Source organism: Hydrogeniiclostridium mannosilyticum (assembly GCF_003268275.1).
Lineage (GTDB): Bacteria > Bacillota > Clostridia > Oscillospirales > Acutalibacteraceae > Hydrogeniiclostridium > Hydrogeniiclostridium mannosilyticum.
The window spans coordinates 115343-171415 of record NZ_QLYR01000004.1; the positions used below are offsets into that span (position 1 = coordinate 115343).

Here is a 56073-nt window from a genome sequence, read left to right on the forward strand (position 1 = left end):
ATGCCGGAGCCATGCACACGGGGCAGCAGGTCAATTTCCGCCGCCAGCGGGCGCATGTCATTCATGCCGCGGCCGTCCACACGCTTCTGCTCGTCCAGCAGCCAGCGGCGCACCACATATTTCTGCGTCTTGTACAGGCACTCCTCCAGCTGCGCCTCCTGGCCGGGGTATTTTTCGTCAAACTTCTCATGCACGGCATCGTAAATGGGCTTAAGCCGGGCGTCGCGTACGGTTTTGTCGTCGGTGTCCAATGCCTTGCAGATGTCCGCCAGGGCAAAGGCGCGGACCTCGTCCTGCATTTCATCGCTGGCATGCACGGCATCGTAGGTAAACTTTTCCTTGCCGATCTGCGCCTGGATTTCCTTGATAAAGGCGATAATCTTCTGGTTGTATTCATGGCCCGCCATGATGCCGTTATACATTTCCTCATCGCTCACAATGTCGGCGCCGGCCTCGATCATGGCGATGCGGCTGCCGGTAGAGGCAACGGTCACCGCCATGCGGCTGGCCTTTTTCTGCTCCGCTGTGGGGTTGATGATATATTCGCCGTCCACCATGCCCACGGAGACGCCGGAAATGGGACCGTTCCAGGGGATGTCGGAGATGGAAAGCGCAATAGAGGTGCCCACCATGGCGGCGATTTCAGGCGAACAGTCGTGGTCCACGCTCATCACCGTGCAGACAATGGACACATCGTTGCGCATATCCTTGGGGAACAGCGGGCGGATGGGGCGGTCAATCACCCGGCTGGTCAGGACGGCCTTTTCGCTGGGGCGGCCCTCCCGCTTCAGAAACGAGCCCGGTATTTTGCCCACCGAATAGAGCTTTTCCTCAAAATCGACGGAAAGCGGAAAGAAATCGATGCCGTCACGGGGCTTTGCCGATGCCGTCGCCGCCACATGCACCACGGTCTCGCCGTAGCGCACTAGACAGGCGCCGTTCGCCAGGCCCGCCATTTTTCCGGTTTCAACCACCAGCGGGCGGCCCGCGAAGTCGGTCTCAAAGACTTTAAAATTTTCAAACATACTGTTTCCTCCAGTTTGGCCCCTCGCTATAGCCGGGCCAAATTCCTTGATTCCTTTATTTTTTATAATAATACCATACCATTGCATCAATTTATAGTCTTTTTTGGATTTCTTACCGAAAAATATTTAGAAATCCGTAAAAAAATGGTCCCCAGCGGAAAGCTCCGCTGGGGATTGAGAAGGTTTTAGTCTTGTAATCAAATTGAATCTCGCCCGGCCTTCCAGCCGGAACAGATCAGCTTAGCGCTGAACCGCTCTTCTGCGAAGCGCCAGGGCCGCCGCACCCGCGGCACAGGCCGTTCCTATCAAGGCCAGGCTCCATGCCGCCGGGCTGTTTTCGCCCGTCTGCACGGGGGGCTGCGGGTCTTCCGGATTGTCCGGATCGCCCGGCTCTTCCTCCGCCGGGCCCTCCGGCGTCACCGCCGGTGTTTCGCAAACCACCGTATAGACCACCGGGGCCGTATCTGCCTGAACCCTCCAGGCCTTGGCGTCCTGGTCGTATTCCAGCACGATGTCCCTGCTGCCCTGGCTCTCCGGCGCCAGCACATGCGCTGCGCCTGTGTCCTTGCCGTACTGCTCCACATACTTTGCTGGGCTCACTGTTACCGTGCAGGTGTAGCCGCTCTGCGCATCGCCCTGGACCGCGCCTGCCGTATAGCCGCCCGCCAGCAGGCCGTAGGTCCGGTCCGCATGGGAAACAGCTTCATTCGTGCAGTCGATCTTCACCGCGTTCCCTTCAAGCAGCTCCGCCAGCTCTTCCTCTGCCGGGCCCTCCGGCGTCACCGCCGGTGTTTCGCAAACCACCGTATAGACCGCCGGGGCCGTATCTGCCTGAACCCTCCAGGCCTTGGCGTCCTGGTCGTATTCCAGCACAATGTCCCTGCTGCCCTGGCTCTCCGGCGCCAGCACATGCGCTGCGCCCGTGTCCTTGCCATACTGCTCCACATACTTCGCTGGGCTCACTGTTACCGTGCAGGTGTAGCCGCTCTGCGCATCGCCCTGGACCGCGCCTGCCGTATAGCCGCCCGCCAGCAGGCCGTAGGTCCGGTCCGCATGGGAAACAGCTTCATTCGTACAATCGATCTTCACCGCGTTCCCTTCAAGCAGCTCCGCCAGCTCTTCCTCTGCCGGGGCCTCCGGCCCGGCTTCCGTCACACCGAACACCGGATAGCCGTAGTTGATCGCCGCCTCGCTGCCGAGGGTCCAGATGCCTGTAAAGTCCCAGCCGGCATAGGTTGCCTGCTCTTTCATCCCGGCGCCACTGTAGTGCTTCGTTCCCGCGCCCCTCAAATCCAGGCTTGAGGACGCATAGTAATGTACGCCCGTGACCGTTCCGCCGCTGTTATACAGGTTTCGGCTGGCATAATCCGGCGTCCAGTTAATCTGGCTGTTACTGAAATAATTATAGTAGGCCAAACCGTTCTCTGCGGAATAGGAGTTAACAACCTTGCCCCAGTTTACGCCAATCAACTCCCCAAACGCGTCAATCGCGTTAATCTGCGTGTTTGTCACATAGCAGTTTTGAACGGTACCCGTTCCATTGTTGCTTTGGTTTGCGCCGACCAGACCGCCCGTGTACATATAGGGGGCGTTTGTTCCGCTGGCCTGTCCGCTGTTCACCAGCGTGATCAGGTAATTTAAATGCATCTTCAGCGCATTTGAGGCGGCGGAATTATCCTTATAATATTTGGATCCGATCCAATTTCCCTCTTCTCTGGTGCAGTCCCGCACAAAGGTCTGAGAAATCTGCCCGTTATTGACGCCCGCAATACCGCCGACATAGCGGTTGCCGTGTACGGACGACTCCAGCAGCGCGCTCTTTGAGATGGCGCCGCCCGACTGGTTCCAGCCGGCAAGGCCGCCGATCTGGGAGCCGCCAACATAATTGTACTCCTGCGCCGGTGCCGAGCCCTCGCGGCCGGCGACCGTGCTGCCGGTGACCGTGCAGTTTTCAATGACGCCGCTGTTGACGCCCGCAAAGCCGCCTACCCAGGTACGGCCGTTGATGTCCGCATCCTTCAGCGTCAGGTTACGAATGACGCCTTTGTTTTGCGCAAACATACCTACCATAATGTATGACGGCAGCGTGCAGCTCATGCCTGTAATGGTTTTGCCGTTCCCGTCCAATACGCCGGTAAAGGCGGTACCGGTAAACTCTTCCACCTCACGGGCCTGGCTGTCTCCCAGGCCCAGCGGCGTCCAATCGGCTGAAAGCGTGATGTCGTTCATCAGGATATACTTGCCGTCCATATCACCGGCAATTGCCCGCAGCTCTGCTTCATTGGTAATGGCGGTGTAGCCCTCCGGCACGCCGTCCGACGGCGCCGCGGCCATCGCGGAGCCCGTTACAACGGAAAACAGCAGGCAAAACACCAGGAATATTGCAGAAATTTTTCTGCTTCTTTCCTTCATGGAACCTCCTCCTTTTTACTTTGCTGTTTCCCAAAGCAGACTTTTTTAAACGGGTATGCTATACTATCACATGTATGCTGAAGGTAAAAGCGTGCCGGAGGGAATAGATCAGCACGGCCCCGCACAGACAGAGGGCCCGCGGCCCGAAATCCGGTATTTTTCCTGTTATTGAAGCGGAAAAAGCCTTTGGCAATATGTAAAAATCCGAGTCAAAAAAACGCTGTTTTACAAAGTCTACCTTTTGAAACAAAAAAATAAAAAAGATTCTGCCGCATCAGGCCGATTGTTCCGTGCAGCGCCGGTAAAACGTGGTATAAGACATATCCAGCCTGCGGGCAGCCTCCCTGACGGAGACCCTACCCTGCGCCCATAGCTGCCGCATTTCCTCAAACCCGGGCGGCAGCGGCTTTTTTTGCTGCCCGAACTGGACGCCGCGCGCCTTTGCCGCCGCAATTCCCTCCGCCTGCCGCTGACGGATATTGTTCCGCTCCGTCTCAGCCACATAGGAGAGGATCTGAAGCACCAGGTCTGCAATAAATGTCCCGGTCAGATCCCTGCCCTTGACCCGTGTGTCCAGCAGCGGCATATCCATGATTACGACATGGGCTCCTTTTTCCTTGGTAACAATGCGCCACTGCTCTAAAATTTCATCATAATTGCGGCCGAGACGGTCAATGGACTTGACCACCAGCAGGTCGCCGGGTTTTAATTTTTTTGCCAGCTGCTTCCAGGCCGGGCGGTCAAAATTTTTACCGCTCTGCTTATCCATATACACATTTGTTTCGGGGATCCCGAACGCCGCCAGCGCATTGAGCTGGCGGATTTCATTCTGGTCCTTCGACGAAACCCGTACATATCCAAATTGCTTCCCCATTAATGAACCCTCCTGTTAAAATATAATTTCATCTTAACAGCATTCCCTCCCATTCAACAAAAATAAGCAGCCGTTGATTTTAGCGCTTCATCCGCCAACCTTGCCCCTGGTAAAAGCAAGGGCGTATTCAGCCTGAAGCAATAAAAAAGAGCAGGCCTCACAGCCCGCCCGCATATAGCCCCGCTTCCGCCCACCTGAAACAGGGCGCAAAAAAGCCGCCCCATTTGGGACGGCTTTTAGTTTCTCGAACGCCAGAATTATTTACGGATGCCCAAGCGTGCAATCAACGCACGGTAGCGCTCAATGTCAATCTTCTGCAAATAATTGAGCAGGTTTCTTCTCTTACCAACCATTTTCAGCAGGCCGCGGCGGCTGTGATGGTCCTTCATGTGGTCCTTCAAATGCTCGGTAAGGTCGTTGATGCGCTTGGTCAGAATGGCAACCTGTACTTCAGGGGAGCCTGTGTCGCCCTCGTGGGTTGCATACTCCTTAATAATTGCGTCTTTCTCTTCTTTCAGCATAGTAAAATCCACCTTTTCTTTCTCATTTGCCCGGTTCACAGAGCAGGGCGGGTGTGTCCCCAAGAAAGGGCTTTTCCCCTGGTCCGTGGATGGGTAGTATGTGCCGCCGGATTTTCCGTTGCAGCTTTTTTATTATATCACACGCTCCGGGCTTTGTAAACTATTTTTCGCGCGGTTTCACCGTCTTGAAAAATTTGCGCGCGCAGGCTTTCCAGACTGTCGAATTTCCGCTCCGGGCGAATAAATTCCAGGATCTCCACCGCCGGGCGCTCACCGTAGACCTCCGGGCCCCGGTAGCCGGGCAGCCAGGTCTCAGAAAGCGGCCTGTCCGCGCCCACGGTGGGCTTGACCCCAATGTTGGTAACGCCGTAATAAGCGGCCCCATTCAGCTCGGTCACCGAGGCATACACCCCGAAGCGCGGCAGCAGAAAGCCGTCCGGAAACACCTGGTTAATGGTGGGAAAGCCCAGGCGGCGGCCCAGGCGGCGGCCATGGATGACCTGAAAGTCCACGCAGAACGGGTGGCCCAGCAGGCGGTTGGCCGCCGCTGCGTCCCCAGCCTGCAGCAGGCCGCGGATGCGCGTGGAGCTGACCGGTTCCCCCAGCACCTCCACCGGAGGCACTACCACCACCTCAATTTTTTCCTCCGCGCAGAGCTCCCTCAGCAACGCGCTGTCGCCCACGCCGCCCTTGCCAAAGTGAAAATTAAAGCCGCAGCACACCCGCCGGGCCCGGCATACGTCCCGCAGTACCTGCTGCACAAACTGCCGCGCGCTCATGTCGCGGATATCCGAAAAGGCCAGCTGCCAGCACTGTTGAATCCCCATGCCCTCAAGCAGGCTCATTTTGCGCGCCTGCGACAAAAGCGCCGGGGCATCCTTGCCGTCCCGCAGAATATCCGGCTGAAACGTCAGCACCGAAGCAACCAGCCCCGGGGCCCGCGCCGCGCGCAGAACCTGGACATGCCCGGTATGCAGCCCGTCAAAGCAGCCCAGCGCCACCGCGGAGGGCCCCTGTGAGCAAGTTAATTCCTGAAACCGCTTCATCATTTTCAAACCTCTGTCTATTGATTTCCCGAAAAAAGCAACGCTTACCGCGGCACAGCCGTACGGAAGAGCTTGCACACGCCGAGCTGCTCCCCGGCGGCGTCCACCTCTCCCAGGCCAAGAAACGCATTCCCCGGCTCCGGGCCGCTGTTTACTGCGCCGCTGTCTGCGGAACCGTAAACCCGCACGCGGAGGCCGGGCTGCCGGCTGCCGGCCAGCGCGGTACGCTCCAGCGACAAGCCGCCGCCATTGCAAAAGCGCCGCGCCTGCGGGCCGGTCACCGCAACGGCAGGCAGGCGGGAAAACAGCCGGTCAACCGGCAGCAGGCAACCGGCAGCATACCCGGCCCCCTCCGCACGCAGGCGCTCAAGCGGCTGCGCATCCTCCAGGGTAAAGCCGCAGGCCCGCGTGCGCCGCAGCCCCGTCATCATGCCAAAGGTTCCCAGCGCCGCGCCGAGGTCCGCAATCACCGAACGCACATAGGTGCCCTTGGAGCAAACGAGGAAGAGCCTGCCGCGCCGGCTCTGTGCATCGTATGCCAGCAATTTCGCCTCACGGATAACCACCGGGCGCGGCAGGCGTTCCACCACCTTGCCCTCCCGGGCCAGCTCGTAGAGCCGCCGTCCGTTTTGGCGCACCGCCGAGTACATGGGGGGCAGCTGCATAAGCTCCCCCTGAAAGCGCTCCAGCGCCGACTCTACCTGCCCGCGGGAAGCCGGGCTGCCGCTTTCGCGCAGGACAGCCCCGGTGCTGTCCTGCGTATCGGTTTCAACGCCCAGCTGAAAATCCGCCTCATAGGCCTTGTCTGTGTCGGGCAGAAGCGACTCCGCCTTTGCCGCCGTACCCAGCAGCAACGGCAGCACGCCGGTTGCCATTGGGTCCAGCGTGCCGGTATGGCCGATTTTTTTCTGCCGGGTCAGCCCCCGCAGCACCGCCACCACATCGAAAGAGGTGAAGCCCGCGGGCTTGTCGACAATCAGCACGCCGTTAAACGCATCCGGCGCCGCGGGTATGCCAGCCGTCACGCGCCGCCCTCCCCGGAGGGCTTTTCTTCTCCGGCCGCGGGCGCGGTCCGTCCGCTCTCCAGGCCGTTGAGCAGGCGGTTGATGTTCGCGCCGTACTCAATGGAATCCGTAGCGCGGAACAGCATTTCCGGGGTGTGGCGCAGGGACAGGCGGCGCCCCAGCTCACGGCGGATAAATCCCGCGGCGGATTTCAGGCCCTTGACGGCCTCCTTGGCACGCTCCAGGCCCTCCATGGCGCTGACATAAACCGTGCAGTAGGAGAGGTCGTTGGTGACCTCTACACGCACAACGCTGATAAGCCCCTGCGCACGCGGGTCCTTTACTTCTCTTAAAATGGCGGTAATCTCCCGCCGGATATCCTCTGTTGTTCGTTCCATTCTATGGCTCGGCATAGTAAATTTCCTCCTCGCCAAAAGCGAATTACCATTCATCCTGTGCCGGGACGCCCTGCCCCGCAGCGGGCGGCGGCCCGGCGGCCGGCAAGCTAAGAAGCGCCGGGTAAACCGGCTACGGCGGGCGCACATCCGGGCCGAAGGCCCATTGGCCGGCGTTCCGGCGACCCGGCGCTGTGTGCGCCCGCCGCTTTATTTTTTCATTACAGCGCAGGTCCCTTTCAGGGTTCCCATTTCAGCTGTTTTTCATGTATGGCTCCCGTTTATAAGGCGTTATAACGCAAGTCCCGCGCTCAGGCCTCTTGATATGCCTCCATGATGAAGGCCTCCAAAATATCGCCCTCCTTGATGTCGGAGAAGCGCTCCAGGCCGATGCCGCAGTCGTAACCGTCCGCCACTTCCTTGACGTCATCCTTAAAGCGGCGCAGGGAGGCCATTTTATCCTCAGCGACAACGATGCCGTCGCGCACCACGCGGATTTCAGCGTTGCGCTGGATTTTACCGCTGACGACGTGAGCGCCGGAGATGGTGCCCACGTTACTGATCTTATACACCTCGCGCACCTCCGCACGGCCCAGCAGTACCTCGCGGAACTTCGGCGCCAGCATGCCCTTCAGCGCGGATTCGATCTCTTCGATGCAATCGTAAATGATGCGGTACAAGCGCATGTCGACGCCATCGCGCTTGGCGTTTTCCTCCGCAATCGGGTCAGGCCGCACATTGAAGCCCACGACAATGGCATTGGAGGCATCCGCCAGCATAATGTCGGACTCATTGATGGCGCCGACACCGCCATGAATGACATTGACGCGCACCTCCTCGTTGGAGAGCTTCTCCAGCGACTGGCGCACCGCCTCAACAGAGCCCTGAACGTCGGCCTTAACGATGATCTTGAGCTCCTTCATATCCCCCTGCTGCATCTGGTCGAAGAGGTTATCCAGCGTAATCTTAGTCTGGGCGTTAAAACGCTCCTCCTTTTCCTCGGAACGGCGCTGTTCGACCAGTTCGCGGGCCAGGCGCTCATCCGAAACGGCGTTAAAGATATCGCCGCCGGAGGGCACGTCGCCCAGGCCGGTAATCTCAACCGGGACGCTCGGGCCGGCGGCCTCGATGCGCCGCCCGTTTTCGTCGGTCATGGCGCGCACACGACCGACAGCCGTGCCTGCCACAATGACGTCGCCGATATTCAGGGTGCCGTTCTGCACCAGCATGGTGGCAATGGGCCCGCGGCCCTTATCCAGCCGCGCCTCAATAACCGTGCCCTTGGCGGCGCGGTCCGGGTTAGCCTTGAGCTCCTTCATGTCGGCTACCAGCGTAATCATTTCCAGCAGGTCGTCGATGCCGTCGCCCTTGAGCGCGGAAACCGGGATACACGGCGTGTCGCCGCCCCAGTCCTCGGGCACCAGCTCGTGCTCGGTGAGCTGCTGGAGCACGTGGTCGGGGTTCGCGCCCGGCTTATCCATCTTATTGATGGCGACAATGATGCTGACGCCCGCCGCCTTGGCATGGTTGATGGCCTCAATGGTCTGCGGCATGATGCCGTCGTCCGCGGCTACTACCAGCACGGCGATGTCCGTTACCTGAGCGCCGCGGGCGCGCATGGTCGTAAACGCGGCGTGGCCCGGGGTATCCAGGAAGGTGATGTCGCGGCCGTTGAGTTTGACGCGGTAGGCGCCGATGTGTTGGGTGATGCCGCCGGCCTCCGTCGCGGTGACGGAGGTGTTGCGGATGCGGTCGAGAAGGGAGGTCTTGCCGTGGTCGACGTGGCCCATAACAACCACTACCGGCGCGCGCGGCGTCAGGTTGGCATCGTCGTCCTCGCTGTCGTCAATAATCCGCTCCTCAATGGTCACAACCACCTCTTTTTCCACCTTGGCGTGGAACTCCATGGCGACCAGGCTGGCCGTGTCAAAATCAATGGCGTCGTTGATGCTGGCAAACACGCCGAGGCCCATCAGCTTTTTAATGACCTCCGCCGCCGTCGCCTTCAGGCGCAGCGCGAGCTCGCCTACTGTGATCTCATCCGGCACCTGGATAGTGAGCTTCTTCTGCTTGCGCTCCTGCGCAATACGGCGCAGGCGTTCGGCCTCGGTCTCCCGGCGGGCGTTGCGCGGCTTGCCGCGGTACTGGCTGCTGCGCTGCGTCAGCTTCTGCTTCTGCACCACGTTTTCCACCTTGACCTTTTCAGAGGCCAGGCGGTCATATTTCTCATTATATTTTTCCAGCTCCACATTGGACGAGCGAGTGTCCACCACGCGGCCCTCGCTGCGCCGGGCATAGCCCTCGCCGCCGCGCGGGGCAGCGCTGCTCTGGGCCGTTCCCTGGGCCGCGGGCGCGGGGCGCCGCTGCTGGTTCTGCTGCGCTTGCTGGCCCTGCTGTGCCTCGGGCCGCGGGCGCACGGGGGTAATCTTGCCGGGCTTTACGGCCTTGCGCTGCGGCTGCCCGTCTTGCTGGGCCGGCTGCACGGGCTTTTGCTCCTGCGTTTTTCCAGGAGCCCGGGCGGGCTCCGCCTGCGGCGCCTTTGCGGCCTTTTGGGCCTTTGGGGCCTTTGGGGCCGGCTGTTTGGCCTGCTCAGGCTGTGCCTGCGCCGCCGGGGCTGCTTCCTGTTCCACCGTCACAAGCGGTTCCTCCTGCTTGGTTCCCTCGGCAAAGTAACCGTCCAGGGAGTCCATATTATTTTTTTGGGTAAAGCTTTCAAACACCAGGTCCAGTTCGTCCTCGGTGAGTGCCGTCATATGCTTTTTGGTCTCGCCGGTATAATTCTTCAGCACGTCAATGACGTCCTTATTGGGAATTTCCAGGTCTTTTGCGACCTCATGGACCCTATACTTAATCATCATAGTCGAATCATTCCTCCTCATTGAGCCGCGCACAGGGCGCTTAGCTTTCTTGCAAACCCGTCGTCGTTCACCGCGAGGACGCCGGCAGACTTTTTGCCAATGGCCGCGCCGGCCTGCTGCATGGTCTCCGCCAGCCTGTGGACGGGCACGCCGCTCTGCACGGCTGCCGCCTCAATTTTTTTCGCCGTCCGGGGCGACACGTCGCCGGCGAGCAGCACAACCTTCGCCGTTCCCCTTTTTATGGACTCCGCCGCCGCGTCGAAGCCGGGCGAAAGCCTGCCCGCGCGCCGTGCCAGGCCGAGCAGGGATAAAACCGGACTGGGGTTTTCATTGCTCACGCTGCCTTAATTCCTCCTCCATATGGTCGTACAGCTCGTCTGGGATTCTGCACGAAAAAGCCTTTTCAAAACGCCTGGCCTTGCGGGCGGCCCTCAGGCACTCCGCATCGGGGCAGACATAGGCCCCGCGGCCCGGCTTTTTCCCGGTCAGATCCAGCGAAATCTCCTCCTCAGGGGACTTCACCACACGGACCAGCTCTTTTTTCGGTTTCATTTCTCCGCATCCCGTACACATACGCATGGGTATTTTCTTAGGACGCATAACAGCAACCACCTTCCTCCATATGGCGGCACGGGCCGCCCCGTCCGGGCTTTTTGAGCGCCGGTTATTCCACCGGTGATTCAGCCGGCGGCTCCGCCGGCATAGCCGCCGCTTCTTCCCCGGCCGCGCCCGCCGCAGGTTCCTGCGCGGCGGGCTCCTCGCCAAAGAAGCCGCTTTCAGGCTTTATGTCAATCTTCCAACCCGTCAGCTTCGCCGCCAGCCGCACATTTTGGCCGCGGTTGCCAATCGCCAGGCTGAGCTGGCTGTCCGGCACGGTCACACGGCAGCTGTGGGAGCCGTCCTCCGCCACGGTGACGGAAAGCACCGTGGCAGGGGACAGCGCCGCGGCGATGAACTTCGCCGGGTCCTCGTCATATTCCACAATATCGATTTTTTCGCCGCCAAGCTCCTCCACAATGTTGGAGACCCGCGCGCCACGCGTCCCAATGCAGGCGCCGACCGCGTCCACATCCGGGTTATGGCTGAGCACCGCCAGCTTGGTACGGGAACCGGCCTCACGGGAAACGGACTTGATCTCTACGGTGCCGTCGTAGATCTCCGGCACCTCAGTCTCAAACAGGCGCTTGACCAAATCGGGGTGCGTACGGGAGATCATGGCGCGGGGGCCCTTCTCCGTCTCACGCACATCCACAACATAGACCTTGATATGGTCGCCCTCGCGGATGACCTCGTCGCCCACCTGCTCGGACTTGGGCAGCACCGCCTCCGCCTTGCCGATGCGCAGCGTAGCGGCGCCGGTGCGCGGATCTATGCGCTCTACCAGGGCGCTCACCAGCTCCTGGTGCTTGCTCTGGAACTCCTGCATCATCTGGCCGCGCTCGCCGTCACGGATGCCCTGGCGAATGATGTTGCGCGCCGTCTGGGCCGCAATGCGCCCAAACTTTTTGGTGTTCAGCGTCACATAGACATCGTCGCCCACGCCGACAGTGGGGTCGATCTCCCGTGCCTTTTCCAGCACGATCTCACGGCCGGGCTCGTAAACATCGTCCACGGCAACCATCTTCAGCCGCACCTCAAAGGCGCCGGTTTCCGGGTTGACGTCGATGGTGGCGTCGTCGTTGCCATAGCTGTTTTTACAAGCAGTCAAAATTGCCTTCTTGATTTTATCCATCATAAAATCGACCGGTATGCCGCGCTCCTTCTCCAGCAAGGACAGAGCGTCAAAAATCTCGTTACTCATCTTCCTCAAAACCTCCCACAAAATCGTCGTCCGCCAGGCGTACTCTGGACAGGGTGTTCTGTGCCAGCGCCAGCTCGTTCCCGCCGTCCAGCAGGGTCAGCACGCCATCCTCATAACTCTTGAGCACCGCCGTAAACTCCCTGCGGCCGTCCGCAAGCGGACGGATAGCGCGCACCTGCACCGGGCTGCCCAGATAAGCCTTGAAATGCGCCGGCCGCACCAGCTCGCGGCCCATCCCCGGCGAGCACACCTCCATACAGTAGGCGCAGTCAATCGGGTCCAGCTCGTCGAGCGGGTCGTTAACCGCCCGGCTCATCTCCACACAGTCATCGATATCGACGCCCTCCGGTTTATCTACAAATATCCGCAGAAACCACTGCACGCCCTCTTTTTCAAAGCGCACATCCCACAGGGACAGCCCCAGGCTTTGGGCGATGGGCTCTGCCAAGCGCCACACGGCCTCTACGGTATTACCGCCTTTTTTCTTTCCTGCCAAGTTGATTTCACCTCTTAATACAAACAAAAGAGCGGGTTGCCCCACTCTTTCATCCTCCATACTATTCTAGGTGTAGTATAGCACACCAACGCCCAAAATGCAAGCATTTTCCAGGAAAATCCCTTGTCAAGGCCTGCCGCGAGGGCTATTTTCGGCTATTCCTCCAACTGGCGGCCCAAAAATACCGCCGCTGTCTGTGCAAGTTTTGTCTCCGGCTCCCCGGGCGCCGCGGCATTTTCGGCTTGCAGCATCACCACCGCGCCGGTCACGTCGCTGGACGCGATGATGGGGTAGACGATGGCAGCGGCGCGGTCCACGCCCTCCACAGGGATAAAGCTGCTGCGCCCATTACTGACAAAGCTGCGGCGGCTTTGCATGGCATCCTCCATCTCCGGGGTGACGCGGCGCTCCAAAAACTCCTTACGCGAAACGCCCGCGGCAGCCACCACATGGTCGCGGTCGCAAATAAGCGTGGGCAGGCCGGAGATTTTCCCCAGCACCTCGGCATATTGCGCGGCAAAGTTGGACAGCTCGCCCACCGGCGAGTATTTTTTAAAAATGACGCCGCCCTGTGCATCCGTAAAGATTTCCAAGGGGTCGCCCTCGCGGATACGCAGGGTGCGGCGGATTTCCTTCGGAATGACCACGCGGCCCAAATCGTCAATTCTTCTGACAATTCCTGTAGCTTTCACTTGTTGATTCCCTCCCGAACTATACAAACGGAGCGCGCCGCGCCCCGTCTTATTGTGATTGATAAAATGGATAGACGCTACTATTATCCGCAGGAAAAGCTTGTCTATACGGGAGAAAGCCGTCAATATAACTGCCAAAATTTTGCAGCGTTTTTTTGTGCGTTTTGAGGAGGGAAAGGCGGGGCTGCTCAGGCCGCTTTTTATAAAACCGGCGTTGATTACCTGGTAGGCCTAACTGACGATTCCAGGCCCTATGCGCGAAAGAGGAAGCTGTAACAAATTATAGCTGATTTTAAGATAATCGTAAGCCTATTTTTTATATTTCTCAGCTTCACACAGCCCTAAGATTTTTTAACATAGAAACAGCTCTTTCTTTGTTTATAAGGAATATTCTTCCTATTACCGCTTTTCAACCGCTTTGCACCCGCCCCTAAACCTTTACAAGCCCTCGAGTGGAATTACTGCCAACATTATTCTTATCGGGCGGGCAATATGCTGAACCCGTTTTGCCAATGCTTTTATCCCCGGTAAAGCCGGGAAGCTCTCCTACTGAAAGCAACAAACAAAAGCATCGGGCCGTAGCCCGATGCTTTTTCTGTATTTATTTTACCGCGCGAACTTCTCCGACCGGCGAAAGCCGCGTTGACGGCCCGCCTCATAGAACAGCACCGTCGATGCGCACGCCACATTAAACGAAGAGGCAAACGAGTCCGCCGCCATGGGGATGGTGGCGAGTACGTCGCACGCGCCGCGCAAGCGGCTGCAAAGGCCCTCCGTCTCGTTTCCAATCATAAAAAGCGTCGGGCGGCAAAGCTCCAGCTCGTCGATATTTTTCTCGCGGTGGGACGTGGTGCCCACCACCTGAAAGCCCGGGTACCGCTTCCGCAGGCACTCAATCCAGCGGAGCACGGCCTCATTTTCCGCAACCGGCACGGTGGGAATCCGAAAAAACGAGCCCATCGTCGAGACAATTACATCCGGGTCGTAGGGGTCTACGCCGTGCCCGGTCAACACCAGGCCCTCCACCCCCAAGCCGTCGCAGGAGCGGATGAGCGTGCCCAGGTTGCCCCGGTTGGAGGGGCGGTCAAACAAGGCCAGCAGCGGCGCTTCGCTGAGGCGGAAGGCCTCTGGCCCGCTCCGGCGCATGCGTACAACCGCCATCAGCTCCGAAGTGTCCGATTTACCGCTGAGCGCATCCATCAGTTCGTTTGTCAGCTCATAATGCAGCGCGCAGGGCACCTTTTGCAGCTTATCCTGCGCCCAGCCGGAGAGCGGGCGTTCAAACGAGTAGAGGAATGCGGCAAATTCCCAGCCGCAGGCGGCAGCCTCATTGAGGTTGCGCACACCCTCTACAAAAAATTCACCATAACGGTGCCGTTTGTTACGGTTGGTTTTAAGCACCTCGAATTTTTGATAATCCGCATTGCGGGAAAAAATGCGCTGTTTTTTGATTGCTTTCATGATTGATCCTTTACTTGATTACTTTACCCATTGGAAAGCCGCCTCAATAGCCGATTTTCTTTAACAGATCGTCCAGCTCCGCCTTATCCGCGGAGGACCCGGTGGTATAAACAAAGGTATTGTCTATGCGCACCAGGGTGTGGACCGTATCGCCCACCGAGCACACGTAGCGGCAGTAGCTGTCGGACTCTACCACCGTCTGCACAGACGGGTCGTTGCCGGCGATTCCCTCCTTAATGGTATTATAAAAGCTATAGGAATCTTCCTTGCTGTCAAACCCCAGGTAAAAAACCTGGTTTGTGCCGCTGTTTGTACAGACATAATAGGTTCTGACCCCCTGTGTCCCCGCTGCGGAGCTGCTTTTATCCTCAACCGTAAAGCCCAACTCCTCCGCCGCGCCTTTGAAGGCCTCGGCGGTAACCGGCGTACGGACCGAGCAGGCAGCAAGGCCCAGCACCAGTGCCAGGCAGGCGAACATGCTGAAAACCAGACGCTTTTTTCTCAAGACAAACCACTCCTAATTTATAAAATAGGCTCGATCCGGAGAACACTCTCCGGCAGGCCATTCCGGCAGCCGCACACAAAACCGCGGGCCGATCCGGGCAAAAGAAGGGATAACCGGCGCGGCAAGCCGCCCGGGGTTCAACGCCTTTCGGGTCCTCCCGTTAAACCTGAACCGCCACGCCGGGAAAATGACCGGTCCGGGCCGCCCGGACGAGGATCCTCGCTCCGGCAGGGAATTCCTTTGCACGAAAGGCAACATCTTTCATGTACCTATAGTCTACCACTTTCATGCAGAAATGTCATTTTTTATTTAAATCTTTCTATCCCCCGGCACTCAGCTTATATGCCCCGAAAGCCCAAAAACGCCAGGGAGATGAGCCCAATGGCCAACAGCATCAACGGCGTCCCCCGGAACGCCTCCGGCACGCCGCGGCGGCGGCTGTTGGCAAGCAGCTCCCGCAAAACAACCGAGGCAGCCAAAAAGCTGAGCCCGGTCCCCAGCGCGAAGCCCAGAGCAGCCAGCGTCCCCGCCGCCAGGCTGCTTTGATAGAACGGCAGCGACAGCACCACGCAGTTGATGGCCGCAGGGGACAGCACCGGCGAAACCCTTCTGTAAAAGGAGGGACGGAAGCGCCGCAGCAGGGCAGCGGCGGCGGCGTAGAGCAAGGCGCAGAGCAGCGCGAACACCGCCGGGCGGAAAAGACCCGGCAGCGGCGTGAACTCCAGCAGCGGGTTGACGAGCACGGAGAGCTCCATCACTGCCGCTCCGAACAGGGTGACAAACAGCGCATACCAACGCGTCAGGCCCGGGCGGCGGGCCGCCCGCATGGCCCTGCTGAGCCCGGCTCCCCCGGTAAAGAGGACATTTTCAGCGCCCAGCGCCAAAAACGCAAACAGCGGGATATCCATCCAATTCATAGCCGGGGCGCCTCCTTCCCGGCCTGCCGGCGGCGAACGCGGGCCGCGCGCTCCTCACGGCGCAGGTTGATGTGCTGCGCCATGGCCGCCAGAAAGCCCACCAGCAGAAAACCAAAAAACGGCGCCAGCGTACTTTTTCCCGTGACGCCGAAAAAGGAGGCGCCCTTGTCGTTCCACACACCGCCCAAGCGGATAAACTCACGTATTGCGGCAGTCAGGCACATCATCAGGCAGTAGCCCAAAGCGCAGCCGGCGGCATCCGCCGCCACCTCGCGCCCGCTGTGCCCGGGCGCATACTCTGTAAGGCGGGAGAGCATCATGGAATTGCACACCATCAGGCCGGCAAATATCCCCAGCTCATTGACCGCGCCCGGAAAAATAAGCTCCATCAGGCCGGCGGCGGGCAGGTACAGCACCGCGCTGCAGGCCAATACCGCGGCCGGGCGCAGCCACAGCGGGATCCTGCCGCCCACGCAGCAAAACAGCACCGCCGCCGGCGGTATCAGAACCGCCAGCATCACGGAAAGCTCCAGGGCGTTTTTGAGCGTGTGGCAGGCCGCTGCCACCGGGTAAAGCCCCAGCAGCGCAATCAGCAGCGGGTTTTCAAAAAGAATCCGATGCGCAAAGATCTGCCGGGCCCTGCGGCCGGACGTTCCGCCCTTTTCCGGCTCCCTTCCGGCGTTTTCCATACAGTGTCCCCCCTTTTTTCGTTGGCGTTACTTTCCGGCGGCGAGGTCCTCCTCGCGCAGGCGCGCCCATTTTTCATAGACGCGGTAGACGTTCTCCGCCTTAGCGCCCGCGCCAAACTCACACTGGGCAATGCAGCCGCCGTCGGCCCACAGCTTACTGTAGACCTCCTCGACAGCCGCGTCGATGTCCGCCAGCGTTCCCTCCGGCAGCATGTGCTGGCGGTCGATTTCGCCCCAGAAGGTGATCTTGCCGCGGAAGGGCGCCAGCTTATCCACACCCATACAGAAAATCTGTGAGTTGATGGCATCCAGGCCCATATCGATCAGGCGCGGGAACAGGTCCAGCGTATAGCCGTCGGAATGCATAAAGGTCTTCTTGCCGTATTTTTTCGCAATATCGATATAGTCCTGATACATCGGGCGGAAGATCTCATCCCAAAGGCGCGGATTGATCAGCAGGCTCTTCTGCGAGCCCCAATCGTCGATGAACTGGATGCCGTCCACATCCGTCTGCGCCCATTTTTCCACATGGCGGCAGTAAAAGTCGTGCATCCGCGCAAGGAACTCCAGCAGCTTCGGCGGCGGGTCCATCAGGTCCATGTACAGCTCCTCCGTGGTGCGGATAAACTGCAGCTGCTCAAACGGGCGCGGGCAGCAGCCCGCCAGTACAAAGCGGTCCGTGCCTCGGCAGAACGCGTTGACCTCGTTTACATCGAAGGTGAGCAGCTCCTCGGGAATGTGCACCCTGCCGGCGTCGCTCCAATCCTCCTGGGTAACAAGCGGCTGCTTGACCTCGCCGATAATGCCCTTCGCCACATTATCGAACATACAGCCCCACTCATCGACGAAGGTCCCCACCTCGTAGGGGTTCCCCTGCACCGGCGGGTATTTCTCCAGCCGGGCCGGGGCCCCGATGATGTCGGGCGGGAAATCGCGGTCAATCTGCGCGACGGCATCGCCGTAATGATCCGTGGCCCAGGGCAGCGTCCACTGCTGCCGCGGCACACGGCCGCTGGTGTTGCGAAACTCCAGGGTCGCCCTGACCAGCTCTCTGGGTGTTAATTCTGTTTTTCCTTCCATCCTTTTAACTCCTCCAACTTTTTTTGCCGTTTGTACAGCGAACCTATCCGCCTCCCGCCGGAGCACACCAGCCGGTCCAGACTGGGAACCAGCGCGTTGGCCAGCAGTATGGCGAAGCAGGCGCTCTGTTCATAAGCGCCGAACATACGCATGAGCATGAGCATGAGGCCGGCGCCCGCCCCATAGAGCCAGCGTCCGCCCCGGGTACGCGGGGAGGTAACGGGGTCTGCCGCCATAAAGATGCCGCAATATAATAAAGAGCCGGTCAGCAGCTCATAGCTCACCGAGGTCAGCGGGCTGCACGCAATGCGCGGAAACAGCGCCGCATAAAGGGCCGATGCCAGCAGCATGGAGACGGGCGTCTCCCAGTTGATGATGCGGCGGGAGCAGAGAAAAACCGCCCCGGCAACCAGCACCAGCGCCGCCGTAGTCCCCATCGGACCGGGAGCATGGCCCCACAGCAGCTCAAGCGGCGGCTGCGGCGGCTTCAGGCCTGCCGCCATCATTGCCGAGGGCGCCTGCAGGACCGCGCCGTGCACGTCCTCAAACAGCGGATAACCGCCCGGCGGCGGCGCGATATATTGAAAAACCTTGTCGGGGCTGCAAACGGTAACAAACGCAACGCCCGCGGCAGCAGGGTTGAAGAGCGTCCGCCCCAGGCCGCCAAAGGGCGCCTTTGCCGCCAGGATGGCAAACAGCCCCGCCGTCACCGGCAGCCAATACGGCGCCGAGGGAGGAAGCAGCAGGCAGACGGTAACCGCCGTCACACAGCCGCTGGCCTCCTGGGGGAAAAACCCCCGCCTGCCAATCACATTGCACACGCATTCCGCGGCAAAACAAACCGCGACGGTCGCCAGGCACAGCAGAAGCGGGCGCAGCCCGTAATAGGCGGCGGACACTACCAGCAGAGCTGCCTGGGCAAGCAGAACATTGCCCATCATGGAGGCCACTGTGGCCTCCTTTCTCAGGTAGGGGATTCTCGGCCCTACTGTGCTCATTCCGCCTCAGCCTCCTTCCGATCCGGCTTTTCCGCGCCAACGGCGGCAGCCGCTTCCTGCACCGCCGCGGAGGGGTCCAGCGCAGCCGGACAGGCAGCCGAGCAAGCGCCGCAGCCAACACAGCGATCCGCCCTGCACAAACGTGCCAGCGCCTTGCGTGTGTCCTGCGAGGGCTGGCAGACCACCCAGGGGCGCACCCCCACCGGGCAAGCCCTTTCACAACGCCCGCAGCCGATGCAGATGGGGTACCCGGGCTTGGACAGCCTGCGAAAAACCGAGATACAGCGGGTCGTCTGCGTGACGGGCTCGGCGCGGTCCCACAGGCGCCCCCTGACGCAATCCCCCAGGTAAATGCTACCCGAGCCGCTCCAGCCGCAGGCCCGCAGAATGGACAGCACGTCCGAGCCCACGGGCACTTCCAAAAAGGAGGGGCGCTCAACGGCATCACCGGAAACCTCCACCACCGCCGTCAGCTGGAACATCCCACGCCGGACGCGGCCCAGCGCGGCCACCGCCTGTACCCCCAGCAGCACACAGGCCCTTTCCTCCCGCTCAAGCTGCCGGCGAAGCAGCATGCACGCCGGGTAACGCCCGCGGGCGAAGGTCCATTCCAGTTCGAGCTCCGTCTCCGCATACGCTTTTTTCAGTGCGCGGTCCCCGGTAAACATCATGCAGCGGGGAATCCGCGCCAGCTCCTGCGCCAGGCGAATACCGGCCGCCACATCCTGCGCCATGCCTGCGGCAACCGCATCCCCAGCCCCTTCCCGGACGCTGTCGCCCACGCAGCACACCACCAGCACATCGGCCTTCTCTTCCAGCTTCTCCGTCAACAGCCGCCCGTCGAGCTCATCCACAATCCCCGCGGCAGCGACCAGCTCCCACGCGCGGCCCTCATCCCAGCGCAGCTTTTTCCCCGGCTCAGCGCGCGTATGGCCGGAGCAGCCGGACGCCGCGGGCTCTATCACCACGCACAGCGGCGCCCGCTCACCCGGCAGCCGGCGCAATTCCCGCACGACCCCTGCCAGGGACGCGCGGACGATATTGCCGCCAGGCAGGCGCGCCAGCTCCTGCCCCCGCCTGACGCTGTCGCCCGGCGATGCCATACATTGAGCCGGGTCCTCAATGCCCGGAAGCGGCAGGGTTACCGTCTCGGGCGCGGAAAAGGGCCGGATTTCCCCCCGGGCCCTTTTTTTTCCGGGATCCACGGCGATGCCGTCCATGCAGTGGCCCAGCAAGTACAAGCCCCGCATAAACTCAGCCTTCCTTCCTCCGAGGAGCCCGTCCCTCATATTGGGCGGCAACCGTCTTGAGCGCCCGGATTGCCTCGCCGGCATCCGCGGCCTTGAATACGCCCGTTCCCGCCACGCAGATATCTACGCCTGCTGCTGCGGCCTGGGCAATGGTTTCCTCATTGACGCCGCCGTCAATTTCAATCAGCACGGATTTATTCTCCGCCAGCAGCCTGCCGCGCAGCAGGCGGACCTTGTCCATCATGTCCGCCATAAAGCTCTGGCCGCCAAAGCCGGGCTCCACCGTCATAATCAGCACCATATCGACTAAATCGAGATAGGGGTACACGCGCTCCACCGGCGTCGCGGGTTTGACAGCCAAGGCCGGATGCACGCCGCAGGCCCGAATCAGCTCCGCCGTATGGGCAGGGTCCCCAGTAGCCTCCAGGTGAAAGGAAATCCAATCAGCGCCCGCCTCGGCAAAGCGCTGCACATATTTCGCCGGCTCCTGAATCATCAAATGCACATCAAACGGCGTTTCCGCATAAGGCCGCGCCGCCTTGACCACCGGAAGGCCGAAGGAAAGGTTCGGCACAAACAGGCCGTCCATAATATCCAGGTGGATATAATCGGCCCCTCCCTGTTCCATCCGCCGGGTTTCCGGCCCAAAATTTGCAAAATCCGACGCCAGCATCGAAGGCGCTATTTTCATGGTTTTATCCCCCTTGCTTTATCCGCTCCCGCGGCTTGCCCCCACCCGCAGCGAGGGCCACGGGCAATGGTTTTATTATAACAGCTTCCCCCCGCGTTTTCAATTGCAAAAACGCCCGCGCCGCCGCCCTTTCTCCAAAGAGCCGCGGTGCGGGCTATCTATAATAAAGCGGTTCCGGCAATATTGCCCCGCATTCCATTCTATGCGCCGGCGCCGGTTTGGTCCCGAAAAATCATCCGCACGCCGCCCCGGCATAAAAAAAGGCCGGCGTTTCCCGCCGGTCTCTTCGACGCCGTGCCAAGCCGGGCCCGGCGGCCCCTACAGCCACTGCCCCAGCACCGCAAACGCCGGCATTGTCAGCACAGAGAGCAACGTGCTCATTGCCACCGACTTCCCGGCCGTCTCCGTGTCCCCCTGGAACATCGCCGCGAACAAAACAGCGTTGGCGCCGCAGGGGGCCGCCGCCAGAACCAGCACCGTGGTTGCCGCCATGCTCTCGGGCCGGATGAGCCAAAGCAGCAGAAACAGCAAGGCCGGAACCGCCAGCAGGCGCCAAAAGCAAACCTTATAGACGTCCAGGTCGGCAATTAGATCCCGCCAACGCACCTTGGCAATGTAGCCGCCGATGACCAGCATAGCCAGGGGCGTATTGACCGCGGCCAGCGCGCTCACCGGCATCTCCAGCACCACGGGGAGGCGGACGCCCAGCATGAACAGCGGCAGCCCCGCCGCCAGCCCTATCAGCCCGGGGTTCAGCAGCGCCTTTTTCAGGTTCATGCTTCGTGCCCCCAGCATTCCCACGCCGTGGGTCCAGACCAAGATATTATATGCCACCACAAACACCGATGCATACGCTGCGCCGGTGTCGCCCAAAATCGCCTGCGCCAGCGGAAGCCCCATAAACCCGCAGTTGGAATAGATGGTGCAAAAACGCATCATGCGCTTTTTCTTTTCCTCCGCCCGGCGAAATAAAAGCGGGCACAGCACAATCGCCAGGCCCATGGAGACAAAAGAAAGGCCGCCTGCCAAAAGCAGCTGGCCCAGGTCCACAATCCCCATCGTATTTTGCAGCGAATTTACAATCAGGCACGGCGTTACCACATAAAACAGGATATTGGTAAGCTGCAGCGTCCCCTCTTCCTTCAGCGCGCCCGCCCTGGCACAGCCGTACCCCACGGCGATCATGATAAAAAGAACGATTACCTTTTCCGCCACAACGGCGGCCGATTCCATCATTCTTCGCGGCCGTCCTTTTCATCTCCGGCGGCAGGCGGTTCCGCGTCCCCGCGCGCAGGAGGAAGGGAACCCGCGCCCCAATCCTCCAGGCTGTCCTCCGGCAGCTCCTGCTGCCGGCCTTTCGCCTTGTTTCGCTTCATCTCCCGGTAATAGGCCACACAGGCCGCCGCCAATGCGCACAGCGCCAGCGCGCGCAGCACCCAGGGCCAAACCCCGGCGAACAGGTCGACCGGGAGCAGGATGTCCGCTATCCACCAACCGGCCAGAATCAGAAAAAACGCGCCCAACAGGTAAAAAACCTTGTTCTCCCGCCCGAAGCGGAAGATCAGCAGAAGGCCAACCACCAGCCATAAGCCCGCAAATACATAATCCATTTTAACGCCACCATATCTCTGCTAAATTTCACTGCGCACGGTCCGCCCGCTTGCAATGCTATTGTGCCCGGGAATATGAGTGTAGTATACGTCAAGCGGCCTGTGGCTGTCAAGCAAACGCCGGTTTTTAAGCACAGAACTTACGGGGGCAGCCCTCTTTCAGGCGTGCAGGCGCCTTTGCGGTGTGCCGCCCTGTAGCCTCCGCCCGGCGGCGGGCCTGAAACGCCGCGCGCACACGCTCCCTGTGCAGCACGACAAGCCCACAGCCCAGCACAACTGCGGCCAGCGCTGCCTGAAGCAGCAGGTAGGCCGGCGATCCGCCGCCGCCCAGCAGAATAACGGCGGCCTGGAATGCCGGCAAAGCGCACAGGGCCCTGCCCTCCACCTTTCTGGGGCGGTAGTATACCGCCAGCGCCGCAACGCCTGCTAAAATTGCCACACACAACAGGATATTCATAAAATTTCCCCCAATCGATTAATCCGCCAAAAACAGCCGGCCGCTGTCCGTTTCGTTCCGGCTGTGTCTGTGCCGGCGTTCCGTCCCCGGTTTGTCCTTTTACCCTTGCCGTATACCGCCGGATGCCGGAGCGCCTGTTCAAACAAAGATTCAAACAACCCGTTCTCTTGTTCTGAAAATATCGTTCATTTGTTCTTTGCGCATTTATAATAACACATATGTTCTGCTTTGGCAAGCCCTATTTTCAATAATTTTCCTCCTTTTTAACAAACGGGCCTCTCGCAGGCGCGCTTGACGGTGAACACTTAGCCGGCAGCGGCGGGCGACGGGGCCGCAAAAAGGGCGCCGAAGCCTGTTCGCTTCAGCGCCCTTTTCAGGTTTCCCCGCCCGTTCCGCACAGGGAAAATATTTTCTTTCATAAGCCCTACAGCATCGGGAATGTCAGCTTACCCGCCTACCGGAACGGTTGAACCTGCCGCGCCCGCTTTATTGCGCCGCTTCGATGCGCGCTTACCCCAGAATATAAATATTCATATTGCGAACGCCGATTTGCGCGCATTCGCTCAGGGTATCATAATACAGGTCGCATACAATCGTGCCCCGCATACAGGCCCCGCCGGTGTCGGCAGCTACGGCGTAGCCGTAGACGATGCGCCCGTCCGGGGAACAGATATAGAGCTTCGTGCCATAGGGGATGACGTTGGGGTTGACGGCGACGCGGCCGAAAGCAGCCGGGACGCCTGTTGAGCAATAGCCGCCGCCCGTATAGGCGGAGCATTTTCCGGTAATGACCTTGCTATAGGAGACCGGGTTGCCGTTCTGGTCGATCAGCGTACCGTTGCCGCCGACCACCGCCTGGCCCGCCACACGCGGCTTTGTCCCCACGCGCACAACCTCGGCGGCTGGTTCCTGTGTCACCTCATTGCTGAGCTCCTCTGTGTCCACGCACACGCCGTCCACCCATTTTTCACGGGTAACGATGGTACGCACGCCCTCCCGGCCCTCGGTCTCCACCTTTGTGACGCCCTTAGTCAGGTTGGGATCCTCTTTTTTTACGGTCTCATATGCCACTGCCTCGGTGGTGGTAACCTCCTGGTAGGAAACGCGCTGCACCGTTACCTGCATGCCGTTGACCAGCACGGCATCCGGCGCGGGGGTTGCGATATCCTCTTCGCCCAGCGTAACCCCGGCGGCTTTCAAGGCATCGGCCACGGTTCCGTCCGGCGCCACCACGGTTTTTTGCGTGCCGTCGAACAGCACCGTGACATCATGGTAGCGTTTGACGGCAATGGTCTCGTTTCCGGTAAGGATATTGGTCTTTCCGGGCGTAACCGTGTCAAACCTCGTCAGGGAAACGCCCGCATCGCTCAGCGCCCCGGCGACCGTGTCGCCGTAATGCGCCGTGACCCGCACCTCTTTGCCGTCGGCTGAAACCGTGGTGGAGAGGGCGCTGCGCACCTGGATGGAAACAGCGGCCCCGTCCTCGCCAAAGGAGACCAGGTCCCCGTCCGAAACCTCATAGCCGTTCTGTGCCAGAATGGCGCGGGCATCGTCCTCGCTTTCGCAGGCCATTGTGATCATGCTGGAGCTCGTCTCGCCGTCCACCGTGATGTTTACCTGCCGGGCAGCAGCCATAACGGTAATGACCGGGCTGATGGTAAACACCACCATAGCCACTAAAACCGCCAGCGTTTTCTGCCAGCTCCTGCTCATATTGTTTTTCATTGCGTTGCACAATGAAAATTCGTTTGTGTTCTTCATAAATCGCTTCACCTTTTTCTTAATTGACGCACCAAGCAAAAAACAGGGGCCTCACCTTCGGCCTTCCCGTTCTGCATAACCGGTGCGCAATGGATTGGGTTTTGCTGACGATGGTTATTATATTCACTTTTTCTCCAAGCGTCAAATTGCCTTTCAGGCCTTATTTGTGCACTTTTTATAAATGCGACATTTTATTATTTCTTTTTAAGAATAATAAAACCTGAAAATTCCAATTTACCCCCTTTTTTTAAAGGAGTTCCCCTCTTGTCTTCTGTGCAAAATGCAAGAAAATCAACGGTTACAAACTTGTTACAATCATTACAACTCTGTTTACTTCTGAAAACCGCTGTAAAAATATACTATTTCTATTGCCGGCACACCGCGCAAATTCCTGTAAATACCAGGGATAACACCTAAATCTTAACATTGTTCAGGATTTGTCGAACATTAATATTTATGCATTTATATTATAAAGCTTTTCCAGAAGCTTCCAATATTTTTTGCGGAAAGAGTATCATTTTTCTTCCATATATTTCCTTTATGGGTGCTGCCCGGTTCCGTAAAAAACCTTTTTATCCATAAAGCACTCTTTCTTTGAAGGCCAAAATAGGCCCTCCGGTTTATACCGGAGGGCCTATTTTTTACAATTCAAATGGTAACAGCACTGTGCCAGGGGCTGACGGCTATGCTGGGCGGGTTGAACGGTCAGGCCCTTTTAACCGGTTGGCGGATCACCGTTTTCAACCGTTCCGGAGCGCAGCGCCTGGGGTCGCTGAGATAGATTTCATGGTGGCGGCGGCAGCCGTCCAGGTCAAGCGCGCAGCCGTTTTCCACGGCAAACCGGCCCAGCGCGGCAATGGTGGCGGGCTCGTTGTCATAGGGGCCCAGGTGCATACACTGCACACAGAGGCCCTCCTCATAGGTAAAGTATTTTACAGCAGAAAAATCCTTTTTCTTTTTCTCCGCCGCCTCGTGTACGGCCCAGTCAAACACCTCCGGTGTGACAAAGTCCGGCAGGCGGATCATGGACACCCATTCAAAATTTTCCTTGCGCGTATAATCAATGCCGCTAACGCCCGGCTGACGCCAAAGCCCTTCCAGCGGCGGTACCACATAGTCGAAGTAGCCCTCAATGGCACGGTTGCCCAGCTTGCTCATCTTAACGGTAAACGCCACGCCATACAGCAAGCCCAGGGCTTCTTGATAGGCGCCGCCCTCCACATTGGGGTCGCCCTTGCCCTGCACCGCCGCAAAACGCATTGCCGGGACCTCTACCAGCGCGGGCTTTTTGGGCGGCAGGTAAAGCCCCTTATATTCCTTTTTATAATCGAACGCCATTCTTTTCTCCTCACCTTTCCTTAGAAGCTTGCAGCCTTTTCTTGTGCCCGGGCCTAATGCGGGCCCGCTGGCGCAAACGCATTGCCGCTCCGGGCGCCGCCGCTATTCACCCGGCGTTCCTGTGCGCTTTTATTTTAGCACAGCAGCGGGGAATTGTCACGGCGCCCCTTGCGCCTGCATGGGCCCTTGCACCCGCGTGGGCCCTTGCGCTTTAAAAATAGAAAATGGGGATTGACAGCGCCGCCGGTTTCTGTTAAACTATAGCCATGCTAGTTCGCTACTTATGTAACTAACTAATTAAGAAAGGAGGCCTCCGCTAATGAAGATTAACCCAAGCAGTGAAAAACCAATCTTCATGCAAATCGCCGGGCAGCTGGAAGATTCCATTTTTACCGGCGTGTTTCAGGAGGAGCAGCAAATCCCCTCCACCAATGAAATCTCCGTTTTATTCAACATTAACCCCCACACCGTACTCAAGGGGATGAACATGCTTGTTGACGAGGACATTATTTATAAGAAAAGGGGCCTGGGTATGTTTGTAAAAACAGGCGCGGTGGAGAAAATCCGCGCCAAGCGCAAAAACCAGTTTTACGACCAGTACATTGCCGCGCTTATCAGCGAGGCAAATAAACTGCAAATGACAAAGGAGCAAATTATTCAATTGATTGAAAGAGGGTATGAAGATGGACGCGATTCAGATCAGTAACGTCACCAAGCGTTACCGCGACACCCTTGCGCTGGAGGGCATTTCCTTCCGCTTTGAGGCTGGTAGAATCTATGGCCTGCTGGGGCGCAACGGCGCGGGAAAATCCACGCTTATCAATATTATTGCCAACCGGATATTTGCCACGGACGGCTGTGTCACCATCGATGGCGAACCGGTGTGTGAAAACGATCGGGTACAGGAAAAGCTCTACTGCATGAGCGAGGCCGACCTTTACCCGGCGGGTATGCGGGTGAAGGATATTTTTAAATGGACCGGCAGCTTTTACGGCTGTTTTGACCTGGAAAAGGCCCATAAATTGGCCGAGGCCTATGAGCTGAACGTCAACAAAAAGGTCCGTGCCCTTTCTACAGGCTACAAGTCTATTTTCAAGCTGATTACCGCCCTTTGCCTCGACGTCCCCTACGTCATTTTCGACGAGCCCGTGCTGGGCCTCGATGCCAACCACCGCGAGCTCTTTTACAGGCTGCTGCTGGAAAGCTACCAGGAAAAGCCGCGCACCATCATCATTGCCACCCACCTCATTGAGGAGGTCGCCAACCTCATTGAAGAGGTCGTCATCATCGACCGGGGGCGCATTTTATTGCAGGATTCCGTAGAGCGCCTGATGGCCACGGGCTACAGCATCGCCGGCAGCCAGGCGGACGTGGACACCTACTGCGCCGGGGAGCAGGTGTTTGGCTGCGACCTGCTGGGCGGCATGAAAATTGCCTACCTCATGGGCGGGGTCCGGGAGGAAAAGCTCCACGCCGGCCTGCACGTCTCCGCCATGAACCTGCAAAAGCTCTTTGTAAAGCTTACCGAAAAGGAGGTCTCTTCCCATGAAGCTTAACGCCATGATACGCTACCAATGCCGTTCCGCCGTAAAGCCGCTGTGCATCTTCTACGGCATCCTCTACAGCCTTATGCTGTTCGGCGTCATCCTCGCCGGTATTGCCGGCGGCGGAGACATATCCACAAACGGTGCGGAGCTTAGCTGCTTTGTCTACCTGTGCTTCTTCGGCAGCCTGAGCTTCAGCGAGGATTTCAAATACTTTCTGCAAAACGGCTTTACACGCCGGCGCATTTACGCCAGTACACTCTGCACGTTCGCCCTCGTCTCTTTCTTCATGAGCGTGTTTGACACACTCATGTCCACACTGCTGGGCCTGAGCGGCAGCTACGTTTCCCTCTTTACCACGCTTTACGGCGGCGGGCAAAACATACTGGCCCATTGGCTGTGGATGCTGCTCGCCTATCTGTTCTTTTGCGGCATTTCTTTTGCGGCGGCGGTGCTGAAAAACCGTATTGGCAAAACGCTTTTTATTCTTCTGCTCATCACGCTGGGCATTCTGCTCTTTGTCCTGCTGCCAATCCTTGCCGTCAACGTCCTTCCGGCAGAGGTTACCAGCGGCCTTTTCCATTTCTTTGCCAGGCTGCTGGGCTTCGGGCCCAACCGCACCCTGCAGCTCTGGGCGCCCATGCTGACCTTTCTGGCTGCCACCGCCGTTTTCTCCGGCTTTTCCTACCTGCTTATGCGCAGGGCGGAATTAAAATAAAACCATATCGCTATGTACCGGCGCGGGCTTGCCCGCCCGGTATTTTTTACCCCTGCCCGGCCCGGGCCCGTTCATTTTAACGGAGAAAAGCCCGCTCCGGGAGCGCCGCGCCCAGCAGCCTGAGAAGGCCCGGTATCCACCTATATATATTAGAAAAGGGCGGCAGCCATCCGGTCCTTGATTAAACAAGCACAGGCGCCGGTTTAGGCATAACAAACAAACTCCCGGGCTGTCTGGAACAGCCTGGGAGTTTTAAGCTTATTTTTGATTACCAGGGCTCTTCGGCAGCAGCCCGCGCCTTGCCGCCACCGCGTCGCACAGGCCGCTCCATTGGCAGTCGCCGCACACGGCGTGCCGCCGCCCTGCGAACACAATCTCTGTCCGCACCCTTGCGCTGAAATCCAGCCAGGGAAGCTCCTCCCCGGCATGAAGCCTGCAAAGCGCCAATACCCGCCGGTCGTAATTAGACGCCTTTTCCTTATCCGTACACACGCCCTCCCGGTTGTTCGGGCAGCAGCCGCACAGCTCGTCCGCGCCTTCCGCCAACCGGATAACCGGGTTTTGCCTCAGCTGTGCCAAAACATCCGCCATATGCCTCACAAAGCCGCCGCTGTAGCCCTTTCCCTCAAAGAAAAGGCTGCATAGGCCGTGGTGCGGCCTGATCTCATACCGCATCGCGCGCATGCCGGTTACAGCGCATGCTCACGGTCCAGCTTCAGCAGCTTTGCCACGCGCCGGCTGATAACCGCGGCCAGCACCAGCTTGGCGGCATCCGGAATAATAAAAGGCACCACGCACATGCTCATCACGCTGATAAAGCCGCCAAAGCCCACGTTGGACGTATAGAGGAACATGAACCACAGCGTACCAAAAAAGTAGCACACCAGCATCCCCAGGCCCTCAAACAGCATAAAGCGCCCCGTGTTTTTCTTCCAGATGGGTTCCGTCAGCCACATGGTCAGCGCAGAGAATAAAAAGCCGATAATATAGCCGCCGGTATTTCCGAACAGGATTCCCACGCCGCCGCTGAAGCCGGCAAACACAGGCAGGCCAACTGCGCCCATGAGGATATAAATACCGATGGCGACAGTCGCCGAACGGCCGCCCAGCAGGCCGATGGTCACGAAAACCGCAAAGGTCTGCATCGTAAAGGGAATGGCAAAGGGAATGGAGATCCACGAGCAGACAGCCATCAGGGCTACGCATGCGGCAATCCCGGTCAGCTTTTTGGTGTTCATATGCATGGTACAGCACTCCTTTTATTTGATCTGGATTTATCATATAACAATCCCGGAAATCTGTCAATAAAGGCCCATTCAAGGCGTTCCCGTCTTTCCGGCAGCGGCATAGCCGTTTTCCTAAAGGGGAACCAAAACCGCCGTACAGCAAGCTGCGGCCCGGAACTGTTTTTATTTTGTCTCTCGCTGTCCTGCTCGATCCGTCAAAAAAGATTACGCGCCTTGGTAAAATTGCCTGCTGTAAATTTATTTTAAAATTTAGTGAATTATTTACACATCTCGTATTAAGATTTAAGCGAAAAAATAATTTAAAAAGCACTTGAAAAATATAAAAAACTGGAATATAATGGAAATTAACAGGTATTGTTTTTAAGTATACTTATAGTTATGAATAGTTTTATGGCTAAAAGTCCCCTTTTTAGGGGGCTTTTTTTATTTTTCCCTTCCATAAATTGATGTGACTAAAAGTATACTTTTAAACCGCATTACCATGTCGGAATTTCTACTCATATTAGAAGCATCAATTGTGGAAGGTGAAAAGTATGAAACGAAAGAAAACGCTGAACAAACTGGCAGCGTTGCTGCTGTCCGCTGTCATGGCGCTGTCGTTGAACACAGCTGTACTGGCAGCAGAAACCAACCGTCATGCCGCTATTGATAAAACGGCGGCGGAGCTGAAAGACGGCCGTACAGATGTTACCCTGGCTATTGGCGCCGGCTCGGAGAAGACCAGCTCCGACGTCGTCTTTGTACTGGACAAGTCCACCAGCGTAGAGGTCAAGGATGCCGCGCTCGCTATGCTGGACGAGCTAATGACGCGGGCCGGCGAAAACCGCATCAAGGTCGGCGTAGTCGAATTTAACAAAACCGCTGACAACGAGGGCTTCGTCCTGCCGCTGACCAGCTTGAACCCCGATAGCTATGCCCAGGTTGAAGCCATCTTTAAAAACGAGCTGAAGAGCGGCACCAACATCGATGCCGGCATAAGGGCGGGCGCCGCTATGTTGGCCGCCGACACCTCCGTTGACAACAGCAGCAAGCACCTGGTGCTGGTTACGGACGGCGTCACCTATATGTGGGGCGACACCCCCACCACCGTTTTCAACGAGGTAAGCCCGGATAATATTTCCAGGATTTGGTCTTCTCCCTCTGTGTGCGGATTTTACCCCATTGGCAAGGACGCCGCTCCATACGCCAACGCCGGCCAATGGATGGCTGACAATGCCGCCGCACTGGAAAAGGTTATTGAGAACTATCAGCAGCCCTACGGCGAATACCAGGAAGGCGCCCCCTATATTACCTTAGGCAGTCCCTATACCTGCTGCGATGCCGCAATTTACATGGCCGGAAAAGCCTGGCAGAACGCCGTAGATGCAGGCTACCAATGCTATGCCTATGCAGACCCCCGCTATGCGGACGAATACCCGTGGGCGCCGGGCTTTATCAGCAGTCTCTGCACTATCGGCGGCGTCTCCGGCATGGTTCCGGCAGACACCGCGGGCATGTTCGACCAGGTCAAGAGCCGTATACTCTACACCATTCAAAACGGTATGGTCACCGATGTGATTGGCAGCAGCTTTGACCTGGACAGCCTTTCTTCCCTGCGTATGTCCGTGGGGGATACGGCTTTGACTGGCACGGTAGATGAAGCCGCCGGTACCGTGGTATTTACAAACGGCGGGGACCGCTATACCGTGACCTGCACTAAGGACGAAAGCGGACAGGAAGTCCTTGCCTGGGCCATAGACGCCCCGGTTGTTTCCGGCGTGCCTATTTCACTCACTTACACCCTGAAGCTGTCTGAAAAAGAGACTGAGCCTGGCACGTATACAGTTCCTACCAACGAAAGCGCTGTTCTGGATTACACCAGCACAGACGGTGAAAAGGGCCGGGAGGTCTTCCCTGTGCCTACCGTAAGCTATACAGTAGCCGGCGGCGAGGCAAGCGGCGCCCCGGAGAACCCCTCCAATCCTGAAACCGGCAGCGGTAGCCCGCTCCTCTGGGGCCTGCTTGTAATACTGGTCTTCAGCGGTTCCTGCGGCGCCATCTTCTTCCTCGGGAAAAAGAAGCCGGCATAACCCCAGCGCCCGCCGGCAGGCCTGTACACCGGCAGAGGCATCGTCTCGTTTACAAGTTCTAACCTTCTCAATCCCCCAACGGAAGCTTTTTCCGTTGGGGGATCTTTATTGCCGCTTTCATGTGCAGGCCCTTGATGATACTCGGTAAATAAAAAGCTTCAGAAGCCCCTGTGCCGTTCTTCATTGACACAGGGGCTTCTGAAAAAAGCAGCCAGTCTCCCGGCATTCTGTTCTCAAAGTGCTTCCTACCCTTTCAGGCCCTCCTCCTGCCGCTGCATGTTTTCCACGACTACATCGTAAATTTCCCCCAGTGAGGCGCAATACTCCAGCACCTTCCAAGGGACATTGGTGTGAAAGTGCAGCTTGAGCAGGTTTTCATCGCCCACGGCAAGCAGGCAATCGCCCGGAATATTGGCGGTAATATAATCATGCACCGCATCCTCCGAGAGGCTTTCCCCCTCCAGCAGCAGCTGTGTGTCAAATTTGTACTCCAGCATCTTAGCAACTCCTTCTGTTCTGAAAATTCTTTCATCTCTCTGCCTTGTCAGCGGATAAAATTCGTCGGCGTGACCGGCTCCGGCCGCGGAGTTTCGACCCCGGCCCGGCGTCCGGCCTCCAGGCAGCGCAGCGTCCAGGCCATATTGCGCGCCAGGGTCCGCATCGTTTGCAGCCCCTCCAGGTCCTGCTCCACATCCTCGGGGACAGCGCCATGCACCTGGTTCCAATACTGTGAACCGACCACCAGCATATTCAGCATAAGGTAGTGCTGGTTCAGCTCCGCAAAGGCCATGGTAGCGCCGCCGCGCCGGCATGAAACCACCGTTGCCGCCGGCTTATACATCAGCTTTCTCCCATGCGCATAAAAAAGCCGGTTCATAAAGGACACCAGCGCGCCGCTTGCACCTGAATAATAGACCGGCGTGCCAAAGACAAAGCCGTCCGCCGTCTCCGCAAGCCGGGCAAACACATTCACCCGGTCGTCAAAAACACAACGGCCCAGCCCGGCGCACCGGTTACAGGCGATGCACGGCTGCATGCTCTTACCCAGCCAGAAGATCTCCGCCTCAGCATCCTCCCGGGCAAACTGCGCCTGCAGCTCCTCCAGCGCACGGTTGGTGCAGCCCTGTTCGTGGGGGCTGCCGTTCACTAATAATACCTTCATTTTTTACACCTCCATGTAGTCGTCCAATGCCCCGCTCAGAGCGGGGGTCCCGGCGCGAGGCATACCCCCGGCGGACGCCCGAAAGCGTTTACCCGCAGCCCGGGCCCGCGGCAGCCTCCCGCATAATCTGACGGTCTACCCGAAGCCTGATAAAGACGGATACTCCCCCTGTGAGCATCTGTGCCAGCGGCACGGCAAGCCAGACGCCGAGCAGCCCCAGCGCGGGCAGCCGCGGCAGCGTAAGCAGCAGGACGAGAATGGCCGCGGGTTCGGCATATACCAGAATATAGGATAACACACTTTTTTCAGTCGCGTACAAAAAAGCTGTCGTAATTCGGACATAAAACAGAAATATAAGCGCCAACAAATAGAGCGGCAGGTAGAGAGCGACGCTTTCACAGGTCTGCACGGACGCGCCGAAAAGTATGCCGACATCCCTCCGCAGCAGGAAAAAGCCCGCCATGCAGGCGGCGGCAATGGCCCCGCCCGTCAAGTAGGCCAGTTTGCGCATCTGCCTCATAACCGGCAGGTTTCCCTCGCTGTAAAAGCGGCTGATCAGCGGCTGGCTTCCGTCGCCCACTCCCTGTAAAAGAAGATAGGTAATAGCGGTAATATATGCGATGCAGCCATATACCGCGACGGACTGTTCCCCGCCGTAGCGCAGCAAGAAGCGGTTCATTAAAATTGTTGTAATCTGCGGCGAAAACGTAAGCCCAAACGGCGCCGCGGCGACCTTTAGGATCGCCCCGAAAAAGCCGGCCAGCTGCCGCCCGCGTGGGACGGCGAACCCGATTTTCTTTTTTACAAGATAGAAAACCGTCAGAAGCATGGTCGCCGCCTGCCCGGCGATGGTCGCCCAGGCCGCGCCGGCCATGCCCAGCCCATATACCCACACAAACAGATAATCCAGCCCGATATTAGTCACAAACCCGGCAATCATCGCCCACATGGCAAAGCCGGCGCCGCCCAAATTGCGGATAAACGGCACCAACCCGGTCGCAAAGGCCTGAAACACGGCGCCCAGCGCAATCACCCAGATATAATCGGCCGTCAGCCGGAGGAGCTCCCCCTCCGCCCCAAGCAGCCGCAGCAGCGGGGAAAGCGCGGCAAAAATCCCCCCTGTGAGCAGTATGCTGATGAGCGCAAGCAGCAGCACGGTGCTGGAAAAGCACGCCCGCGCCTCATTCTCCCTTTTCTGCCCGCGGAGGATTGTGAACCGGATGGCGCCGGATAACCCGGCCCCTGTCCCGGCAGCCTGAATAAAAGCGGCAATTGGAAACCCTAGGTTAATTGCAGCCAGGCCGCTGTCCCCCAGGCTGTTCCCTACAAAAAAGCCGTCTACAATAGTGTAAACCCCCGAAAGGGCAAAGGCCATGACGGACGGGGCAACATCACGAAAAAACATCCGGCGCTCAGACATCTTCCTCAGCCCCTCCTTTGCGGAACAGTTCGATAAATAAAGCGAGGCCGTCATTCATGCTTTTAATCTTTTCCGGGCCCATCTGATCCATCACATACAGCTCCAGCCCGTGCAGCCTCGACATGATCTCGCCGGCATACCGTTTGCCGTTCGGGGTAAGGTAAATCTGCTTACTGCGCTTATCCGCCGCGGCGGGCGCCAGCTCAATGTAGCCCCCGGCCTCAAAATCCTTCAGCGCCGCGCTCACCGTTTGCTTGGGAATCAGCCACTGCCGGCAGATCTGCTTCTGTGTGCAGCCCTCCTGCCCCTCATAAAGAGAATACAGGATTAAAAGGCCATTCAGGGACAGGCCCTGTTCCTTTGCCCACTCCTCATACACGGCATTGCTCTCGCGCCAGAGTAAATAATAGCGCTGAAGCTGTTCCATCCTCTCTGCTTTCATGCGTTCTTTCCTCCAAAGCCGGTTGAAATAGTCCAAAAATAGACGATTTTAATATTAGTCTATTACAGGACTTTTGTCAAGCTTCTAATTTACACAAAACAAACACGGTGAGAAAGCCGCACAAATAAGCTGTTTCGCCGGCCCGCCTGGGCGCTTCCGGGCCCCTCGGGCAAAGAACATAAAACAATTGACCTTTTTTTCGGAATCATTATAATAAAAGGGGCTGTTTTACAGCCAAATAAATTTAATGGTTTAGGATGGATGCGCATATGTACTCGCTTCTGTTGGTTATGATTTACCTGGCCTTTATTAGCCTTGGCCTGCCGGACTCGCTCATCGGCTCCGCTTGGCCGGTCATGCACGCCGAGCTGGGGGTGCCGGTTTCGTTTGCCGGCATTGTGACCATGATTATTGCCTGCGGCACCATTGTCTCCAGCCTGCTCTCCGACCGGCTGACCCGGCGGCTGGGCGCCGGGCCCGTCACCGCCGTCAGTGTGCTGATGACCGCCGCCGCGTTGTTCGGCTTTTCCGTTTCCCACTCCTTTTGGCTCCTGTGCCTGTGGGCCGTGCCGTACGGCCTCGGGGCAGGCGCCGTGGATGCCGCGCTGAACAATTATGTAGCCCTGCACTATGCCTCCCGCCACATGAGCTGGCTGCACTGTTTTTGGGGCGTGGGCGCGGCCGTCAGCCCCTATATTATGGGGTACAGCCTGGCCGGCGGATATGGCTGGAACAGCGGCTACCGCACCGTTTCCATTGTACAGCTGATTCTCACCGCGGCCCTTTTCATCAGCCTGCCGCTTTGGAAGCGCAAGGATGCAGAAAAAGCGCAGGAGGAGGTGCGCGCCGTGCCGCTGAGCCTGTCTCAGGCGGTGAAAATCAAGGGGGTCCCCCTAATTTTGGTGACTTTTTTCGCATATTGCGCCCTGGAGCAAACAACCGGGCTCTGGGCCAGCAGCTATTTGGTGCAGGGCCGCGGCATCCATGCCGACACCGCCGCCAGCTTCGCATCGCTGTTCTTCCTCGGCATTACCTTCGGACGTTTTCTCTGCGGCTTTTTTGCCGAGAAGCTGGGAGATAAGCGATTGATCCGCATCGGCATCTTCACCGCTATGGTTGGGGCCGTCCTCATTGGGCTGCCGGTTCCCTTCGACGGCCTGGCGCTGGCGGGGCTAATCACCATTGGCCTTGGCTGCGCGCCGATTTACCCCTCCATCATCCATTCCACCCCCTTTAATTTCGGCAAGGAAAATTCTCAGTCCATCATTGGTATTCAGATGGCGTGCGCCTATGTCGGCACCACGCTGATGCCGCCGCTCTTCGGCTGGCTGGCATCCGTCGCCGGCATCGGGCTGTACCCGTTTTATCTGCTCCTCTTTGCAGTGCTGATGCTGGTGATGTCGGAGCGGCTGAACCGCGCCGTCGCGAAGTAAAATATTCCACCCCGCACCGTGAACCGGCTATGCGGCGCGAGGGCCAACATGAAAGCGGACGTGCCTTTGCCGCTCGAAAAAATAAAGGCCGAAATTGCGGGGGCACAAGGCGGGTAAATTGCAGTATAAACCCACTCCTATTTGTATAATTTTCATTCATTATACAAACAGGAGTTTTTCGTGCATAAAAGACCGCCTCCATCCCTTGGATAGAAGCATAAATGGCGCACGACACCTAAAGCCGCGGCGGCACAATAAGCCTTCCCCCATGCCGGGCATGAGAAAAATCCCCCGCAAACAGCGTTTGCGGGGGATTCCAATTTGAAAAAATTATCTCTTGGAGAACTGAGGCGCGCGACGGGCGGCCTTGAGGCCGTATTTCTTACGTTCCTTCATTCTCGGGTCACGGGTCAGCAGGCCCGCCTTCTTCAGAATGGGACGGAGGTTCTCGGTATCGTATTGCAGCAGCGCGCGCGCAATACCGTGGCGGATGGCGCCGGCCTGGCCGGTGACGCCGCCGCCGCTTACACGGCAGACAATGTCGAACTTTTCGTCTGTGCCGGTGAGCTTCAGCGGCTGACGGACGATCAGCTTCAGTGTCTCCAGGCCGAAATAATCGTCGATGGAACGGTCGTTGATGGTAATCTTACCGCTTCCCTGGTAAACCCTTACGCGGGCGACAGAGCTTTTTCTTCTGCCGGTGCCGTAGAAATAAGGCGCTTTCTCGTACATAAACTATTCCTCCTCCCTTATCGGTCCCAGTTTTCGGGCTTCTGAGCAGCATGGATGTGCTCGGCACCCTCAAACAGGCGAAGTCTTCCCAGTGCGGCGCGGCCGATGGTGGTGTCGGGCACCATGCCCTTTACTGCCAGCTGCATCGCCATGGTGGGCTTCTGCGCCATAAGGGTATCATAACGGACAGCCTTCATATGGCCGATGTACCCCGTGTGATGGTAATGGAATTTTTTCTCCAGCTTCTTGCCGGTGAGCACTGCCTGTGCGCAATTGATGATAATGACATGGTCCCCGCAGTCTACATGGGGCGCAAACGTCGGCTTATGCTTGCCGCGCAGCAGAACAGCCGCCTGCGCCGCAACACGGCCCAGCGGTTTTCCCGCAGCGTCAATCACATACCACTTGCGGTCAACTTCGCCGCTTTTGGGCATATAAGTGGACATAAATTTACCTCCTGAATGTAATTTTCAGTATCCTGCCTCTGAGGGAAATCCCCCGTAAAGCAAACACTTACATATCAAAATAAATTATCGCCTATAGATAGTACCATAACCAAACCCACCCTGTCAAGACAAAAAAACGAAAAATTTAATTTATAACCTTCAATCTCCTGTTTTCTTCTGTTTTTGCCTCTTAGCTTTCCAGATCTCCGCCGTCATTTTTGTTTTTTATCCGCATGACCGGCGTCCTCCCAGGGCCTGGCTGGCGGCGGTTTAGGCATGAAGGGGCTGTCCGGCCTCATAGAATTTTATCAGGCCCTGCCTGCTTCCCCATGGATCCGGGCCTAAAGGGCCTGACTCCTGATTAAAGAAAGAAGGCGCCGCCATGTGTACTGCCGTAACGCTGCAAACCTTGCAGCGGGAAACCTTTTTCGGCCGCAATATGGATTTTTCCTACCCCATTGAGCCCGCCCTCTACCTGGTACCCAAGGGAAGCGCCTGGGCAAGCATCCCCGGGAAGAGCTCCTTCCAGGACTCCTGCAGCTGCATCGGCATCGGCCAGGAGTTCCGCAATAGGATCACCCTTGTAGACGGTGTGAATGAGCACGGCTTTGCGGCCGCGGCGCTCTATTTCGCCGGCTATGCCAGCTTTCCCCAGCCGTCCGCGGCCCCGGGCGGGCCGATGCTGGCTGCGCTGGATGTGGTGCGCTTTCTGCTTGGGCGCTGCGCCTCCGTGCAGGAGCTTCGCCGCCTGTTGGACGCAGTCCGGCTGGTCGGGGCGCCCGACCCGGTGACCAACACCGTCGCCCCGCTTCATTGGATTGCCGCGGACCGTTCAGGCGCCTGTGCGGTAATTGAGCAGACCGAAGAGGGGCTGCATATTTGGAACAACCCCATCGGCGTGCTCGCCAACAGCCCGGATCTACGCTGGCAGCTGACCAACCTGCGCAACTACATGAGCGCCAGCCCCACCCAGAAGCCCAGCGCGCAATGGGGCAAGGTAGCGCTCACTCCGTTCGGAAACGGCGGCGGCACGGATATATTGCCCGGCGGCTACGCCTCCCCGGCCCGTTTTGTCCGTACAGCCTACCAGAAAAGCTTTGCGGCAGCCCCCGCCAACCGCCAGGACGCGGTAGCCACTGGTTTTCACCTGCTGGAGGGCGTGGCTCTGCCGCGGGGCCCTGTAGCCACCAGCCGCGGGCCGCTCGATTTCACCCACTACACCGCTTTTTTGAACACGGCGTCCGGGGAATATTTTTTCAGAACCTATGACAACTGCCAGGTCACCACAGCCAAGCTCCCCGCGGACGCCGGCAGCCGGGCGCGCCCGGTTCGCCTGGGCGCGCTCAACCGCCAACCCGTTTACGCCACCCTGTAGGGGCGCGCCTTTCCGCCATTTTTGTTTTTGGGTTTGACTTTAGGCGTTTTCCGGGCTAAACTGTAGGCAAGGCCAAACGCATCCGGCAAAGGACCTGAAAAGATGCGGAATTTATCCCGCTATTGCGCGCGGAATGAAAGCAGAGGGTGAAAAGATGAAGGTTTCAACAAAAGGGCGCTACGCGCTGCGCCTGATGGCCGACCTGGCGGCGCACGACACGGGCGAGTGGGTACGGCTCAAGGAGATTTCCGAGCGGCAGGCGATCAGCGTCAAATATCTGGAGCAGATCATCCCGCTGCTGACACGGGCTAAGCTGGTGAAAAGCTCCCGCGGCAACAGCGGCGGCTACCGTTTGACGCGTCCACCGCAGGCGTATACCGCCGGGGAAATCCTGCGCGCCACAGAGGGCGACCTCTCCCCAATCGCCTGCCTGGAGGACACCCCCAACCAATGCCCGCGCAGCAAGATCTGCGCCACTCTTCCCTTCTGGGAAGGCATGAAAAAAGTCATCAACGAATATGCCGACGGCGTCACACTGGCGGAGCTTGCCAAGCTTCCCCCGGACAGCCGCGAATAGCGGGCAGGCCTGCCGGCGGCCCCTTGTTGTACCCCTATGTAGGTTTCCCGTGCCCGTCCGCAAGGGCGCCTGCCGCTTTCCCAGCCGCAGCAAATAAGCGGCGGATTAAAAACGTAAAAAATCATTTCCATGCTTGACAAAAGTAGAATAGTATGGTATATTCCTAGTAAACAGATAGGAATTAAGAACTTGAAAGGGGGCTTTACGATGAAGAGAAATGCTTGTCGAATGGATTGGACGTGCCGGCCGGTGACCTCCGCCCTGTGTATGGGCCGGATGTGCTGCGCGCGTTTTCTTTCCCGTCCCCACGCTGACAGCTCCTATCAGCGGGTATGATTCATGTTTTGCGCCTGCCCCGGCAAACAGGGCGGCGCCATACACGGAATTTGGAACGGGAAGCGGGGCGCTTCCCGTTTTTTCTTTTTAAATTCAGAAAGAGAGGATATAACCATGAAAAACATCTATAAAGGAACACTGGGCCTCACCGGCAACACCCCGCTGGTAGAAGCCGTCAACCTGGAAAAAAGCTTAAACCTGAACGCGGTGCTGCTGCTGAAGCTGGAATCCTTCAACCCTTCCGGCAGCGTAAAGGACCGCATCGCCAAGGCGATGCTTGAGGATGCGGAGCAGCGGGGGGCGCTGAAGCCGGGTTCTACCATTATTGAGCCGACCTCCGGCAACACGGGCATCGGGCTGGCGGCCATCGCCGCGGCCAAGGGCTACCGCATCGTGCTCACCATGCCGGAGACCATGAGCGTGGAGCGCCGCAACATTCTCAAGGCCTACGGCGCCGAGCTGGTGCTGACAGAGGGCGCCAAGGGCATGAAGGGCGCCATCGCCAAGGCGGAGGAGCTGGCGGCCCAAATTGAAAACAGCTTTATCCCCGGCCAATTTGTCAACCCGGCCAATCCGGCGGCGCACAGGGCCACCACCGGGCCTGAGATCTGGCGCGACACAGACGGCGAGGTCGACTTCTTTGTCGCCGGCGTCGGCACCGGCGGCACCATCACCGGTACCGGCGAGTATTTAAAATCCCGTAAGCCCGGCCTTCGTGTCGTCGCTGTCGAACCGGACGCCAGCCCGGTGCTCTCCGAGGGCCGGGGCGGCCCGCACAAGATTCAGGGCATCGGCGCAGGCTTTGTGCCCGAGGTGCTGAACACGCGCATTTACGACGAAATCATCCGCGTTGCGAATGACGACGCCTTTGCCGCCGGCAAGCTGCTGGCAAAGCAAGAGGGCATCCTCGCCGGAATCTCCTCCGGCGCCGCGCTGCACGCCGCGATTGAACTGGCCAAACGCCCGGAAAACGCCGGCAAGTCCATTGTCGCCCTGCTGCCTGACAACGGCGACCGCTACTACTCCACCCCGCTTTTTACCGAATAAAATGCTGAAATAGAGAAAAATTCATTCCCAAGCGCAACACGCCGGAACGATTTTATGGAGGTTGATAAAAATGAGCACGATTTCAGAAGAAAGAGAAAAGAAATTCCGCTTTGAGACCCTGCAGCTTCACGTCGGCCAGGAGGCCGCCGACCCCGCCACAGACGCGCGTGCGGTTCCGATCTATCAAACCTCGTCCTATGTTTTTCATGACAGCGACCACGCGGCGGCCCGCTTCGGCCTTCAGGATGCCGGCAATATTTACGGGCGGCTGACCAACCCCACCGAGGATGTGTTTGAGCGCAGGATTGCGGCGCTGGAGGGCGGCGTTGCGGCCCTGGCGGTCGCCTCCGGCGCGGCGGCGATCACTTACGCCTTCCAGGCGCTGGCGCAGAACGGGGACCACATCGTCTCCGCCAAAAACATCTACGGCGGCACCTACAACCTGCTGGCGCACACGCTGCCCAGGCAGGGCGTGTTTACCACTTTTGTCGATCCCCACAACCTCGCGCGGCTGGAAGATGCCATTCAAGACAACACCAAGGCCGTCTTTATTGAGACGCTGGGCAACCCCAACTCCGATGTGGCGGACATTGAGCGCATTGCGCAGATTGCCCACGCGCACGGCCTGCCGCTGGTCATTGACAACACCTTCGGCACCCCCTACCTCATCCGTCCCATTGAGCACGGCGCGGACATCGTGGTGCACTCCGCCACCAAATTCATCGGCGGCCACGGTACCGCCATCGGCGGGGTAATTGTCGACAGCGGCAGGTTTGACTGGGCCGCCAGCGGGCGCTTTTCCTCTCTGGTCGACCCCGACCCCAGCTACCACGGCGTCAGCTTTGTCAAGGCGGTGGGCCCGGCGGCCTTCGTCACTAAAATCCGCGCCACCCTGCTGCGCGACACAGGCGCCACCCTTTCCCCTTTCCATGCGTTCCTGTTTTTGCAAGGCCTGGAGACCCTCTCCCTGCGGGTTGAGCGCCATGTTGAAAACGCGCTCAAGGTCGTAGACTACCTGAACCGCCACCCGCAGGTGGAGCGGGTAAACCACCCCTCCGTCTCACAGGACCCGGCCCAACAGGCGCTCTACGCCAAATACTTCCCGCACGGCGGCGGCTCCATCTTTACCTTTGAAATTAAGGGCGGCCTGCAGAAGGCCAAGGCCTTTATCGACCACCTACAGCTGTTCTCCCTGCTGGCCAATGTGGCGGATGTCAAATCGCTGGTCATCCACCCGGCAACCACCACACATAGCCAGTGCACCGCCGAGGAGCTGGCGGACCAGGGCATCAAGCCGAACACCATCCGCCTGTCCATTGGCACCGAGCACATCGACGACATCCTGGAGGATCTCGAGCTGGCTTTCCAAGCGGTTCAATAAGACGGCTTTCACCCCCCAAAAATCAATACCGGCGAAAAGCGGCCCCGCACCTCATTGCATTCAGGTGCGGGGCCGCTTTAGATCAGCCGGGCCGCAAGCCCTCCAGCGTCGCCACATAGCCCGCAAGCCGTTCCCGGCGCACGCCTGCACAGGCGCCGCTGTGGACAAAGCGCAGAAACTCGGGCTCCGATACCCAGCGGTAGCCGATGGTCTCGCCGGGCTGAAGGGCTACCTCCGACTTGCCGCAGCCGGTCACACAAAGGTAGCCATGGTAGATGGACTGCCGGCAGCGGCACACGTAAAGCGGCGTCAGCCGTCCGCAATAATCCCGGTTTCTTCCCGCAGCTCCCTTAGAGCCGCCTGCAGCGGCGTCTCCCCCTTGAGCGCGCTGCCGCCCGCCGTGGCGTCAAACATTCCGCCATATTTTTCCTTTCGCCAATCGCGCTGCATCAGCAGGTAGCCGCCGTCCGTATGCCGCACCAACACCTCGCTCACCAGATGAAAAAGCCCCGGCGGGATCGGCTCCCCCCTCACCAGATCGCAGCCCGCCAAGCTCCCGTCGGCTCTGTATGCATCCCAAATTTCCATGCCCACGCTCCTTTTGTCCCCGCCCGAAAGCCGTGTGGAATTTATTATACCCCTATTTTCCGCTATAACCAATGAAAAACGCCTGGCAAGGCCCTAATAAACAAAAGGCGCCGCCTGCCCTTCACAGACGGCGGAGCCTTCCGGCTGCTTGAACAACTTTCTGCATAAAAATATTGTCTAACCTTTTTTGGGGCGCTTCAAAGCCGCCCGCTCTTTTTTTAATCCTACTCTGCCTTCAGCTCTGCCAGCTCCTTCTTATAGAGGTACTTGCCGACCTCCTCCGCCATATTTTCGGGAATTTTCCGCGCCACTGGGAACACCGCCGCATTGGCCATGCTGCGGCCGAAATCCAGCACATGGACGGCGGTTTTCTCCAGCATTGCGGCGGAGAGAAAGCCGAGCGTGTCATGGCGGCAGTGGATGTAGGCGGCGCCCTCCGCGCCCGCACGGTAGAAATTGACCCCCGGTACGCCGCTGTCGGCAAAGGGGATGGAGTCGCTGGAATAAATCCCCTGGTTCACCGCCACGGAATAGCCGTTCAGCTTGGTAAAATAGTCCAGGTAATGGACCAGGTTCTCCTCGGCGGTAACGGTGGCCTTATCCCCGCCCAAAACCGGGCCGCCAATATCCACATTGATCATCAGCAGGTGTTTTTTCAGCTCCTCCGCGTGCGCCCTTACATAGGCCCAGCTGCCCTCCAGGCCCTGCTCCTCAGAGCCGTACCACATGAACTTCACTGTACGGCGGGGCGGATGCTCCCTGAACCAGCGCAGGATTTCCATGTTGATGACGGATCCGGCGCCGTTGTCGTAAACCCCGGTGGAAAACTCCACAGAGTCATAATGTGCCCCGAAGGAGAGGATCTCATCCGGGCGTTCCGTCCCCTCAATGGTGGCGACGACATTGTGCGACGTTTTTTTGACCGGGGTATTTTTCAGCGCCAGGCGCGCCCTGCATGCGCCCCGGGACACCAGGTCAAAGGCATCCCGCACCCGCAGATGAACCATGGGCGCATTGCCGAAGGCCCGCAGCGGGCCGCGCAGCTTGCGGGTGGACAGGTCTGTCTCTTCAAGCCGGTCGCGCAGCGCCCCCTCCATGGTGACAATACCTACAACCCCGGCATCGAGCAGCTTGCGGAACAGAGGGACGCGCATAAAGCCGTCCACCAGCACAATTTTGCCGCGCGCGTCCGCCAGGTTGACCTCCGTGGCATCCTCAACATAAAGAAAATCCGCCGCCAGCCCGCCCTCCGGCGTATTCTGCGCGCATTTGTAGCCCGTGACGGGGTACGTCTGCCGGAAGGGCTCCAGTATTTCCAATTCCGCGGCCTCCAGCTCCGCATCGTCGATTTCAAAGGGCTCAACCACCGCCGGGACCCCCGCGGCCTCGCATTCCGCCCGTAAAATCTGCGCGGCGCGGCACTCCTCCTCGGATCCGCCCACACGGGTAAAACCAATTCTTTTCAGCAGGTCAAAGGCCCGCTCGCCGTTTACATACATCCTCTTTTCCTCCGCTCCCAATAATTCGGGCCGGGCCGCCTCCCCTTGCAGTAGGAACCGCCGGCGCCTTACAGGGATCATTATAGCGCAAAAAGCGCGCCGGGCCAAGCGAAAATTTCGCCCCCGCCTAATAGGCGTTTACCATCTCCATGGCGATGCGCGCCCACTCAAAAATATTTTCCGGGCGCCCGCAGCAGGTGCTGATGTCCTTTAAAATCAGCTCGCAGGCGCAGCCGTTGCGCTTGCAGGCAGACAAAATATGCCCCAGCTCACGGCGAAGGGCCTCTTCATCCAGGCGGCTGACCCCCACGGCGGCGGGGTTGGGCTTTGCCGAAAGCACATACCGCCTGCCAATAGCTTCCGCGGCAATGTCCACATCTGCCCAGGGCGTAATGGAGATTTTGCGCAGATGGGGAATTTTCTCCACAATATCGATCTTTTTATCCAGCGGTTCGCAGCAGCCGTAATAGACCAGTCCGCAGCGGCCGATGGTGTCCTTCATATACTCAATGTCAAATTCCTCGTGCATAGACTTGGACACGGAGGCAAAGATCTGCGCCGTCCCCCGCCCCCACAGGCTCTCATAGCCCACTGGCCCCTCATCGGGCCGCATGGGCGCAAGGTCGTCGGTTAAAACCGGCGTGCAGTGCAGGCTGGCGGGCATGTTTTCAAACAGCCCCAGCTGCCGGTACTGCTCCGCAATATCCATAGCGATGTCCGTCACCCGGCGCATGATCTGGTGGCAGAACTCCGGCTCCTCCGCCAGGCTGATGAGCAGGGGCGTAACGCCGCGGAACCGGGCGATGTCGTCCCATGGGTTCAGGCTGATATGGTCAATGCCCACTTTTTTGACCGGCAGAATATCGCCCACCAGGTCGCCCACCAGCTGCCAGCGCCGGGCGGTCTCCGCCTCGTCGTAGACCACCGTAGCCTTGTGCAGCTTTTCCAGGTCCTCGGGGGTTGCGAGCTGGTCGTGGTATTCGTGGGAAACGATGTGGTTGGCCCGGTCCGTCGCCAGCTGGCGCTCGTCCACCGTCAGGCCGATACCGGTGGCGCGCACCACCTTGCCGACGGGCACGAAGGGCCGCAGGATGCGATCCGCACGGAAATGTTTAAACTGAAAGAGCTCACGGCGCAGCCAGCACTCGACCTCACGCAGATAGGGGTCCTCGCAGCACAGCGTCAGCTCCCCGGTTTGGTTGAGCTCATGCCAGGGCAATTCGTCAACCAGCACAACCGGCCGAACCATGTGCAGGTCGTTTCCCGCCCGGTGCAGCCGCTCCTTTTCGGCGTTGCCCGCCCCCTGCAGCGCCAGGCTGTAGCGAGCCGCCAGCCCACGCAATATTTTTCCGTCCTGATTCATCTCATCCACTCCCAAATCCATATTTCCCGGCGGCCTCAAAAAATCCCGCCGGAATACTTGTATTTTCTCATCAATATGATAGGATAAAACAGAGCCGGCAGAAAGGCCGGAAAACGATTAAAGAGGATTCCATAAGAGAGGATGGGGCGCATGGCGACACCGGAGCGGCTGCGGCTGGTCACACACAGCTTCGACCAGCTGACCGCGTTTGAAAGGCGAAACTACCGCTATTTTTCCGAAACGGACGCCGGGCTGCCCTTCTGCCTGTGCCGGGTGCGCTATCTGGCGAAAAACAGCCCCTTGGCCCCCCACCTGCACGAAGGGCTGTATGAGCTGGTGTTCATGCTGCGCGGGGAGCAAATCTACCAGGCGGAGGGCCGCAATTACTGCCTGCACAGCGGGCAGTTTTTTCTGACGCCGCCGGACTTGGTCCACTCCACGGGCGGGAATTTTGAGGACAAGGCCCTCTATTATTACCTTCAGGCCGACCTGCGGCAGCTGCGGCGCTGTCTGAACGGGCCCCTGGCACGCGAGGCGGAGCTGCTGGCCCAGACCGCGCGCCGGGCCACGGACGGCAGCCGCCGGGTATTTCCCCTGCCAAAGGAGGCCGAGCGGCTGCTTGAAGAGCTGATCGGCCTGGCGGGCGAACCAGGCCCGCTGGATCGGCTGCGTACCTTTCAAAAGCTGTTGCAGCTGCTGTTGATTGTCTGCGGCGCAATCCGGCAGGCGCCGTCCGGGGACGGCGCGGAGGGGCTGGGCGGACCGCGGGCGCCGGGCTCCCCCGAGCACAGCGCCATGGCCCTGGCTATGCGGTACGTCCAAGCGCATATTTCCGAGGAAATCTCGGTGGAGCAGCTGGCGCGGCTATGCAGCTACAGCCCTTCCACCTTCCACGCTAAATTCAAGCAGGCCACCGGCCTGCCGCCGCACGAATATATTCTGCGCAAAAAAATCGACAGCGCCTGCATCCTGCTGGCTAACGGGCGCTACACCGTGCGCGAGGTCGCCCGGCGGCTTTCCTTCTGCTCCGAGCAATATTTCAGCGCGGTGTTTAAAAAATATATGTCAACTACCCCCGGCGCTTACCGCAGGGCGCTTTCCGGCCCGGCGGAGGACACCTGAACGCGGGGCAATTTTATTACGAAGGAGTTTTATGATGACGGAAAAGGAAAAAATGATTGCAGGAAAATGGTACGATGCCGCCGACGCCGAGCTGTGCGAGCTGCGCGCCTATGCCCATAGCCGTACCGAGGAATTTAACCGCACCACCGGCGAGGATGCAGAAAAGCGCCGGCTGATTTTAGCCGAACTGCTCGGCGGCATCGGCGAGGGCAGCAGCATCCTGCCAACGGTCAAGTTCGATTACGGCTGCAACACCTACATTGGCAGCCGCTGCTTTGTCAACTTCAACGCTGTTTTTCTGGATTGTGCACAGATCCGCCTCGGCAACGATGTTTTTGTCGGCCCGGGCGTTTTCTTCCTTACTCCCACTCACCCGCTGCTGGCACGGGAGCGCAACCTGCACACCGGCGAAGACGGCGCCCTGCATGAAATTGAGGCAGCCAAACCCATCACGGTCGAGGATAACGTCTGGCTGGGCGGCGGGGTAGTCATTACCCCAGGCGTTACCATTGGGCACGATGCGGTCATCGGCGCGGGCAGCGTCGTTACCCGGGACATTCCCGCGGGTGTGGTCGCCGCCGGCAACCCCTGCAGGGTCCTGCGCCCTATTACTGAGGCGGATCGCATCGACATGGCGTGACCGCCGGGCCTCCTTTGTAAAGCGCAATTACCGGCGGCCTTGAATTTCCGCTTGACAAACGCCGCGATACGCGCCAAAATGAAACCACAGTCCCCCGCCGCTCTGGGAAAGACGGCGCGCGGCAGCCGCACCCCAAGCGGACGGCTTGGGCGCCGCAGCCGTATGGATGGATTCAACGGATCATTCCGTCCGTTTTACCATTATAAATGAATTGGAGGAGTTAACATGGCTAAAAGCAGACTTATCGGCGATTACCCGGTCATCGGCATCCGCCCGACCATCGACGGACGCCGGGGCTACATGAACATCCGCGGCTCACTCGAGGATCAGACCATGAGCATGGCCAAAAGCGCCGCCCGGCTCTTTACGGAAAACCTGCGGTATTCCAACGGCGAACCGGTCAAGGTCATTATTGCAGACACCACCATCGGCCGTGTGGCGGAGGCTGCGGCCTGTGCCAGCAAATTCAAAAAGGCCGGCGTGGACATCACCCTGACAGTGACGCCCTGCTGGTGTTACGGCGCGGAAACCATGGACATGGACCCCGGCACCATCAAGGGCGTATGGGGCTTTAACGGCACCGAGCGCCCCGGCGCGGTCTATTTGGCCTCCGTGCTGGCAACACACGCCCAGAAGGGCTTGCCTGCGTTTGGAATTTACGGGCACGACGTACAGGAGGCCGGCGACGCCTCCATCCCCGCGGATGTGCAGGAAAAGCTGCTGCGCTTCGGGCGCGCGGCTGTGGCGGTTGCCACCATGCGCGGCAAATCCTATCTGCAAATCGGTTCCATCTGCATGGGCATCGGCGGCTCTATCATCGACCCCGCCTTTATTGAGGAATACCTCGGCATGCGGGTAGAGTCTGTGGACGAGGTGGAGATCCTCCGCCGCATGAGCGAGAACATCTACGACGAGCAGGAATTTCAGAAGGCCCTGGCCTGGACCAAGGCCCACTGCCCGGAGGGCTTCGATAAAAACCCGCCCGAGGTACAGAAATCGCCGGAGCAGAAGGAAAAGGACTGGGCGTTCGTCGTCAAGATGATGTGCATTATCAAGGACCTAATGAACGGCAACGACAACCTGCCCGCCGGCTGCGAGGAGGAAAAGGCCGGCCATAACGCCATTGCCGCCGGCTTCCAGGGCCAGCGCCAGTGGACCGACTTTTACCCCAACTGCGACTTTGCGGAGTCGCTGCTCAACACCTCCTTCGACTGGAACGGCGCGCGTGAGCCCTATGTGCTGGCAACAGAAAACGACGTCCTCAACGGCCTGGGCATGCTGTTTATGAAGCTGCTCACCAATCGTGCCCAGATTTTTGCGGACGTGCGCACCTACTGGAGTCCCGAGGCGGTGAAAAAGGCTACCGGCTATGAGCTGGAGGGCCCGGCAAAGGCCGCCGGCGGCTTTATCCACCTTATTAACTCCGGCGCGGCCTGCCTGGACGCCAACGGACGGGCAACTGATGAAAAAGGCAACGGTGTGATGAAGCCCTGGTACGAGGTCACCGCGCAGGATCAGGAGGCCATTCTCAAGGCCACTACCTGGAACGCGGCGGACTGCGGCTATTTCCGCGGGGGCGGGTACTCCTCCCGGTTCCTCACCGAGGCGGAAATGCCCTGCACCATGATCCGCTTAAATCTCGTCAAGGGCCTGGGGCCGGTGCTGCAAATTGCCGAAGGCTGGACAGTCCGCCTGCCGGACGAGGTTTCTGACATTCTTTGGAAGCGCACGGACTACACCTGGCCCTGCACCTGGTTTGCCCCCCGCACCACCGGCGAGGGCGCGTTCCGCACCGCCTATGACGTCATGAACAACTGGGGAGCCAACCACGGGGCCATCAGCTACGGCCACATCGGCGCCGACCTGATTACGATGTGTTCAATGCTGCGCATACCGGTATGCATGCACAATGTTCCGCAGGAAAAGATTTTCCGGCCGGCGGCCTGGAATGCTTTCGGCATGGACAAGGAGGGCCAGGATTACCGCGCCTGCCAGGCTTACGGCCCGCTGTACCGCTGACCGGGACATTTGCCTATTATCACGGCATCACCTGCCCCGACGCTGGAAAACCAGCTTTTGCTTTTCTCTTTCAAAAGCGCTGTAAGCATTGGGCCCTTCCCTCCGGTTTAAGCTGCGGGCTCGTGCTAAAGCGGAAAATCGAGACCGTTCCCACCTTGCGGTGGGAACGGCTTTTTTATCTGCGGAGATCCGCCGGAGGGGCCGCCCAAAAAAAGCAGTCCGCCGCCCCTGTTCGTTCCTGCCGTTATAAAGCCGTTCCTTTTTTGGGGACAAAATAGGAACGAAGGTCCACCCCCTCCAGCGCAAGCAGCGCGCGCTTCTTATCAATTCCCCCCGCATAGCCCGTTAGGCTGCCGCCGCTGCCGGCAACCCGGTGGCACGGGACTATAATGGAGATGGGGTTATGCCCCACCGCTCCGCCGACAGCCTGCGCGGCCCTGCTCCACCTCCCGGACTCTTCCCCAAGGGCGGCGGCGATCTCCCCGTAGGCCACCACCTTCCCATAAGGAATTTTCAGCAGCCTGTCCCAGACCGCCAGCCGGAAGGGTGAGCCCGTCAGCCGCAGCGGCGGGGTAAAATCAGGCGCTTCGCCGCCAAAATACCTGTCAAGCCACCGTCTTGTCTGCCGGAACACCGGTAAATCCCTTTCCTCGTGCTCGCCCGACAGCGTGGCGGCAAAATATTTCTGCCCGTCAAACCATAGGCCGCACAGGCTTTCCCCATCGCTCGCCAGAGTAATCCCGCCAAGCGGAGATGCGTAGGCCGCTGTGTATTGCATATGCTCACACTCCTGTTATGCTTTATTCTTCTTTTCGCTCTGCTTGCCCTTCAAGGTCTTTTCGTCTCCTCCGGCGCATAAGCCCTGCATGCCTGCGACGGCGCCGCCGGCTGGCCCGCCATAGACGGGATACATACTCTTCCCCCAGCTTGACGAACCGAACCAAACACACTATGATTATAGCATATCCCGTCAGGGACCGGTAGCCCTAAACCCTCTCCCCGCGCCGCTGGCGGGCCTGAATTTTTTACAAAGGGGGACCTCCCGATGAAGCTCCGCTTTGCGGCAGAAAAGGATTGCCGCAGCCTGCTGGCAATTTATGCGCAGTATATTGACACCGCCGTCACCTTTGAGTGCCGGCTGCCCTCTGAGGAGGAATTTACCGGGCGCATCCGGGCAATCACGAGCAATTACCCCTACCTGGTCTGCGAGGATCAGGGCCGCATCGCAGGCTATGCCTATGCGCACCGCCAGATGGAGCGCGAGGCCTACCAATGGAACGCGGAGCTTTCCATTTACCTCGACCGGGCTTATACCGCCCGGGGAATAGGGCGCAGGCTGTACGGCGCGCTGATGGAGCTGCTGCGGCTGCAGGGCGTGAAAAACGTATACGGCGGCGTCACCCTGCCAAACGCGGGCAGCGAGGGGCTGCACCGGGCCCTGGGCTTCCAGCTGCTTGGCGTCTACCGCCATACCGGGTTCAAATGCGGCAAATGGCACGATGTGGGCTGGTTTGAAAAGGCGCTTTCCCCCTGCACCGGCAACCCACAGCCTGTTTTACCCATCCACCGGCTCGATGAAAAACAGCGCGCCGGCATCCTGCGGGCCTTTGCGCAGCCGGACGGGCAGCGTTAGCGCCCTGTTTTCGGGCGGCCCGTACCCCGCGCGGACATTTCTGAAAAAAACTGATTAAGCAAGCGAAACCGGATAAAATAAAAGAAAAAACGAGGATCACTATGAAAGATCAACCTTCCCCCGTCCTGTACGACACAAACGGCCTTTGCCTGGAGGAAATTGTAGCGCCGCTGCTGGCCTGGTACCGGCAGAGCGCCCGCGTTCTGCCCTGGCGCGAGAACACCGACCCCTACCGTGTTTGGGTGTCGGAGATCATGCTTCAGCAGACCCGGGTGGATACCGTCATTCCCTATTATGAGCGCTTCATGGCCCGGCTCCCCAGCGTCCAAGCCCTGGCGGAGGTCCGCGAGGAGGAGCTGCTGAAGCTCTGGGAGGGGCTGGGCTACTATTCCCGCGCCCGCAACCTGCAAAAGGCCGCGCGCTGCATCTGTAAAGAGTCCGGCGGGGCTTTTCCCGGCTCCTATGAGCAGCTCTGCTCTCTGCCCGGGGTCGGCCCCTACACCGCGGGCGCCATTGCCTCCATCGCCTTTGGACTGCCGGTCCCCGCAGTGGACGGAAATGTCCTGCGCGTGCTCTCGCGCCTGACAGAAAACCCCCGGGATATTGCGGAACCCGCCGTCAAAAAGCAGATGACCGCCGCCTTGGCCCAGGTCTACCCTGCCGGACATTGCGGGGACTTCACCCAAAGCCTGATGGAGCTGGGCGCCGTCGTCTGCGTGCCCAACGGCCTTCCCAAGTGCGGCAGCTGCCCGCTGCGCCAGCTCTGCCGGGCATTTCGCCACGGGACGCAGACGGAATACCCCGTCCAAACCAAAAAGCAGCCGCGGCGGGCAGAGCAGAAGACCGTGCTGCTGCTTTGCTGCGGCGGCAGAGCAGCCGTCAGAAAGAGGCCTCAGGGCGGGCTGCTGGGCGGGCTGTGGGAATTTCCCTGCCTGGACGGCGCGCTTTCCGCGGCGGAAATTGCCGCCTGGCTGGAGCAGCAGGGCGCCCACGCGGCGCATATTGAGCGGGCCCTGAGCCGCAAGCATATCTTCACCCATGTGGAGTGGGACATGACCGCCTACCGGGTAAGCTGCCCGCACGCCTTCCAGCCGGACGGCGGCGGGCTTGTGTGGGCCACGCCGGAACAGCTGGCGGACGAAATCGCCCTGCCCACCGCGTTCCGGCGCTTTACCAGGGCGCTGGGCCTGCCCTCGCCTCAAGCGCCGGAGGGGCAAAAAATCCCCTGAAAAAAGCGGGCCGTTCCCTTTTTTAAGATTGCTTACCGGCCCATTATTTGCTATGATGAAGAGACCATAGCCGTCCAAGGGAACAGCCGTGCTTTCCCGGCGGCGCAGAGCCAATCGAACATTAAAAAAGCAGGGAGAGAAAAAGCATGCCGAAACAAAACCAATGGACCAGCCGCCTGGGTTTTCTGCTGGCGGCGGCGGGCGCTGCCATCGGGCTGGGCAACCTGTGGAAATTCCCCTACCTCATGGGCCGCAACGGCGGATTCCCCTTTTTGATCGCCTATCTGATCTTTATCGTGCTGCTGGGCGTTCCAGTGATGATGCTGGAGATGAGCCTGGGGCGCTACTCCGGCAAGGACCCGGTGTCCAGCTATAAAAAGGTACACCCGCGGGCCGGGATTGCCGGCTTTACCGGCGTATTGGCCGCCTTCATCATTTTAAGCTATTACAGCGTTATCGGCGGGTGGATTCTCAAGTACATCTTCAGCTACCTGACCACCTTCTCCGCGCCCGCAAATTTCGACGCCTTCAAGGCCAGCCCGGAGACGGTCCTCTGGCATTTTCTCTTTATGGCCGCGACGGCGCTCATCTGCCTGAGGGGGGTCGGCGCTATTGAAAAGGCCAGCAAGTTCATGATGCCCACGCTGTTTGTCTGCCTGCTGGCCGTCATCATTCGCAGCGTAACGCTGCCCGGCGCGCTGGAGGGGCTGCAGTTCATGTTTACGCCCAGCGCCTCACAGGACGGCTCCGGCTTCAGCCTCTCTTCCGTCAGCGCGGCGCTGGGCCAGGTTTTCTATTCCCTCAGCCTCTGCATGGGCATCACCATCACCTATGGCAGCTACCTGAATAAAAAGGAAAATATCCCGCGCAGCTGCCTCAATGTCGCCGCAATGGACACCTCCCTGGCGGTGCTGGCGGGCATTGCCATTTTTCCGGCGGTGTTTTCCTTCGGCGAGGATGCCGGGCAGGGGCCCAGCCTGATCTTCAGCACGCTGCCGAAGGTCTTTGAAAAGCTCGGTACGCCGGCGGGCCCGGTATTTGCCATCATCTTCTTCATTCTGGTCTTTTTTGCAGCGATCACCAGCGCCATTGCCCTGCTGGAGGTCACGGTCTCCTACGTGACGCAGAATTGGAAATGGAGCCGTAAAAAAGCGGTGCCCGCCATCGGCTTTTCCACCTTCCTGCTCGGCGTCCCCAGCTGCCTGGCCTTTGGCGCCCTCTCCTGGTTTACCATTGCCGGGTACAACTTCTTTGACCTGGTTGGACTTTTGACGGACAATATCCTGCTGCCGCTGGGCGGCCTGCTGATGTGCTGGTTTATCGGCTGGAAATGGAACCCCGGCATCCTGGCGGACGAGATGAAGGAGGGCGCGCCCAGGTTCCGGCTGGGTAAAGCCTGGGTGCTGTGCATCCGTTACCTGACGCCGGTTTTGATTTTAATTGTCACCATCAGCGGTTTCATCACCATTTACCAAACCGTTTCGGCCGCCGGCTGAAGCCTGTGCATCAAAAAATCCCGCGCCGCTCACTTAGGGCAGCACGGGATTTTTTACTGCTGTACTGGCACAGGCCTAGCGGGCCTAATGGGCCCTCAGGCGTCCTCCGGCTCTGCCAGGTAGATGATGCCGAAGGTGCCGGGGCCGCAGTGTACGGAAACCGAGCAGCCAGCCTGGTTGACCAAAATCTTTTCAAACGGCTGGCAGGCGGCAATTTCCTTGCAGGCCTTGTCCATGATTGCATCCGCGTCGTAATGCGCAATAAGCAGCTTGGAGAGGTCGATTTTCTCCCCCGCGCTGAGCTTGTCGCGGATCATCTGCAGGGCGACATGCTCCAGGTTGCCGCGGTATTTTTTTGCCACCTGCATCTTGCCCTCCTTGACCTCGATGCAGGGCTTGAGGTTCAGCAGGTTTGCGCCCAGCGCCTGCACGCCGGTGCAGCGCCCGCCCTTGTACAGGTACAGCAGCGTGCTGATGACAAATGAGGTGCGCACATCCTTCGCGCGCCGGCGGATGGTCTCCGCGATTTCAGCGGCCGGCAGCCCCTGATCCCGCAGCTCGCAGGCGAGCAGCACCAAAATACCCATGCCCGCGGAAACATTGCGCGAATCCACCGGGTAGATATTGGGGTAATGCTCCGCCGCCATTTTGGCAATGTTGGGCGTCACCGTCATTTCCGCGCTGATGCTCAGGTGGACGACATCATACCCCTCTTCTGTCCAGCGCTTGTAGAACTCCTCATAATAGGCAGGGGTCGGCGCGCTTGTCGTGGGGAGCTTTCCGGTCTCCTTATAATACTGGAACAGGTCGGGCGTGTGTACGTCAATGCCGTCCAGACAGGCCTTGTCGCCAAGGTTTACCGGCAGGGCGATGGTCTCTATACCGTACCCGGCCAGTACCTCCTGGTTCAGGTCGCAGGTGCTGTCGGCAACGATCTTTACTCTATTACTCATCATAAAAACTCCTTCACAAATTTGACGGCCTTATTTAATCAGAAATATTATAACATTTTTGTGTGAAAAATTCAATTGCCGTACGCCTTTTAAACCCTAAAATAAATCATTGTCCTTTAGCGGTATTTATGCTATGATTATAAAGATGTAGAAAGAACCGCTTTTTTGCTTTTTTATCTGAATAAACGCAGCGCCCGCCAGGCCGCCGCCTTTTTTGTGCGGCTATTTTACGGCCTTGGGGAAACGCTGAACGATATAGTAAAAACAGAAAGTACCCGGCTCCTCTGCGGAACACCCCCTACGCCGGGATTTTATGCAGGAGGTCATCGTTTATGAAAAACAGAGCAAGACGGATTGCAGTCTTGGCTTTTACAATTTTATTCGCGGGCTCCGTCTTTACGGCGACCGCGCTGGCGGAGCAGCCGGCCGGCGACCCCGCGCCGCCTACCTATGAGGACCCCGGCACGGGCAGCGTCGCTACCGGCGTGCCGGTTGAGCCCGAGCCGGACCCCAGCGAGCCCGCGCCCAGCCAATCGGGCAGTAGCATGACGAGCAGTACAGGCAGCGCCAGCACAAACGAAAGTACAATGAACTCGAGTGCGTCCGCTAGCAGCAGCGAGAGTTCGGAAAATAATAACTCCGGCGGCACCAGCAACTCCTCCACCTCAACGGAGGCCCCCCCTTCCACTCCCAACCGCGACCCTGATATCCAGGTCAGCACGCCCAGCCATGTCACTAACCCCGACACACAGCAGGGCCTGATCAACAGCCGCGCCAACGCCCTTGGCAGCACCGACCCCGACGAGCAGAGCAACACCGACTGGTCCGAGCTGCTCGGCGGCACGGCCTCGGATTCCAGCGAGGCCGTTTCTGCCGCGTCCTCCTCTGCTGCCGTAAGCAGCGAGGGGCAAAAGGCCTCCAGCGGCGGGGTCACCTGGATGTTGATTTTGGGCGTCCTCTTTATCCTGCTTGCGCTCGCGGGCATCGGCTACTTCATCTATGCGCAGTTTTTTGCCGGGCGCGGCGGGCCGAAGAACGGCGGGCCCAATGGCGGCGGATTTGACGGCAACGAGGATGAAACCGATTTTATCGACATCAGCTCCTCCAGCGACGGCCTGCAGCACCGCGAGGGGTACCTGCCGCCGGAGAAAGACGGTAAGCGGCAGCCGGGGGCGCAATCCGCCTCCCTGAATGACCACACGGTGGAAATTCCCTCCCTGAGCGACGATCCCCCCATTGAAGAAATTGTCTCCGCAGCCAGCGATGCCTCCCGTCAGCCGCCCCTGCGGAACCCTCATGCCGTTTACGCGGGCCCGAGCGCCGCGGCGCAGGACCCTGCGGTGCAAAACTCCGCGGCCCAAAACTCTGCGGCTCAGCCCGCGGACCCCGCGGACGCAAGCCGGGGCCAGGAGGCTCAGGCATCGCCGGCGGCGCAGAAAAATTTTGACTGGAACAAATTTTTTGAAGAAAACAGCGATATTTGACAAAGACCGGCGGCCAGCACTGGCGCATTGAAATTTCACCGGGGCGCGTCCTCTTTCAAACCGGCCCGGTTATCAAAACAGCAGGGCATCTATGTGCGCCCTGCTGTTTTTTACCTATGCAGGCGGCATCGCGCAGCCTATTTCCGGGTGGAATTGCCCCAAAACCGCGCGCCGCAGGACGGCCCTTGGGCCGGCCCAAGGGCCGCCTTGCTCCTTATTGTGAAATATTTTCCTAAA

Annotated in this window: 57 protein-coding genes (1 of these 57 running past the window's edge); 17 read left to right on the forward strand and 40 right to left on the reverse strand. The window is 59.0% G+C overall.

Annotated features, from left to right (window positions below; all coding sequences use genetic code 11):
• From DPQ25_RS08185 to DPQ25_RS08315, 26 genes are all read right to left on the reverse strand, one after another.
• Positions 1-1025, reverse strand: partial view of a polyribonucleotide nucleotidyltransferase gene (locus DPQ25_RS08185; protein ID WP_112332682.1) — the 5' end (the start) only. 1243 nt of this gene lie to the left of the window's left edge; the window shows 1025 of its 2268 coding nt (coding positions 1-1025); its start codon is at positions 1023-1025; the stop codon falls past the left edge of the window.
• A gap of 240 nt (positions 1026-1265) precedes the next feature.
• Positions 1266-3437 (reverse strand): GLUG motif-containing protein, encoded by a 2172-nt coding sequence (locus DPQ25_RS08190; RefSeq protein WP_112332683.1) that lies wholly within the window; start codon positions 3435-3437, stop codon positions 1266-1268.
• A gap of 274 nt (positions 3438-3711) precedes the next feature.
• Positions 3712-4311, reverse strand: a complete 600-nt coding sequence (locus DPQ25_RS08200; protein ID WP_112332685.1) for a recombinase family protein — start codon at positions 4309-4311, stop codon at positions 3712-3714.
• 257 nt (positions 4312-4568) lie between these two features.
• Positions 4569-4832: a 30S ribosomal protein S15 gene (gene rpsO, locus DPQ25_RS08205; protein WP_112332756.1), complete on the reverse strand. Its 264-nt coding sequence runs from the start codon at positions 4830-4832 to the stop codon at positions 4569-4571.
• A gap of 137 nt (positions 4833-4969) precedes the next feature.
• Positions 4970-5881, reverse strand: a complete 912-nt coding sequence (gene ribF / locus DPQ25_RS08210) for a riboflavin biosynthesis protein RibF (RefSeq protein ID WP_112332686.1) — start codon at positions 5879-5881, stop codon at positions 4970-4972.
• Positions 5882-5922: 41 nt separating this feature from the next.
• A complete protein-coding gene (truB, locus tag DPQ25_RS08215; protein WP_242978264.1) occupies positions 5923-6903 on the reverse strand; it encodes a tRNA pseudouridine(55) synthase TruB in 981 nt (326 codons plus the stop codon).
• On the reverse strand, positions 6900-7295 hold the full coding sequence (gene rbfA / locus DPQ25_RS08220) for a 30S ribosome-binding factor RbfA (protein ID WP_112332687.1): 396 nt from the start codon (positions 7293-7295) through the stop codon (positions 6900-6902). The genes truB and rbfA overlap by 4 nt, the downstream gene beginning before the upstream one ends.
• 293 nt (positions 7296-7588) lie before the next feature.
• On the reverse strand, positions 7589-10135 hold the full coding sequence (gene infB / locus DPQ25_RS08225; RefSeq protein WP_112332688.1) for a translation initiation factor IF-2: 2547 nt from the start codon (positions 10133-10135) through the stop codon (positions 7589-7591).
• 17 nt (positions 10136-10152) lie between these two features.
• The gene (locus tag DPQ25_RS08230; RefSeq protein ID WP_112332689.1) at positions 10153-10473 is read right to left on the reverse strand and encodes a L7Ae/L30e/S12e/Gadd45 family ribosomal protein; all 321 of its coding nucleotides are present in this window, start codon (positions 10471-10473) and stop codon (positions 10153-10155) included.
• Positions 10463-10735, reverse strand: a complete 273-nt coding sequence (gene rnpM, locus DPQ25_RS08235; protein ID WP_112332690.1) for an RNase P modulator RnpM — start codon at positions 10733-10735, stop codon at positions 10463-10465. The genes DPQ25_RS08230 and rnpM overlap by 11 nt, the downstream gene beginning before the upstream one ends.
• Before the next feature lie 64 nt (positions 10736-10799).
• Positions 10800-11936 (reverse strand): transcription termination factor NusA, encoded by a 1137-nt coding sequence (nusA, locus tag DPQ25_RS08240; protein WP_112332691.1) that lies wholly within the window; start codon positions 11934-11936, stop codon positions 10800-10802.
• The gene (locus tag DPQ25_RS08245) at positions 11929-12432 is read right to left on the reverse strand and encodes a ribosome maturation factor RimP (protein ID WP_112332692.1); all 504 of its coding nucleotides are present in this window, start codon (positions 12430-12432) and stop codon (positions 11929-11931) included. Before DPQ25_RS08245 ends, nusA begins: the two co-directional genes overlap by 8 nt.
• 155 nt (positions 12433-12587) lie before the next feature.
• A complete protein-coding gene (locus DPQ25_RS08250; RefSeq protein WP_112332693.1) occupies positions 12588-13124 on the reverse strand; it encodes a stage V sporulation T C-terminal domain-containing protein in 537 nt (178 codons plus the stop codon).
• Positions 13125-13730: 606 nt separating this feature from the next.
• Positions 13731-14585: a TrmH family RNA methyltransferase gene (locus DPQ25_RS08255; protein WP_112332694.1), complete on the reverse strand. Its 855-nt coding sequence runs from the start codon at positions 14583-14585 to the stop codon at positions 13731-13733.
• A 43-nt stretch (positions 14586-14628) separates the two neighbouring features.
• Positions 14629-15090, reverse strand: a complete 462-nt coding sequence (locus tag DPQ25_RS08260) for a hypothetical protein (RefSeq protein WP_112332695.1) — start codon at positions 15088-15090, stop codon at positions 14629-14631.
• Positions 15091-15428: 338 nt separating this feature from the next.
• Complete coding sequence (locus DPQ25_RS08265; protein ID WP_112332696.1) at positions 15429-16007, reverse strand: Rnf-Nqr domain containing protein; 579 nt, start codon at positions 16005-16007, stop codon at positions 15429-15431.
• Positions 16004-16696: an Rnf-Nqr domain containing protein gene (locus DPQ25_RS08270; protein ID WP_112332697.1), complete on the reverse strand. Its 693-nt coding sequence runs from the start codon at positions 16694-16696 to the stop codon at positions 16004-16006. The genes DPQ25_RS08265 and DPQ25_RS08270 overlap by 4 nt, the downstream gene beginning before the upstream one ends.
• A gap of 27 nt (positions 16697-16723) precedes the next feature.
• The gene (locus DPQ25_RS08275; RefSeq protein WP_112332698.1) at positions 16724-17776 is read right to left on the reverse strand and encodes a uroporphyrinogen decarboxylase family protein; all 1053 of its coding nucleotides are present in this window, start codon (positions 17774-17776) and stop codon (positions 16724-16726) included.
• Positions 17755-18774, reverse strand: a complete 1020-nt coding sequence (locus DPQ25_RS08280) for an RnfABCDGE type electron transport complex subunit D (RefSeq protein WP_112332699.1) — start codon at positions 18772-18774, stop codon at positions 17755-17757. Before DPQ25_RS08280 ends, DPQ25_RS08275 begins: the two co-directional genes overlap by 22 nt.
• Positions 18771-20024, reverse strand: coding sequence for a 4Fe-4S dicluster domain-containing protein (locus DPQ25_RS08285; RefSeq protein WP_177576950.1), 1254 nt, complete (start codon positions 20022-20024; stop codon positions 18771-18773). The genes DPQ25_RS08280 and DPQ25_RS08285 overlap by 4 nt, the downstream gene beginning before the upstream one ends.
• A gap of 4 nt (positions 20025-20028) precedes the next feature.
• On the reverse strand, positions 20029-20715 hold the full coding sequence (gene rpe / locus DPQ25_RS08290) for a ribulose-phosphate 3-epimerase (RefSeq protein ID WP_112332701.1): 687 nt from the start codon (positions 20713-20715) through the stop codon (positions 20029-20031).
• A 318-nt stretch (positions 20716-21033) separates the two neighbouring features.
• Positions 21034-21951, reverse strand: a complete 918-nt coding sequence (locus tag DPQ25_RS08295; RefSeq protein WP_112332702.1) for an AEC family transporter — start codon at positions 21949-21951, stop codon at positions 21034-21036.
• On the reverse strand, positions 21948-22325 hold the full coding sequence (locus tag DPQ25_RS08300) for a hypothetical protein (protein WP_112332703.1): 378 nt from the start codon (positions 22323-22325) through the stop codon (positions 21948-21950). The genes DPQ25_RS08295 and DPQ25_RS08300 overlap by 4 nt, the downstream gene beginning before the upstream one ends.
• A 127-nt stretch (positions 22326-22452) precedes the next feature.
• Entirely contained in the window at positions 22453-22782 is a 330-nt protein-coding gene (locus DPQ25_RS08305) for a hypothetical protein (protein ID WP_112332704.1), read from the reverse strand.
• A 510-nt stretch (positions 22783-23292) separates the two neighbouring features.
• Positions 23293-24543: a 3D domain-containing protein gene (locus DPQ25_RS08310; protein WP_112332705.1), complete on the reverse strand. Its 1251-nt coding sequence runs from the start codon at positions 24541-24543 to the stop codon at positions 23293-23295.
• A 705-nt stretch (positions 24544-25248) separates the two neighbouring features.
• Positions 25249-25881 carry a GyrI-like domain-containing protein gene (locus tag DPQ25_RS08315; RefSeq protein ID WP_112332706.1) on the reverse strand — a complete coding sequence of 211 codons (633 nt, stop codon included), beginning with the start codon at positions 25879-25881 and terminating at the stop codon, positions 25249-25251.
• Positions 25882-26200: 319 nt separating this feature from the next.
• On the opposite strand from DPQ25_RS08315, the gene DPQ25_RS08320 reads away from it, so the two are divergent.
• From DPQ25_RS08320 to DPQ25_RS08330, 3 genes are read left to right on the forward strand one after another with little or no spacing between them, the layout of a single operon-like run.
• Positions 26201-26587 carry a GntR family transcriptional regulator gene (locus tag DPQ25_RS08320; RefSeq protein ID WP_112332707.1) on the forward strand — a complete coding sequence of 129 codons (387 nt, stop codon included), beginning with the start codon at positions 26201-26203 and terminating at the stop codon, positions 26585-26587.
• Positions 26565-27437, forward strand: a complete 873-nt coding sequence (locus DPQ25_RS08325) for an ABC transporter ATP-binding protein (RefSeq protein WP_112332708.1) — start codon at positions 26565-26567, stop codon at positions 27435-27437. The genes DPQ25_RS08320 and DPQ25_RS08325 overlap by 23 nt, the downstream gene beginning before the upstream one ends.
• Entirely contained in the window at positions 27427-28143 is a 717-nt protein-coding gene (locus tag DPQ25_RS08330; protein ID WP_112332709.1) for a hypothetical protein, read from the forward strand. The genes DPQ25_RS08325 and DPQ25_RS08330 overlap by 11 nt, the downstream gene beginning before the upstream one ends.
• 258 nt (positions 28144-28401) lie before the next feature.
• On the opposite strand, the gene DPQ25_RS08340 is transcribed toward DPQ25_RS08330, so the two are convergent.
• Positions 28402-28818: a DUF1284 domain-containing protein gene (locus DPQ25_RS08340; RefSeq protein ID WP_177576951.1), complete on the reverse strand. Its 417-nt coding sequence runs from the start codon at positions 28816-28818 to the stop codon at positions 28402-28404.
• A gap of 14 nt (positions 28819-28832) precedes the next feature.
• Entirely contained in the window at positions 28833-29387 is a 555-nt protein-coding gene (locus tag DPQ25_RS08345; protein WP_242978265.1) for a biotin transporter BioY, read from the reverse strand.
• Positions 29388-29923: 536 nt separating this feature from the next.
• Here DPQ25_RS08345 and DPQ25_RS08350 point away from each other — a divergent pair.
• Complete coding sequence (locus DPQ25_RS08350; protein ID WP_112332712.1) at positions 29924-31459, forward strand: vWA domain-containing protein; 1536 nt, start codon at positions 29924-29926, stop codon at positions 31457-31459.
• A 245-nt stretch (positions 31460-31704) separates the two neighbouring features.
• Here the strand turns inward: DPQ25_RS08350 and DPQ25_RS08355 are convergent, their stop codons facing one another.
• From DPQ25_RS08355 to DPQ25_RS08370, 4 genes are all read right to left on the reverse strand, one after another.
• Complete coding sequence (locus tag DPQ25_RS08355) at positions 31705-31956, reverse strand: kinase to dihydroxyacetone kinase (RefSeq protein ID WP_112332713.1); 252 nt, start codon at positions 31954-31956, stop codon at positions 31705-31707.
• A 47-nt stretch (positions 31957-32003) separates the two neighbouring features.
• Positions 32004-32621 (reverse strand): flavodoxin family protein, encoded by a 618-nt coding sequence (locus DPQ25_RS08360; protein ID WP_112332714.1) that lies wholly within the window; start codon positions 32619-32621, stop codon positions 32004-32006.
• A gap of 88 nt (positions 32622-32709) precedes the next feature.
• The gene (locus tag DPQ25_RS08365; RefSeq protein WP_112332715.1) at positions 32710-34041 is read right to left on the reverse strand and encodes an MATE family efflux transporter; all 1332 of its coding nucleotides are present in this window, start codon (positions 34039-34041) and stop codon (positions 32710-32712) included.
• On the reverse strand, positions 34034-34483 hold the full coding sequence (locus tag DPQ25_RS08370) for a MarR family winged helix-turn-helix transcriptional regulator (RefSeq protein ID WP_242978266.1): 450 nt from the start codon (positions 34481-34483) through the stop codon (positions 34034-34036). Before DPQ25_RS08370 ends, DPQ25_RS08365 begins: the two co-directional genes overlap by 8 nt.
• 269 nt (positions 34484-34752) lie before the next feature.
• Here DPQ25_RS08370 and DPQ25_RS08375 point away from each other — a divergent pair, with 269 nt between their 5' ends.
• Entirely contained in the window at positions 34753-35916 is a 1164-nt protein-coding gene (locus DPQ25_RS08375; RefSeq protein ID WP_112332716.1) for an MFS transporter, read from the forward strand.
• 330 nt (positions 35917-36246) lie between these two features.
• Here the strand turns inward: DPQ25_RS08375 and rpsI are convergent, their stop codons facing one another.
• Together rpsI and rplM are read right to left on the reverse strand one after the other, a co-directional pair.
• Entirely contained in the window at positions 36247-36648 is a 402-nt protein-coding gene (rpsI, locus tag DPQ25_RS08380) for a 30S ribosomal protein S9 (protein WP_112332717.1), read from the reverse strand.
• Positions 36649-36665: 17 nt separating this feature from the next.
• Positions 36666-37094, reverse strand: a complete 429-nt coding sequence (gene rplM, locus DPQ25_RS08385) for a 50S ribosomal protein L13 (protein WP_112332718.1) — start codon at positions 37092-37094, stop codon at positions 36666-36668.
• Positions 37095-37476: 382 nt separating this feature from the next.
• Here rplM and DPQ25_RS08390 point away from each other — a divergent pair, with 382 nt between their 5' ends.
• From DPQ25_RS08390 to DPQ25_RS08405, 5 genes are all read left to right on the forward strand, one after another.
• Positions 37477-38469 carry a linear amide C-N hydrolase gene (locus DPQ25_RS08390; protein WP_112332719.1) on the forward strand — a complete coding sequence of 331 codons (993 nt, stop codon included), beginning with the start codon at positions 37477-37479 and terminating at the stop codon, positions 38467-38469.
• A 154-nt stretch (positions 38470-38623) separates the two neighbouring features.
• Positions 38624-39046, forward strand: a complete 423-nt coding sequence (locus DPQ25_RS08395) for an RrF2 family transcriptional regulator (RefSeq protein WP_112332720.1) — start codon at positions 38624-38626, stop codon at positions 39044-39046.
• Between the two features lie 207 nt (positions 39047-39253).
• Complete coding sequence (locus tag DPQ25_RS15235) at positions 39254-39382, forward strand: hypothetical protein (protein ID WP_262510512.1); 129 nt, start codon at positions 39254-39256, stop codon at positions 39380-39382.
• A gap of 114 nt (positions 39383-39496) precedes the next feature.
• A complete protein-coding gene (gene cysK / locus DPQ25_RS08400; protein ID WP_112332760.1) occupies positions 39497-40429 on the forward strand; it encodes a cysteine synthase A in 933 nt (310 codons plus the stop codon).
• A 70-nt stretch (positions 40430-40499) separates the two neighbouring features.
• Positions 40500-41810, forward strand: a complete 1311-nt coding sequence (locus DPQ25_RS08405) for an O-acetylhomoserine aminocarboxypropyltransferase/cysteine synthase family protein (RefSeq protein ID WP_112332721.1) — start codon at positions 40500-40502, stop codon at positions 41808-41810.
• Positions 41811-41892: 82 nt separating this feature from the next.
• Here the strand turns inward: DPQ25_RS08405 and DPQ25_RS15045 are convergent, their stop codons facing one another.
• The 4 genes from DPQ25_RS15045 to DPQ25_RS08420 form a co-directional block, all read right to left on the reverse strand.
• Positions 41893-42108: an NUDIX hydrolase gene (locus DPQ25_RS15045; protein ID WP_242978267.1), complete on the reverse strand. Its 216-nt coding sequence runs from the start codon at positions 42106-42108 to the stop codon at positions 41893-41895.
• A gap of 11 nt (positions 42109-42119) precedes the next feature.
• Positions 42120-42398, reverse strand: coding sequence for an NUDIX hydrolase (locus DPQ25_RS15050; protein ID WP_242978268.1), 279 nt, complete (start codon positions 42396-42398; stop codon positions 42120-42122).
• Between the two features lie 224 nt (positions 42399-42622).
• The gene (locus tag DPQ25_RS08415; RefSeq protein WP_177576953.1) at positions 42623-43897 is read right to left on the reverse strand and encodes a M28 family metallopeptidase; all 1275 of its coding nucleotides are present in this window, start codon (positions 43895-43897) and stop codon (positions 42623-42625) included.
• Between the two features lie 127 nt (positions 43898-44024).
• Positions 44025-45260 carry a hypothetical protein gene (locus DPQ25_RS08420; RefSeq protein ID WP_112332723.1) on the reverse strand — a complete coding sequence of 412 codons (1236 nt, stop codon included), beginning with the start codon at positions 45258-45260 and terminating at the stop codon, positions 44025-44027.
• A 150-nt stretch (positions 45261-45410) separates the two neighbouring features.
• Here DPQ25_RS08420 and DPQ25_RS08425 point away from each other — a divergent pair, with 150 nt between their 5' ends.
• The 3 genes from DPQ25_RS08425 (at position 45411) to DPQ25_RS08435 (ending at position 49041) form a co-directional block, all read left to right on the forward strand.
• The gene (locus DPQ25_RS08425; protein ID WP_177576955.1) at positions 45411-46382 is read left to right on the forward strand and encodes an AraC family transcriptional regulator; all 972 of its coding nucleotides are present in this window, start codon (positions 45411-45413) and stop codon (positions 46380-46382) included.
• A gap of 34 nt (positions 46383-46416) precedes the next feature.
• Positions 46417-47022 (forward strand): sugar O-acetyltransferase, encoded by a 606-nt coding sequence (locus tag DPQ25_RS08430; RefSeq protein ID WP_112332725.1) that lies wholly within the window; start codon positions 46417-46419, stop codon positions 47020-47022.
• Between the two features lie 225 nt (positions 47023-47247).
• Positions 47248-49041, forward strand: coding sequence for an L-fucose isomerase (locus tag DPQ25_RS08435; RefSeq protein ID WP_112332726.1), 1794 nt, complete (start codon positions 47248-47250; stop codon positions 49039-49041).
• Positions 49042-49285: 244 nt separating this feature from the next.
• On the opposite strand, the gene DPQ25_RS08440 is transcribed toward DPQ25_RS08435, so the two are convergent.
• A complete protein-coding gene (locus DPQ25_RS08440) occupies positions 49286-49819 on the reverse strand; it encodes a methylated-DNA--[protein]-cysteine S-methyltransferase (RefSeq protein WP_112332727.1) in 534 nt (177 codons plus the stop codon).
• A gap of 267 nt (positions 49820-50086) precedes the next feature.
• On the opposite strand from DPQ25_RS08440, the gene DPQ25_RS08445 reads away from it, so the two are divergent.
• The 3 genes from DPQ25_RS08445 (at position 50087) to DPQ25_RS08455 (ending at position 53399) form a co-directional block, all read left to right on the forward strand.
• Positions 50087-50674, forward strand: a complete 588-nt coding sequence (locus DPQ25_RS08445; protein ID WP_112332728.1) for a GNAT family N-acetyltransferase — start codon at positions 50087-50089, stop codon at positions 50672-50674.
• A 101-nt stretch (positions 50675-50775) separates the two neighbouring features.
• Positions 50776-51903: an A/G-specific adenine glycosylase gene (gene mutY / locus DPQ25_RS08450; RefSeq protein WP_112332729.1), complete on the forward strand. Its 1128-nt coding sequence runs from the start codon at positions 50776-50778 to the stop codon at positions 51901-51903.
• A 146-nt stretch (positions 51904-52049) separates the two neighbouring features.
• Complete coding sequence (locus DPQ25_RS08455) at positions 52050-53399, forward strand: sodium-dependent transporter (RefSeq protein ID WP_112332730.1); 1350 nt, start codon at positions 52050-52052, stop codon at positions 53397-53399.
• Positions 53400-53494: 95 nt separating this feature from the next.
• On the opposite strand, the gene DPQ25_RS08460 is transcribed toward DPQ25_RS08455, so the two are convergent.
• Entirely contained in the window at positions 53495-54352 is an 858-nt protein-coding gene (locus DPQ25_RS08460) for a DegV family protein (protein WP_177576957.1), read from the reverse strand.
• A 332-nt stretch (positions 54353-54684) separates the two neighbouring features.
• Between DPQ25_RS08460 and DPQ25_RS08465 the strand changes: the two genes are divergently transcribed.
• The gene (locus tag DPQ25_RS08465; RefSeq protein ID WP_112332732.1) at positions 54685-55836 is read left to right on the forward strand and encodes a hypothetical protein; all 1152 of its coding nucleotides are present in this window, start codon (positions 54685-54687) and stop codon (positions 55834-55836) included.
• The last annotated feature ends 237 nt before the right edge of the window (positions 55837-56073 follow it).

Bases quoted from the DNA above. Each gene is read 5' to 3' on its own strand.
- DPQ25_RS08355 (WP_112332713.1), bottom strand. From the start codon at position 31,956: ATGCTGGAGTACAAATTTGACACACAGCTGCTGCTGGAGGGGGAAAGC.
- DPQ25_RS08320 (WP_112332707.1), top strand. From the start codon at position 26,201: ATGAAGATTAACCCAAGCAGTGAAAAACCAATCTTCATGCAAATCGCC.
- DPQ25_RS08315 (WP_112332706.1), bottom strand. From the start codon at position 25,881: ATGGCGTTCGATTATAAAAAGGAATATAAGGGGCTTTACCTGCCGCCC.
- DPQ25_RS08295 (WP_112332702.1), bottom strand. From the start codon at position 21,951: ATGATGGAATCGGCCGCCGTTGTGGCGGAAAAGGTAATCGTTCTTTTT.
- cysK (WP_112332760.1), top strand. From the start codon at position 39,497: ATGAAAAACATCTATAAAGGAACACTGGGCCTCACCGGCAACACCCCG.
- rpsO (WP_112332756.1), bottom strand. From the start codon at position 4,832: ATGCTGAAAGAAGAGAAAGACGCAATTATTAAGGAGTATGCAACCCAC.
- DPQ25_RS08270 (WP_112332697.1), bottom strand. From the start codon at position 16,696: ATGGAAAACGCCGGAAGGGAGCCGGAAAAGGGCGGAACGTCCGGCCGC.
- DPQ25_RS08280 (WP_112332699.1), bottom strand. From the start codon at position 18,774: ATGAGCACAGTAGGGCCGAGAATCCCCTACCTGAGAAAGGAGGCCACA.
- DPQ25_RS08425 (WP_177576955.1), top strand. From the start codon at position 45,411: ATGGCGACACCGGAGCGGCTGCGGCTGGTCACACACAGCTTCGACCAG.
- mutY (WP_112332729.1), top strand. From the start codon at position 50,776: ATGAAAGATCAACCTTCCCCCGTCCTGTACGACACAAACGGCCTTTGC.
- DPQ25_RS08455 (WP_112332730.1), top strand. From the start codon at position 52,050: ATGCCGAAACAAAACCAATGGACCAGCCGCCTGGGTTTTCTGCTGGCG.
- DPQ25_RS08440 (WP_112332727.1), bottom strand. From the start codon at position 49,819: ATGCAATACACAGCGGCCTACGCATCTCCGCTTGGCGGGATTACTCTG.
- DPQ25_RS08405 (WP_112332721.1), top strand. From the start codon at position 40,500: ATGAGCACGATTTCAGAAGAAAGAGAAAAGAAATTCCGCTTTGAGACC.
- DPQ25_RS08285 (WP_177576950.1), bottom strand. From the start codon at position 20,024: ATGCGGGGCTTGTACTTGCTGGGCCACTGCATGGACGGCATCGCCGTG.
- infB (WP_112332688.1), bottom strand. From the start codon at position 10,135: ATGATGATTAAGTATAGGGTCCATGAGGTCGCAAAAGACCTGGAAATT.
- DPQ25_RS08350 (WP_112332712.1), top strand. From the start codon at position 29,924: ATGAAACGAAAGAAAACGCTGAACAAACTGGCAGCGTTGCTGCTGTCC.
- nusA (WP_112332691.1), bottom strand. From the start codon at position 11,936: ATGAGTAACGAGATTTTTGACGCTCTGTCCTTGCTGGAGAAGGAGCGC.
- DPQ25_RS08465 (WP_112332732.1), top strand. From the start codon at position 54,685: ATGAAAAACAGAGCAAGACGGATTGCAGTCTTGGCTTTTACAATTTTA.
- rpsI (WP_112332717.1), bottom strand. From the start codon at position 36,648: ATGTACGAGAAAGCGCCTTATTTCTACGGCACCGGCAGAAGAAAAAGC.
- DPQ25_RS08395 (WP_112332720.1), top strand. From the start codon at position 38,624: ATGAAGGTTTCAACAAAAGGGCGCTACGCGCTGCGCCTGATGGCCGAC.
- DPQ25_RS08330 (WP_112332709.1), top strand. From the start codon at position 27,427: ATGAAGCTTAACGCCATGATACGCTACCAATGCCGTTCCGCCGTAAAG.
- DPQ25_RS08345 (WP_242978265.1), bottom strand. From the start codon at position 29,387: ATGCATATGAACACCAAAAAGCTGACCGGGATTGCCGCATGCGTAGCC.
- DPQ25_RS08255 (WP_112332694.1), bottom strand. From the start codon at position 14,585: ATGAAAGCAATCAAAAAACAGCGCATTTTTTCCCGCAATGCGGATTAT.
- DPQ25_RS08300 (WP_112332703.1), bottom strand. From the start codon at position 22,325: ATGGATTATGTATTTGCGGGCTTATGGCTGGTGGTTGGCCTTCTGCTG.
- DPQ25_RS08445 (WP_112332728.1), top strand. From the start codon at position 50,087: ATGAAGCTCCGCTTTGCGGCAGAAAAGGATTGCCGCAGCCTGCTGGCA.
- rbfA (WP_112332687.1), bottom strand. From the start codon at position 7,295: ATGCCGAGCCATAGAATGGAACGAACAACAGAGGATATCCGGCGGGAG.
- DPQ25_RS08340 (WP_177576951.1), bottom strand. From the start codon at position 28,818: ATGCGGTATGAGATCAGGCCGCACCACGGCCTATGCAGCCTTTTCTTT.
- rplM (WP_112332718.1), bottom strand. From the start codon at position 37,094: ATGTCCACTTATATGCCCAAAAGCGGCGAAGTTGACCGCAAGTGGTAT.
- ribF (WP_112332686.1), bottom strand. From the start codon at position 5,881: ATGATGAAGCGGTTTCAGGAATTAACTTGCTCACAGGGGCCCTCCGCG.
- DPQ25_RS08365 (WP_112332715.1), bottom strand. From the start codon at position 34,041: ATGTCTGAGCGCCGGATGTTTTTTCGTGATGTTGCCCCGTCCGTCATG.
- rpe (WP_112332701.1), bottom strand. From the start codon at position 20,715: ATGAAAATAGCGCCTTCGATGCTGGCGTCGGATTTTGCAAATTTTGGG.
- DPQ25_RS08390 (WP_112332719.1), top strand. From the start codon at position 37,477: ATGTGTACTGCCGTAACGCTGCAAACCTTGCAGCGGGAAACCTTTTTC.
- DPQ25_RS08325 (WP_112332708.1), top strand. From the start codon at position 26,565: ATGGACGCGATTCAGATCAGTAACGTCACCAAGCGTTACCGCGACACC.
- DPQ25_RS08310 (WP_112332705.1), bottom strand. From the start codon at position 24,543: ATGAAGAACACAAACGAATTTTCATTGTGCAACGCAATGAAAAACAAT.
- DPQ25_RS08200 (WP_112332685.1), bottom strand. From the start codon at position 4,311: ATGGGGAAGCAATTTGGATATGTACGGGTTTCGTCGAAGGACCAGAAT.
- DPQ25_RS08275 (WP_112332698.1), bottom strand. From the start codon at position 17,776: ATGGAAGGAAAAACAGAATTAACACCCAGAGAGCTGGTCAGGGCGACC.
- DPQ25_RS08415 (WP_177576953.1), bottom strand. From the start codon at position 43,897: ATGTATGTAAACGGCGAGCGGGCCTTTGACCTGCTGAAAAGAATTGGT.
- DPQ25_RS08460 (WP_177576957.1), bottom strand. From the start codon at position 54,352: ATGAGTAATAGAGTAAAGATCGTTGCCGACAGCACCTGCGACCTGAAC.
- DPQ25_RS08305 (WP_112332704.1), bottom strand. From the start codon at position 22,782: ATGAATATCCTGTTGTGTGTGGCAATTTTAGCAGGCGTTGCGGCGCTG.
- DPQ25_RS08190 (WP_112332683.1), bottom strand. From the start codon at position 3,437: ATGAAGGAAAGAAGCAGAAAAATTTCTGCAATATTCCTGGTGTTTTGC.
- DPQ25_RS15235 (WP_262510512.1), top strand. From the start codon at position 39,254: ATGAAGAGAAATGCTTGTCGAATGGATTGGACGTGCCGGCCGGTGACC.
- DPQ25_RS08420 (WP_112332723.1), bottom strand. From the start codon at position 45,260: ATGAATCAGGACGGAAAAATATTGCGTGGGCTGGCGGCTCGCTACAGC.
- rnpM (WP_112332690.1), bottom strand. From the start codon at position 10,735: ATGCGTCCTAAGAAAATACCCATGCGTATGTGTACGGGATGCGGAGAA.
- DPQ25_RS08375 (WP_112332716.1), top strand. From the start codon at position 34,753: ATGTACTCGCTTCTGTTGGTTATGATTTACCTGGCCTTTATTAGCCTT.
- DPQ25_RS15050 (WP_242978268.1), bottom strand. From the start codon at position 42,398: ATGGAAATTTGGGATGCATACAGAGCCGACGGGAGCTTGGCGGGCTGC.
- DPQ25_RS08360 (WP_112332714.1), bottom strand. From the start codon at position 32,621: ATGAAGGTATTATTAGTGAACGGCAGCCCCCACGAACAGGGCTGCACC.
- DPQ25_RS08430 (WP_112332725.1), top strand. From the start codon at position 46,417: ATGACGGAAAAGGAAAAAATGATTGCAGGAAAATGGTACGATGCCGCC.
- DPQ25_RS08265 (WP_112332696.1), bottom strand. From the start codon at position 16,007: ATGAATTGGATGGATATCCCGCTGTTTGCGTTTTTGGCGCTGGGCGCT.
- DPQ25_RS08435 (WP_112332726.1), top strand. From the start codon at position 47,248: ATGGCTAAAAGCAGACTTATCGGCGATTACCCGGTCATCGGCATCCGC.
- DPQ25_RS08370 (WP_242978266.1), bottom strand. From the start codon at position 34,483: ATGAAAGCAGAGAGGATGGAACAGCTTCAGCGCTATTATTTACTCTGG.